The sequence below is a fragment of the Streptomyces sp. NPDC030991 genome (genome assembly GCF_055571235.1).
This window is the reverse complement of sequence record NZ_JBVIFR010000003.1, coordinates 127,360-183,349: the sequence shown is the minus strand read 5'-3', so window position 1 is coordinate 183,349 and position 55,990 is coordinate 127,360. Positions and strand designations below refer to the sequence as shown.

Below are 55,990 nucleotides of genomic sequence, written 5' to 3'. Positions count from 1 at the left end.
TGGCAGACCGGCCACAAGACGGCCGAGGAGTACGGGCGGATCGCGGCGGAGACGGCGCGCGCGATGCGCCAGATCGACAAGGACGTCGAACTGGTCGCGTGCGGCAGCTCGGGCCAGTCCATGGAGACGTTCGCGGAGTGGGAGGCGAAGGTCCTGGCCGAGACGTACGACCTGGTCGACCACATCTCGCTGCACGCCTACTACGAGGAGCACGACGGCGACCGGGACTCCTTCCTCGCGTCGGCCGTCGACATGGAGTCGTTCATCGAGAACGTCGTCGCGACCTGCGACCACGTGGGCGCCCGCCTCAAGTCGAAGAAGAAGATCAACCTCTCCTTCGACGAGTGGAACGTCTGGTACATGTCCCGCACCGACGCCGAGGTCTCGGCGCTCGACTGGCCGGAGGCCCCCCGCCTCCTGGAGGACGTCTACTCGGTCACCGACGCCGTCGTCTTCGGCTCGCTCCTCATCGCCCTGCTGCGCCACGCGGACCGCGTCACGGTCGCCTGCCTCGCCCAACTGGTCAACGTCATCGCCCCGATCATGACCGAGCCCGGTGGCCCGGCCTGGCGCCAGACGACGTTCTTCCCGTTCGCGCAGGCATCGAGGTACGGGCGTGGCGAGGTCCTGGACGTCCGCGTGTCGGGCCCGACGTACGACACGAAGCGCCACGGCACGGCGGACCTGCTGCACGCGACGGCGGTCCGCGCGGACGACGGAACGGTGACGGTGTTCGCGGTGAACCGCAGCCAGACGGAGGCGCTGCCGCTGGAAGCGGCGCTGCACGCGATGGAGCTGACGTCGGTCGCCGAACACTCGGTCCTGTCCGACGCGGACCCGGACGCCCGCAACACGCTCGACGAGCCGGAACGGGTGAAGCCGCACGCGGGCACGGGCACGACCCTCACGGACGGAACCCTGCGGGCGACCCTGGAACCGCTCTCCTGGAACGTGATCCGTCTGGCGTGACACGGCCGGGTCGGTCCAGCGAGATTCAGGTGCATTTCATATCAGTCCCATAGGGAACGTCCGCACAGTGGTCCGCATGGACTTCTCGTGGACGATCGTCGTCGCCGGGGCCCTGGTCGGGCTCGCGGTCGGGCTGACCGGGATGGGCGGCGGCGCCCTGATGACGCCGATCATGGTCATGTTCTTCGGGGTCGACCCCACCGCCGCCATCGGCAGTGACCTCGCGACCTCCTTGTTCATGAAGCCGTTCGGCGCCGCCGTGCACCAGAGGGCGGGCACGGTCCGCCGGGACATCGTCCGGTGGCTGCTGCCGACGGCCGTGCCCGCCGCGTTCGCCGGGGCCCTGCTGCTCCAGGCGTTCGGGGACGGCGAGGAGCTCCAGGCGCGGGTCACGTACGTCATCGGCGGGGCGCTGCTGCTCGCCGTGCTCGGCATGGTCGCCAGAATGTGGCTCGACCGGCGCCGCGGGCTCGTGACGGCCGCCGCCGAGGACGCGGAGGTGCGGGTCAGGCCGGTGGCCACGCTGCTGATCGGGCTGATCGGCGGGCTCGTGGTGGGGATGACCTCGGTCGGCTCCGGTTCGCTGATCATCGTGATGCTGATGCTCGCCCACCCCCGCCTCAGGGCGAACCACCTCGTCGGCACCGATCTGGCGCAGGCCGTCCCGCTGGTCGGCGCCGCCGCCCTCGGCCACTTCCTGGTCGGCGACGTCTCCCTCGGTCTCACCGGCACTCTGCTGATCGGCGCGGTCCCCGGCGTCCTGGGCGGGGCCGTGCTGTCCGCCCGCGTCGCCGGGCCCGCCCTGCGCTGGGCGCTGATCGTCCTGCTCACCGGCTCGGGCCTCGCCATGTGGGGCGTCAGCGGCATCCCGCTGGTCGTGGTCTGCCTCGTCATCGCGGCCGTGGGCGCCGCGGTCACTCTGCGCACCGGACGCTCCCGCGACGCCCCCCGCCTCGACACCGTGCCCCACGAACGGCCCCCGGCGATGACCCGGTGAGGATGTCGGCCCGGGCCGACTGCGCGGAGGGGGCCGGCCGCAGACCCGGCGCCCTGGAACAGCGGGACGACGCTTGCGCTCATCAACCGCCACCGCCCGTATCCGTATCCATGGGAACCACGGATACGGATACGGGCGGGGCAGTGTTCACCGGGTGGTGCTCAGGAGGCGCTGAAGGAGTGCACCGTCGTCGTGCGGTACGTCTCGCCGGGCCGCAGCACCGTCGAGGGGAACGCCGGCTGGTTCGGTGAGTCCGGGAAGTGCTGCGTCTCCAGGCACAGGCCGTCGCCCTGCCGGTAGGTGCGCCCGGACGGGCCGACGAGCGTGCCGTCGAGGAAGTTGCCCGAGTAGAACTGCACCCCGGGCTGGTCCGTGGCGATCTTCAGGGTGCGGCCCGAGCCCGGGTCGCGCAGTGTCGCGAAGTGCACCGGGCGGCTGGTGACGCCCTTGTCGAGCACCCAGTTGTGGTCGAAGCCCTTCGCGGTGATCAGCTGCGGGTGCCCGGCCCGGATGTCGTCGCCGATCGCCTTGCCGCGGCGGAAGTCGAACGGCGTGCCCGCGACCTTCGCCAGCTCGCCGGTCGGGATGAGACCGGTGTCGGTGGGCGTGTAGCGGGACGCGGCGAGGGTCAGCTCGTGATCGTGGATGCCGCCGCTGCCCTCGCCCGCGAGGTTGTAGTAGGTGTGGTTGGTGAGGTTGACGACGGTCGCCTTGTCCGTCGTCGCCGTGTAGTCGATGCGCCAGTCACCGCGCGCAGTGAGGGTGTACGTGACCTTCACCCGAAGCGTTCCGGGGTAGCCCATCTCGCCGTCGACGGACGTGTAGTGCAGGTGGAGGCCCACGTCGGAGCCGGAGGTGAACGGCTCCACGTCCCACACGCGCGTGTTGAAGCCCTTCGCGCCGCCGTGCAGCGAGTTGGCGCCGTCGTTGACGGAGAGCTGGTACGTCTTGCCGTCCAGGGTGAAGCGGCCGTTCGCGATGCGGTTCCCGTAGCGGCCGATGGTCGCCCCGAAGAACGTGGTGCCCGCGACGTAGTCCTCGATGTTGTCGTAGCCGAGGGAGACGTTCACGTACCGGCCGCGCCGGTCCGGGAGCTCCAGGGACTGCACGATGCCGCCGTAGGAGAGGACCTTGAGGCGAGTGCCGCCGTTGGCCAGGGACCAGCGGTGGATCTTCGTGCCGTCGGCGAGCTTGCCGAAGGGCTCCTTCACCGGCTTCCTTCCTGACGCGGCGTGGGCCGTGCCACCGACGGCGGTGGTGGCCGCCACGCCCGCGGCGGCGGCCGCCGCGAGCACCGTACGTCTGCTCGTATCCATCTGACGCTCCTAATCGGGGAGTGGTGCCTGATGACGTGCGACTTGCAGCCCTTGACGGGCCCTTGACAGGCGGGTGAGCGGTTACGCACCGACGCGGCGCTTGTTCCAGACGTCGAAGCCGACCGCGGCGAGCAGGGCCAGGCCCTTGATCACCGACTGCCAGTCGGAGCCGACGCCGAGCAGGTTCATGCCGTTGTTCAGCACACCGAGGACGAGGCCACCGATGATCGCGCCGAGGACGGTGCCGACGCCGCCGCTCATGGAGGCGCCGCCGATGAACGAGGCGGCGATGGCCTCCAGCTCGAAGTTGAGGCCGGCCTTCGGCGAGGCCGCGTTCAGCCGGGCGGCCACGACCAGACCCGCCAGGGCCGCGAGCACGCCCATGTTCAGGAAGACGTAGAAGGAGACCTTCTTGTCCTTCACGCCGGAGAGCTTCGCCGCCGGGAGGTTGCCGCCGATGGCGTAGATGTGCCGGCCGAAGATCGAGTTGCGCATCAGGTAGCCGTAGCCGACGACCAGGACACCGAGGATGAGCAGGACGACCGGGGCGCCCTTGTAGCTGGCCAGCAGCATCGTGACCACGGCGATGGCGGCGATGATCGCGACCAGCTTCAGGACGAAGAGGTTGAACGGCGGGAGCTCCAGGGCGAACTCCTGCTGGCGGCGCCGGTCACGCAGCTCCTGCACGACCACGGCCGCGGCGAGTACGACACCGAGCAGCAGGGTGAGGTTGTGGTAGTTGGTGTTCGGGCCGACCTCGGGCAGGAAGCCGTTGCCGAGCTTGCCGAGGCCCTCGGGGAACGGGCCGAGGGTCTGCCCCTTCAGCAGGATCTCGGTGAGTCCGCGCCACACCAGCATGCCCGCGAGGGTCACGATGAACGACGGTATGCCGCCGTACGCGATCAGCCAGCCCTGTATGCAGCCGGCGGCGCCGCCCATCGCGAGGCAGATGACCGCCGCGACGGGCCAGGGGATGTCGTGACTGACCATGAGGACGGCGGCCGTCGAGCCGACGAACGCGGTCAGCGACCCCACCGACAGGTCGATGTGACCGGCGATGATGACCAGCATCATGCCGATCGCGAGGATCAGGATGTAGCTGTTCTGGAGTACCAGGTTGGAGACGTTGCGCGGCAGGATCAGGTCGCCGTCCGTCCAGACGGCGAAGACGACCACGAGCAGGCCGAGCGCGAGCAGCATGCCGTACTGGCGCATGTTGCGGCGCATCCCGTCGAGCACGAGACGCAGCAGCCCGCCCTCGGCGGTGGCCCCGCCCTTGCCCGGCGGCGCGGGGGCCGGGGACTTGTCCATCACGTCCGTGCTCATCGTGTTACCTCTTCTGTCCCGTTCTTGTCCTTGGTCATCAGGCGCATCAGGGACTCCTGCGTCGCCTCCGCGCGGGTGACCTCACCGGTCAGCCGTCCCGCGCTCATCGTGTAGATGCGGTCGCACATCCCCAGCAGCTCGGGCAGCTCGGAGGAGATGAAGACCACCGCCTTGCCCTCGGCCGCCAGCTTGTCGATGACCGTGTAGATCTCGTACTTGGCACCGACGTCGATCCCGCGGGTCGGCTCGTCGAGGATGAGCACCTCGGGCCCCGCGAAGATCCACTTGCTGAGGACGACCTTCTGCTGGTTGCCGCCCGAGAGCTTGCCCGCCGGTTCGAAGACCGTCGGGGCCTTGATGTTCATCGACTTGCGGTACTCCTCGGCGACCTGCCGCTCTCCGTGCTCGTCGACCACGCCGCGCTTGGAGACCTTGTGCAGCGCCGCGAGGGAGATGTTGCGGTTGATGGTGTCGAGGAGGTTGAGGCCGTAGTGCTTGCGGTCCTCGGTCGCGTAGGCGATGCCGTGCCCGACGGCCTCCGCCACGCTCTTGGTGCGGATCTCACCGCCGTCCCGCAGGACGGTGCCGCCCGCGTACCGGCCGTAGGTCCGCCCGAAGACGCTCATCGCGAGTTCGGTGCGGCCCGCGCCCATCAGGCCCGCGATCCCGACGATCTCCCCGCGCCGTACGTGCAGGGAGACGTCGTCGACGACCTTGCGCTCCCGGTCGAGGGGGTGGTGCACGGTCCAGTTGCGGATCTCCAGGGCCGGCGCCGCCCCCTTCTCGGCCTGGTGCGGGGTGCGCTCGGGGAAGCGGTGCTCCAGGTCGCGGCCGACCATCCCGGAGATGATCCGGTCCTCGGAGGTCTCCTCGGCGTGCACGTCGAGGGTCTCGATGGTGCGGCCGTCCCGCAGGATCGTCACGGAGTCGGCGACGCGGCGGATCTCGTTCAGCTTGTGGGAAATGATGATCGAGGTGATGCCCTGTTCCTTCAACTCCAGGATCAGATCAAGAAGTTTGCCGGAATCCTCGTCGTTGAGCGACGCGGTCGGCTCGTCCAGGATCAGCAGCTTCACGTCCTTGGCGAGCGCCTTGGCGATCTCCACGAGCTGCTGCTTGCCGACGCCGATGTCGGTGATCCGGGTGTTGGGGTTCTCCACCAGGCCCACCCGGCGCAGCTGCCGGGTGGCGTGGCGCAGGGTCTCCCGCCAGTCGATCAGCCCGCGCGTGGCGTGCTCGTTGCCGAGGAACATGTTCTCGGCGATCGACAGGTAGGGGACCAGCGCCAGCTCCTGGTGGATGATGACGATGCCCCGCTTCTCGGACGCGTTGATGTCCTTGAAGTGGCAGGGCTCGCCCTCGAAGAGGATCTCACCCTCGTAACTTCCGTGCGGATGCAGACCGGAGAGCACCTTCATCAAGGTGGACTTGCCGGCGCCGTTCTCACCACAGATGGCGTGGACCTCGCCCTGACGTACTGTCAGATTGACGTCCGAGAGCGCTTTCACACCGGGAAAGGTCTTGACGATCGAGCGCATTTCCAGGACGGGTCCCGCCATGGTCGTGCCCTTCAGCTAGTGGTCGGACAGGGGTACTTACTGGCCCAGGTCGGACTTGTTGTAGTAGCCGCTGTCGACGAGTTCCTTCTCGTAGTTGTCCTTGGTGACCAGGACCGGGTTGAGCAGGTACGAGGGGACGACCTTCGCGCCGTTGTCGTAGCTCTTGACGTCGTTGACCTCGGGCTTCTTGTCGTGCAACACGTCGTCGACCATCGTCGAGGCGACCGTGGCGAGCTTGCGGAGGTCCTTGTACACCGTCGAGTACTGCTGGCCGGCGATGATCGACTTCACCGAGGCGACCTCGGCGTCCTGACCGGAGATCGGCGGCAGCGGCTTGGACTTGGAGCCGTAGCCGTCCGACTTCAGGGCGGACAGGATGCCGATCGAGATGCCGTCGTACGGGGAGAGCACCGCGTCCACGCGGGTGCTGCCCTTGTACGTCGAGGTCAGCAGGTCGTCCATGCGCTTCTGGGCGGTGGCGCCGTCCCAGCGCAACGTGGTGACCTGGTTGAGCTTGGTCTGGCCGGACTTGACGACGAGCTGCTTCTTGTCGATGTACGGCTGGAGCACCTTCATCGCGCCGCCGAAGAAGTACCGCGTGTTGTTGTCGTCGTTGGAGCCGGCGAACAGCTCGATGTTGAACGGGCCCTTCTCGCCCTTGCTCAGCCCCAGCTTGTCCACGAGGGAGGTGGCCTGGAGCCTGCCGACCTTCTCGTTGTCGAAGGTGGCGTAGTAGCTGACGTTCTTGGTGTCGAGGATGAGCCGGTCGTAGGAGATGACCGGGATGTCCGCGTCGGCGGCCTGCTGGAGCACCGAGTTGAGCGACTTGTTGTCGATCGCGGCGACGATCAGCGCGGAGACGCCCTGCGTGATCATGTTCTCGATCTGCGAGACCTGCTGGTCCGGGTCGTCCTCACCGAAGACCAGCTTGGTCTTGTACCCCTTCGCCTTCAGGGACTTGACGACGTTGTTGCCGTCGGCGATCCAGCGCTCGGAGGACTTCGTCGGCATCGCGATACCGACGGTGGAGCCCTCCGCGCTCTTCTTGCCCTCTTTCTTGCCGCCCTCGCTGTCCTGCCCGCAGGCGGTCAGGGTCAGCGCGAGGGAGGCGGTGGCGGCTATCGCTCCGAGAGCGGCTCGGCGGTTTCGCATGGTCATCATCCTTGATGTGTGGGTGCAGAGCTCGGTCGGCGGTGCGAAGTCCCTGGCGAGGAGCGGAGGTTGACCGAGTAGAGATGCGTCGGATTCTGCGCGGCCTTGTCTGAATCTGGGAAGTTGTGTTTCCGGAACGTTATTGGGCCGTGTCGAAGCGCCGGAGTTCGCCGGGCAGCCGGGAGCCGATCGGGGACATCCCGGCATCGGCCCCGTGCCGCTCCAGCAGGTCGAGCGCGAGCCGCCCCCGGCGCACCCGCTCGCGGGCCGTGTCGAGGGTGACGTCCCGCAGGTGGGCGCCGTACGGGTAGATGGCCGGCGCCTTCGCCAGCCCGAACTTGAGGTACAACGGGGCGCCCCTGCGCACCAGTTCGGCGATCTCGTACATCCGGACATATCCGCCGAGGTCGTCCGGGGCCTCGACGTACATGTCCATCGGCGCGGCCGAGACCCGCCGGATCTCGGTGAGGTGCGTGAGCGTCAGGTCGCTCGGCACGTTCAGCGAGTCGGCGCCGAGCTGCTCGTAGACGGCGTACGCGGCCGGGTTCACGGGGCCGATGAGCGCGGAGACCTTGAGCGTGGTGTCGGCGGGCAGCAGGCCCTGGGCACGCGCCCGGTGCAGCGTCCAGAGCACGCCCTCATCGGCGACGAGCAGGCACTTGACCCCCAACTCCGTGGCTCGTACGGCGTCTTCGACGCATCCGGCGACGGCGTCGTACCCGCGGGCCCGCAGTCCGGCGCCGCGCGAGTCGCTGCGCACGGAGGCACCGGTGTCCCAGGTGCCGCGCGGCCCGGTGAACAGGCACAGCTCGATGTCGCGCTCGGCGGTCGCCTCGACCATCTCGACGATCTCGGCGTCACGCAGCATCCAGACGCCGCTGCCCTGGCTGATCCGGTGGACCGGGACGTCGAGCCGGGAGGCTTCCTTGAGCACGACCCCGACGGCCTCGGGCCCTTCGACGGAGGGGATCTCGACGCGCCAGGTACCCCCGTCCGGGAACGTGTGCGGGGAGGTGTCCGCCGGGTCGGGTCCGGGGGCGCTCAGCCCGAGCGAGGAGAGGACGTGTTCGCCGGGTCGGCGGGGTGAGTCGGTCACGCTGGTCCTTTGCGTCGGTACGCCGGGGGCGTCATGTCGTTCGATATTTCGTACGGAGTTCGGTTCGGTTCCGCTTCGGTGGAGCGGGTCGGAGGGGGAGCGGGCCGGTGCCGGTGGTGGGGCGCAGGCGTGGTTGGGGCGGCGCTGCTCGTCCCCGTCCGGTCCGGCCGCCCCCTGGGTGTGCGGGGCGCCACTCCGGGCGTACGGGCCGCCCGCGGGTGGGGCGAGCCCCTGGCGCATCGGGCGGCGTACGGGCCCCTCGGGCGTGCGGGGGAGCCCGGCGCGGTCGCCCGGCCGGGCCCCGGCTAAGGCCGCAGCAGTACCTTGCCCACCTTCGGGTCCCCGGCCCCCACCAGCTCGATGGCCTCGGCGAACCGCTCCAGCGGGACCTCGTGCGTGACGAGCGGCATCGGGTCGAGCAGGCCCGCCCCGAAGACCCGCACCGCATGGGCCCACGCGTCCGGCGCGGCCCCGAACACGGTCCGCACCTCCAGCTGCCGCACCACCAGATCCGTCGGGTCGAGACCCTCGGCCCCCGCCGCCGGGATCCCGGTGAGCACGAGCCGGCCGCCCCGCCGCAGCAGCGACGCCGCGGTCCGCGCGGCCGAAGCCGACCCCGCGGTCTCGATCACCACGTCGAAGTCGTCCGGGAGCGCGGAGTCCCGCAGCCGGAAGTCCGTGGCCCCGAACTGCCGGGAGAGCGCGTCCCGTTCGTCCCGGGTCCCGACCACGAGCAGCTCCGAGGGGGAGCCCGCCGCGAGGAACTGCACGGCGAGCATCCCGAGCGTCCCGGTCCCGACCACGGCCACCCGCTGACCCGGCAGCGCTTCCGCCTTGATCGCCGCGGCGGCGACGCAGGCGGCGGGTTCGAGCAGCGCCGCGGCCGTCAGGTCGGCGTCGTCGGGCAGGACGTGCAGCAGCCGCGCCGGCAGCGTCAGCGTCGCCGCCATCGCCCCCGGCCGGGTGAAGCCGGTCTCCTCGTACCCGGCGGTGCAGAGCGTGGTCTCACCGGCGTGGCAGCGGTCGCACACCTGGCAGTTCCGGAAGCCCTCGCCGACGACCTTGCGTCCGACGAGCCCGTCCGGCACCCCGTCGCCCACGGCGTCCACGACACCGGACCACTCGTGCCCGGGGGTGAGCGGGTAACGGACGTACCCCTCGGGCCGGTTGCCCTGGTAGACCTCGCGGTCACTGCCGCAGATCCCCACGGCGTGCACCCGCACCCGCGCCTCGCCGGGCCCCGGCGCGACCGGCTCGTGCGCCACGATCCGGTGCTCGCCCGGCGCCTCGACGACTACGGCCGTGGTCACTTGGACGCCTTGGGCGCGCGCTTCTCCCAGCCCTCGGCCCACAGGTCGAACCGGGCCTGCTGCTGCGGGAACTCGGCCGCCGCGTCGACGTCCAGCTCGACCCCGAGACCCGGCTCGTGCGACAGCTCGAAGTACCCGTCCACGACCTTCGGCGCGCCCTTGACGACCTTCTTGATCTCGGCGTCGGCGAAGTCGTTGAAGTGCTCCAGGATCTTGAAGTTGGGGGAGGTGAACCCGACCTGGAGGGACGCGGCCGTCAGCACGGGACCGCCCACGTTGTGCGGGGCGACCAGCATGTAGTGGGTCTCCGCGGTGGCGGCGAGCTTGCGCGTCTCCCAGATGCCGCCGATGTGGCCGACATCGGGCTGGATGATGTCGACGGCCTGGCTCTCGAACAGCTCCCGGAACTCGATCCGGTCGTGGATCCGCTCACCGGTCGCCATCGGGATCTCCACCTTCGCGGCGACCTTCTCCAGCGCCTTGAGGTTCTCCGGCGGCACCGGCTCCTCCAGCCACGCGGGCTTGAACGGCGCCAGTTCGTTGGCGAGCCGGATCGCGGTGGCGGGGGAGAACCGGCCGTGCATCTCCAGCATCAGCTCGGCGTCCGGCCCGATCGCGTCCCGCACGGCCTCGATCAACGAGACGGCGTACAGCGACTGTTCGTGGTCCAGCTCGTAGTGCCCGGTGCCGAACGGGTCGATCTTCAGCGCCTTGTACCCGCGCTCCATCACCACCTGCGCGGCCTTGTGGTACGCCTGCGGGGTGCGCTCGGTGGTGTACCAACCGTTCGCGTACGCCTTGACCTTGTCGGTGACCTTGCCGCCGAGCAACTGCCAGACCGGAACGCCGAGCGCCTTGCCCTTGATGTCCCAGCAGGCCATCTCGATCACGGCGATACCGGACATGACGATCTCGCCGGCCCGCCCGTAGTCGCCGTACTTCATTCGCCGTACGAGGTCCTCGACGGCGAACGGGTCCGACCCCACAATGTGGTTGGCCAGCGCCTCGTTCAAGTAGCCGACGAGCGCGTCGGTGTGGCCCAGCATGCGGGTCTCGCCGACACCGGTGATCCCCTCGTCGGTGTGCACCTGGACGTAGGTCAGGTTCCGCCACGGCGTCCCGACCACATGCGTGCTGATTCCCGTGATGCGCAAGGCAGTTGCCCCCTGTGCCGTTCGATATTTCGTCACTCGTTCGAAATGCTGGCGTGACAGTAAGGACGCCCCGGCGGAGGTGTCAATGGTCTGCGCAGAGGAAGGCAGACAAATGCAGCGGAACGCGGCGGCCCAGTGACGGCGTGGAGGCGGCCACCCCGGCGGAACGCGCTGTTCCGCACAGAAGTTTCACAGCACCGGCTTTTTCCGTTACCGCCCGGGCGCCTAGCCTCCCTAGGTCATGGACTACTGCCACCCGTGCCGCCGGCACCTCAACGGGGCCCTGGCCTGCCCGGGCTGCGGCACCCCCGCCGACGCCGTGCGGGCCTACGCGGAGGCGCTCACCACGCACGAGGCGGCGGACGAGCCGGAGACCTCGCAGGACGGCGCCCCGGCCCGCCCGCGCAGCAGGCGCCGCCGGCGCAGGGTGCACCGCAGGCGCCGGGGACACATCCTCCTCGCGACGGCGGGCCTCGCCCTCGCGGCGGGCGGCCTCAGCCTCGCCGAGCTCGGCACCGAGTCCTCCAGGGGTAAGGACGCCCAGGCCGCTCCGGACACCGCCGGCGCCGTCACGGAAGCCGCGGCGCAGGCGGACGCGAACGGCACCTCCCCGGCCGTCGCGACCGCGCGCTCCGGCGCACCGGCACGGACCTCGTCCTCGCCGGGGGCGTCCGCGTCCCCCTCGGCGTCACCGAGCGCGACGCGGAGCACCGGCTCCCCGGGCTCCCCGTCACCGGACGCCGGGAGCGGAGGGACGAGCGGGGCCCCGGCCGACGCGCCCTCGTCCGGGGCCGGTTCACCCCCGGACTCGCCGTCGACGACGCACCCCACCACCGCGGCCCCGCCCCCGGCGTCGGCCTCCCCGGCCCCCGAGCCGAGCCCGACGGAGACCTGCGACCGCTTCCTGTGGTGGTGCACCTGAGGCTCCGGTAGGCCGCGCCGGGGCGGTGCCGGGCTCAGGTCGCGGTTCGGGTCACTCCGCGCCGACCATCGTCCGCAGCATGTTCCGCAGCGCGAGGCGCTCCTCCCGGTCGAGCCCGGCCAGCGGCTCGCGCGCGAAGTCGAGGGAGTCCCGCAGGCTCCGCGCCACGCGCGTGCCCTCCTCCGTGGGGGCGGCCACCTTCACGCGCCGGTCGCCGGGCGACGGGCGCCGCTCCACGAGCCCGCGCGTCTCCAGGCGGTCCACGATCCCCGTGATGTTCGACGGCTCACACTTCAGCCGCTGCGCGATCTGCCGCATCGGCAGCGGTTCGAGCGCCAGCAGGCTCAGCACCCGCGCCTGCGCCCCGGTCAGTCCGTGCCGCGCGGCCGCCTCCTCGTACTCCTGGTGGTAGCGCGCGACGACGGCGCCGATCAGCTCGACCACTTCGAGCGTGAGCGGGTCCGTTCGGCGGACGCGGGTACTGGTCATGCCGTTCAGCGTACCCAGTTACTTGACATCATGAAATATTCAGGAGCATGGTTGTTTCACGTACTGAAATACCTGCCCCCTGCGACAAGGATCCGCGCATGCCCGCCGACACCCCCCAGATCCCCGCCACCGGCCGCGAGTGGGCCCTGATCAGCCGCCCCGTCGGCTGGCCCAAGCCCGAGGACTTCGAGCTCCGTGAGGCCCCGGTGGCCGAGCCCGGTCCCGGCCAGGTCCTGGTCAAGAACCTCTACGTATCGGTCGACCCGTACATGCGCGGCCGGATGAGCGCCGCGAAGTCGTACGTGGCCCCCTACGAGCTGGGTAAGGCCATGCAGGCCGGCGCCGTCGGCGAGGTCATCGCCTCCAACGACGAGGGTGTGGCCGTCGGCGACCACGTGCTGCACTTCTTCGGCTGGCGCGAGTACGCGACGTTCGACGCGAAGCAGGCCGTGAAGGTCGACCCCGAGGCCGCGCCCCTGTCGACGTACCTCGGTGTGCTCGGCATGACGGGCCTCACCGCCTACGCGGGCCTGCTGCGCACGCTCTCCTTCAAGGAGGGCGACAGCGTCTTCGTCTCCGGTGCGGCGGGCGCGGTCGGCGGCCAGGTCGGTCAGATCGCCAAGCTCAAGGGCGCCTCGCGGGTCATCGGCTCGGCCGGCTCGGACGAGAAGGTCAAGCTGCTCCTCGACGAGTACGGCTTCGACGCGGCCTTCAACTACAAGACCGGCAGCGTCCACGAGCAGCTGAAGGAGGCGGCCCCCGACGGCATCGACACGTACTTCGACAACGTCGGCGGCGACCACCTGGAGGCCGCCGTCGCGCGGCTGAACCGCGACGGCCGCATCGCCATCTGCGGCGCGATCTCCGTCTACAACAGCACCGAGCCGGCCCCCGGCCCGCGCAACCTCTCCCGCCTCATCCAGACCCGCGGCCGCATCGAGGGCTTCCTCGTCGGCGACCACTACGACCTCCAGCCGCAGTTCGTGCAGGAGGTCGGCGCCTGGGTCCGCTCCGGCGAGCTCAAGTACCGCGAGACGGTCGTCGAGGGCATCGAGAACAACCTGGAGGCGTTCCTCGGCGTCCTGCGCGGCGACAACACCGGCAAGATGGTCGTGAAGCTCTGACCCCGGCTTCCGCCCACAGCGCTTGAGAGCGGCCCTCGTCCTTTGTGACGGGGGCCACTTTCGTTCCCTCCGGCATCCGATAGCCTCTTTCCGTCTTGCGGATTAAAAACTCCGCCTGTCGGAACGAATGAGGGAGTACGGTCCATGGCCATCACGCAGTCCGACGTCGTCTACACCGCCGTAGCCACCGCCGAGAACGGCCGCGACGGCCGCGTCGCCACCGACGACGGCAAGCTCGACGTCATCGTCAACCCGCCCAAGGAGCAGGGTGGTTCGGGCGCCGGGACCAACCCGGAACAGCTCTTCGCGGCCGGCTACAGCGCCTGCTTCCAGGGCGCGCTCGCCGTCGTCGCCCGCCAGGAGGGCATCGACATCACCGGCTCGACCGTCACCGCCAAGGTCGGCATCGGCAAGAACGACGACGGCTTCGGCCTGATCGTCGACATCTCGGCGGCCATCCCGAACGCGGACACGGCCACCGCCACGTCCCTGATCGAGAAGGCCCACCAGGTCTGCCCGTACTCCAAGGCGACCCGCGGCAACATCACGGTCACGCTCTCGGTCTGAGCGGGTTCGGCCGGCCGACGGCCCCGGCCCGTCCCGTAAGGTTTGCGCCATGCGTGATCTCGGGGCGGGCTTCGGCTATCTGATGAAGGGGCAGCGCTGGGTCGCCCGGCACGGCAAGCAGTTCGGCTGGAGCCTGCTGCCCGGCCTCATCACCCTCGTCCTGTACGCGGTCGCCCTGGTCTGCCTCGCCCTGTGGGGCGCCGACTTCGTCGGCTGGGCGACCCCGTTCGCGGACGACTGGGCGTCCCCGTGGAGCGGTCTCTTCCGCGGCCTGCTGACGGCCCTCCTCTTCGCCCTCGCCCTGCTCCTGGCGGTGCTGAGCTTCACGGCTGCCACCCTCCTGATCGGCCAGCCGTTCTACGAGTCCCTCTCCGAGCAGGTCGACATGGCCGAGGGCGGCCACGCACCCGAGTCCGGCCTCCCGCTCTGGCGCGACCTGTGGGTCTCGGCCCGCGACAGCCTGCGCATCCTGGTCCGGGCCTGCCTGTGGGGCCTGCTCCTCTTCGCGCTCGGCTTCGTCCCGTTCGTCGGCCAGTCGGTGATCCCGGTCATCGGCTTCTTCGTCACGGGCTTCTTCCTCACCGAGGAGCTGACGGCGGTGGCGTTGCAACGCCGTGGCGTCCGACTCCGTGACCGCCTGGCCCTGTTGCGGTCGCGAAAGGGCCTGGCGTGGGGCTTCGGGGCGCCCCTGGCGGTGGCGTTCCTGGTGCCGCTCGTGGCGGTGTTCCTGATGCCCGGCGCGGTGGCCGGAGCGACCTTGATGGTGCGCGACCTGGAGCGGGACACCCCGCCCCGGGCGCGGGGAGCCGCGCGAGCGGACACCGACGACATGTATCCGGCCGCGGACGGCTCCACGGCGGACGAGACTTCGCGAGGACCGGCGTCATGAGAACAGCGAACCTCGGCGTCCTCTTCGCCATCGAACTCGTCGCCCTGGGCGCGGTCGGCGCCTACGGCTTCACCCGCGACGTGGCGGCCCCCCTGGCCTGGCTCGCGGGTCTCGCGGGCCTCGCCGCGATGATCGTCACCTGGGCCCTCTTCGGCTCCCCGAAGGCCCGGTACAAGACCCGCGGAGCGGTCCGCGTCGCCTTCGAGACCGTCTGGTTCGGCGCGGGCGTCGTGGCCCTCGCCCTCTCCGGCGCATACGTCTGGGCGCTCCTCTTCGCCGTCGTCTGCGCCCTGAGCAAGGCGCTCGCGGTGAACTGGAACCAGTAGCTCAGCCCTGCGACAGGGGGCCGGGTCCGACACCGGGTTCGCCATCTGGTCCGGCATCGGGTTCGGCGCTGGGTCCGGCATAGGGTTCGGCACCGGGCTCGGCCCCGTGCCCGGCGCCGGGTTCGGCCTCGCCCAGCAGGCCCAGGAAGTCGCGGAACGCCCCCGGCATGTCCACCGACTCCGGGTCGAGCAGCCACTGGTACTGCAGTCCGTCCATCACGGCGACGAGCAGCGGCGCGGCCCGCTCCGGCGTGAGCCCGCCCGGCAGCCGCTCCCCGTACTCGGCGCGCAGCACCTCCGCCATCGACTCGCGCACACCGGCGTAGCGCCGGGTGAAGAAGTCCCGCGCCGGGTGTCCCTCGGTGACCGACTCCCCGAGCAGCGCCGAGAAGGTCTGCACGATCCCCGGCCGCATCGCGTTGTACTCGATCAGTGAGCCGAGCAGGTCGAGGCGCCACCGGGTGCTCGGCACCGCGTCCCACCGGTCCCGGTCCGCGAGGACCGCGACGAGCAGCGCCTCCTTCGTCGGGAAGTGGTGCAGCAGCCCCTGCTGGGTGAGTCCCACGCGCTCCGCGACCGCCGCGAGGCTCGCGCCCCGGTACCCGCGCTCGGCGATCACCTCGAGCGCGGCCCGCAGGATCTCGGCCCGCCGTTCCTCGCTCCGGGCGGCTCTCGTGCTGCTCATGCGGTCACCGTACGACATGGTGAGAGGGGCCCGGCGCGGCAAATATGACGACGGGATAACGAAACCTACCGCTCTACAGGTACCGGGTGCAGGATGGACGTGCTCGGAACAGTGCACGCGTGATGACCTCGACGAGGAGGGCCGGCATGGCGACCCAGACAGACGGTTTCGGCGGCGACGACGGGGCACGGGCCCGCGAGGCGGTGGTCGAGGCCGCACTCGGCAAGCTCGACCTCGACAGCAAGGCGCGGCTGCTCGCCGGCCAGGACATGTGGTCGCTGCCCGCGCTCCCCGACATCGGCCTCGCCCCGCTGGTCATGTCCGACGGCCCGATCGGCGTACGCGGCGTGCGCTGGACCGCCGACGACCCCTCGATCGCCCTGCCGTCCCCGACGGCCCTCGCCGCCACCTGGGACCCCGCGCTCGCCCGCAGGGCAGGGGCGCTGCTCGCCCAGGAGGCCCGGCGCAAGGGCGTCCACGTCCTGCTCGCCCCGACCGTGAACCTGCACCGCTCCCCGCTCGGCGGCCGCCACTTCGAGGCGTACAGCGAGGACCCCTACCTCACCGGCGCCATCGGCACCGGCTATGTCCAGGGCGTCCAGTCCGGCGGCGTCGGCACCACCGTCAAGCACTTCGTCGCCAACGACGCCGAGACCGACCGTTTCACCGTCGACAACCTCGTCCCCCCGCGCGCCCTGCGCGAGCTGTACCTGGCCCCCTTCGAGGCCATCGTCGAGAACGCCCACCCGTGGGGCATCATGACCGCCTACAACTCGGTCAACGGCACGACCATGACCGAGCACCGCTACCTCGTCCACGAGATCCTGCGCGGCGAATGGGGCTTCGACGGCTTCAACGTCTCCGACTGGATGGCCGCCCGCTCCACCACCGGCGCCCTCAAGGGCGGCCTGGACGTCGCCATGCCAGGACCGCGGACCGTGTACGGGCCCGCGCTGGCCGCCGCCGTACGGGCAGGCGAGGCCGAGGAGTCCGAGGTCGACGACGCCGTGCGCCGCGTGCTGCGGCTCGCCGCCCGCGTCGGCATCCTCGAAGGCGCCGAGCCGGCGGTGCCCCCTGCGCGGCGCCCCGCCGAGATCGACGGCGTCGCCCTGGCCCGCGAGATCGCCCGTCGCGCCTTCGTCCTCGTCCGCAACACCGGGGTGCTGCCGCTGCGGCCGGACGCCAGGATCGCCCTCATCGGCGCCGCCGCCCGCGACGCCCGGATTCTCGGCGGCGGTTCCGCCACCGTCTTCCCCGACCGCGTCGTCTCCCCGCTCGGCGGCCTCGGCGCCGCCGCGGACTCCCTCACCTACGCCGTCGGCGCCGACCCGAGCGACGAACTCGCCGCCGCCGACAAGGGGTTCGAGCTGCACGCCGTCTGCCGCGACGCCGACGGCACCGTCATCGGCGAAGGCTCACTGCCGAGCGGCCAGCTCCAGTGGATGGGCGACGACCTGCCCGCCGGCGTCACCCACGAGACGCTGCACAGCATCGAGATCAAGGGCACCTTCACCCCGCGCGTCAGCGGCGACCACGCGTTCGGCACGCGCGGCCTCGGCGCCTTCACCCTCACCGCCGACGACGCCGTCCTCTACGACGGCGTCCAGGCGATGGGCGAGGAGTCCGACCCCTTCGAAGCGTTCTTCGGCGCCCCGCTGGAACGCGGCAAGGTGATGCTCACCGAGGGCGAACCGGTGACGGTGTCGCTGCTCCACCCGCTGGACAAGTCCTTCGAGATGCCGCTGCCCGCGGTGATCTTCAGCCTCACGCACCTCGAACCGCGGCAGGACGAGGACGCCCTGATCGCCGAGGCCGTCGAGGCCGCACGGGACGCGGAGGCCGCCGTCGTCGTGGTCGCCACCACCGAACGCGTGGAGTCCGAGGGCTTCGACCGCACCGACCTGCGCCTCCCCGGCCGCCAGGACGACCTGGTGCGCGCCGTCGCCGCCGCCAACCCGAACACCGTCGTGGTCGTCAACTCCGGCTCCCCGGTGGAGCTCCCGTGGCGCGAGGAGGTCGCGGCCGTACTGCTCGGCTGGTTCCCAGGACAGGAGGGCGGCGACGCGCTCGCCGACGTGCTCCTCGGCGCCGAGGAACCGGGCGGCCGGCTCCCCACCACCTGGGGCTCCCTCGCCGACGCCCCGGTCACCGAGGTCACCCCGACCGACGGACGGCTCGCCTACAGCGAAGGCGTGTTCATCGGCTACCGCGCCTGGGACAAGGCCGGAGCCACCCCCACGTACCCGTTCGGCCACGGCCTCGGCTACACCGACTGGACGTACGAGTCGATCGACGTGACCGGCACGACCGCCACCGTCCGCGTCTGCAACACCGGCCCCCGCACCGGCCGCGAGGTCGTCCAGCTCTACCTGTCCCCGCTGTCGCCGTCGCCCTCGGACGGGCCGGACACGGCCCGCCCGGCCCGCTGGCTGGCCGGCTTCGCGAGCGTCACGGCCGCGCCCGGCGAGACCGTCGAGGCGGTCGTCGAACTCCCGCGCCGCGCCTTCGAGATCTGGGACGAGAACGCCGGTGCGTGGGCGCACCAGCCGGGCACCTACGAGCTGACCGCCGGCCGCTCGCTCACCGACGGCCGCGTCACCGAGACCCTCGTCGCCTGACGACCGGCCCCGCACGACACGGGCCGGCCCCGCACGACACGGGCCGGCCCCGCACGACGGGCCGGCCCCCCGACTCAGGGGCGGCGGCACCTGACCCCGCTGCCCCTGACCCACCCCGCCCCTGCCCCTCTCCGCCCGTCCAGCCGGAGCCCTACCGGCGCACCCCGAACCCGTACACCGTCTGCGACCGGTACACCTCGCCGGGCCGCAGCACGGTGGTCGGGAAGTCGGGCCGGTTCGGCGAATCCGGGAAGTGCTGCGTCTCCAGCGCGATCCCGTCACCCGGCGCGAACGGCAACGTCCCGTCGAACCCGTCCGCGGTGTAGAGCTGCAGCCCCGGCTCGGTCGTCGCGACGGTCAGCACCCGGCCCGACGCCGGATCGTGCAACTCGGCGACGGGCACGGCGGACGTGGTGACCCCCTTGTCGAGTACGTAGTTGTGGTCGTACCCGGCGTCGACCTTCCGGCTCTCCCGGAAGTCGAAACGGGTCCCGCCGACCTCCGCCGGCCCGCCCACCGGAATCAGCTCGTCGTCCACGGCCGTCACCCGCCCGGCGTCGATCCGCAGCTCATGGCCGCCCACCGCGTTCCCGGAACCCGCCCCGCCCAGATTCCAGTAACTGTGATTGGTGAGGTTCACGACCGTCGGGGCGTCGGTCACCGCCTCGTAGGAGAGACGCAGGACGCCGCCCTCCTCCAGCGCGTACGTCGCCGAGACCTCCAGCCGCCCGGGGAAGCCCTCCTCGCCGTGCGGGGAGACGCGGGTCAGCCGCAGCGCGTGCTCCCCGGCCTCCTCGGCGTCCCACACCCGCTTGTCGAAGCCGCGCTCCCCACCGTGCAGCGAGTTCGACCCGTTGTTCCGCGCGAGGTGGTAGGTCCGCTCGTCGAGCGGGAACCGGCCGCCCGCGATCCGGTTCGCGTACCGCCCGACCAGAGCGCCCAAGTAGGGCTCGGGGTGGGACAGGTACGCGGCCAGATCGGGGAACCCGAGCACGACGGTGTCCCTGGCCCCCTCGCGGTCGGGCACCTCGACCGCCTGCAGGATGCCCCCGTACGTCAGGACGCGTACCCGCACCCCGTCCCGTTCCAGGGTCCAGCGGTGGACGTCGGTGCCGTCGGGAAGGGCGTCGAAGAGTTCGCTGCGCATGATCGAGACCCTACGCCCGCCTCCCGGGAACTCAGCCGAGCGGTTCCTTCGCGGTCACCCCGCGGTACGCAAGCGCCGCGAGCCGCGCCTGCCCGTCCCTGCTGGGATGGAACCAGTCCCAGGGGCTCAACTGGTCCCCGTCGAACCGGTACCCGAACACCGCGCCACCGTCCGACCGGCACCAGCGGTCCTTCGCGCACACGTCCTTCAACACCTCGTTGTACGCCTCGACACGCTTCTGCACCGCGTCGCGCCGCTGCGTGGCCGCGCTGTCCATGGCATCCGGATCGGCCAGCATCGACGAGCAGATCCCCAGCTTCCACACCTGCTTGCCCAGCGGATCGGCCCGCCCCTCGGACCAGAGCCGCTTCAGGTCCGGCACGCTCATCACGTACACCTGCGTCTTGGGGGCCGCACGCCGCAACTGCCGCATCGCCTCCTCGAAATCGGCCCGGAAAGCCGCCACCGGCGTCATGGCCCCGGCCGTCGCCCGGCACGCGTCATTGGCGCCCGCCATCACCGTCACCAGATCGGGCCCGGCGGCACCCGCCCGCCGCATCTGCCCCGGCAGATCGGCCATCCGCGCCCCGGTCCTGGCGTAGTTCCAACTGTGCGTCCTGGCCCGGCTCTTGCCGAGCAACCGTACGGCCAGGCTCTTGACCCGCGGATCGGAACCCGTCGCCCACGACACCTCGGGGCAGTCGGTCAGCACGCTGCACGCGTCGAACCCCCGGGTGATCGAATCGCCCACCGCCGCGACGGAACGCGGACTCGTGTCCCACGTCGACGTGGGCGTCGGCGACGGCTTCGCGGTGGCCGTGGAACCCGCGGGGCCCGGGGAGTTGCCACCGGAGGCGTCACACGCGGTGAGAGCCGAGCCACCGAGCACGGCCACCGACACCGCGGCGACGGCGGCCCGGGAGAGGGGTGACCGGTGGTTTCGCTTCCGCATCCTGTGGTCCCCTCCGTCGCTCGCTGTCGTCCCGGCCCGGGCATCTGGAGCCGGGGTTGCGCCCCGCCGGGTGAAAGGTCGGCGTTTGTGCGCCCCGGGACCGACAGTACGTCACACTCCTTGTACCGCTGCGCGATAGCCTCGCCCCGGGGTCCCCGGTCGACCCAGTGAGACCCCGCTGTACCGGTTCCGCTAAATTACAACACGTCAGATGTGTCCCTTTTTGTCTGGACCTTTTCGATCCGGGCACAGAGGGAAGAAGGCTCGGCACGGGCGCGAGGCCGCTGGGGAAGGCGAACCTCGACCCACACTGGAGGTCCGGTGACGACACGTGGAGTTCTGTACGTGCACTCCGCGCCGCGCGCGCTGTGCCCGCACGTCGAATGGGCGGTCGCGGGCGTACTAGGCGTGCGCGTCAGCCTCGACTGGATCAGGCAGCCCGCGGCGCCTGGCACCTGGAGATCCGAGTTCTCCTGGCGGGGCGAGGCGGGCACGGCCGCCCAGCTGGCCTCCGCGCTGCGCGGCTGGCAACTGCTCCGCTTCGAGGTGACGGCCGAACCCTGCGCCAACGCCGAGGGCGAGCGCTACAGCGCCACCCCCGAGCTCGGTATCTTCCACGCCGTCACCGGCATCCACGGTGACATCCTCATCCCGGAGGACCGGCTGCGCGCCGCGCTGGCCCGCTCCACGGGCGGCGAGACCGACCTGGAGTCCGAGGTCGCCCGACTCCTCGGCAAGCCCTGGGACGACGAACTGGAGCCCTTCCGCTACGCCGGCGAGGGCGCCCCGGTCCGCTGGCTCCACCAAGTGGTGTGACCCCGCCCCACGCCGGGGACGGTGACTCCGAGAAAAGTGGGCCCGCCCGGGATCTCCCGGGCGGGCCCACTTCACGTTCGCGGGGCATCAGCCGCGTGCGGCTCAGACCGAACGGAACGCCAGCACCACGTTGTGCCCACCGAAGCCGAACGAGTCGTTCAGCGCGACGATGCGGCCCTCGACGGGCAGCTTGCGCGCCTCGCCACGGACGATGTCCGCGGACGCCTCGGCCTCGGGGTCCAGGTTCTCCACGTTGATGGTCGGCGGAGCCACCCGGTGGTACAGGGCCAGCACCGACGCCACGGTCTCGACGCCACCGGCACCGCCGAGCAGATGCCCGGTCATGGACTTCGTCGCGGAGACGGCGATGTGGTCGGTGTCGTCGCCGAACACCTTGCGCAGCGCCTTCAGCTCGGCCACGTCCCCGGCCGGCGTCGACGTCGCGTGCGCGTTCACATGCACGATCTCGGCCGGGTCCAGGTCGGTGTTGTCCAGCAGGTTCCGCAGGGCCTGCGCGATGCCGCGGCCCTCCGGCTCCGGCTGCACGATGTCGTGGCTGTCGGCGGAGATGCCCTGGCCGAGCGCCTCCGCGTAGACCCGGGCACCGCGCGTGGCGGCGTGTTCGGCCGACTCCAGGACGACGACGCCGGCGCCCTCGCCGAGGACGAAGCCGTCCCGGGCGGTGTCGTAGGGGCGCGAGGCACCCTGCGGGTCGTCATTGTTCTTGGACATCGCCATCATGTTGCCGAACGCGGCGATGGGCAGCGGGTGGATCGCCGCCTCGGTGCCACCGCAGACGACGACATCGGCGCGGCCGGTACGGATCATCTCGATGCCGTAGCCGATGGCCTCGGCGCCCGACGCACAGGCGGAGACCGGGGTGTGCACGCCCGCCCGGGCGTTCACGGCCAGACCCACGTTGGCGGACGGGCCGTTGGGCATCAGCATCGGCACGGTGTGCGGGGAGACGCGGCGGACGCCCTTCTCCTTCAGCACGTCGTACTGGTCGAGGAGCGTGGTCACGCCGCCGATACCGGACGCGATGACGGCGCCCAGCCGGTCGGGGTCGATGGACGCGTCGTCGCCGGCCTTGTCGGTGAAACCGGCGTCGGCCCAGGCTTCCTTGGCGGCGATCAGCGCGAACTGCGCCGAACGGTCCAGCTTCCGGGCCTGCGGGCGAGGGATGACCTCGCTCGGGTCCACGGCAGCCGGCGCCGCGATACGGACCGCCTGCTCGGCGGCCCACTCCTGTTCGAGGGGCTTGACACCGGAACGTCCGGCGACCAGGCCCTCCCAGGTGGTTGTCGCGTCGCCACCCAGCGGTGAGGTTGCGCCGATACCGGTGACGACCACGGTGCGATTGGTCGAGCTCACAGGAATTCTTTCTCCAACGGATGCGAGGGATTCAGCGGCGCCACCGCCGGGTGGCGGAGCGACTGACCTACGGTCTGAAGCTTGTGGCTCAGGCCTGGTGGTCGAGGATGTACTTCGTGGCGTCGCCGACGGTCTTGAGGTTCTTGACGTCGTCGTCCGGGATCTTGACGTCGAAGCGCTCTTCGGCGGCGACGACGACCTCGACCATGGACAGCGAGTCGACGTCCAGGTCGTCGGTGAAGGACTTGTCCAGCTGGACGTCCTCAACGGGGATCCCGGCGATCTCGTTCACGATCTCGGCGAGACCGGCGACGATCTCTTCCTGAGTGGCGGCCATTGTGGCGCTCCTTCGGTGTGTATCCAGAGGGTGTGGCGCCCGCCGCGGCAGCGGCAGGTGGGGACCGTACGGACCAGGTGATCCGGACGGGATGCCTAGGGGAGGGTAACGACCGTGGCGGCGTACACGAGACCCGCCCCGAAGCCGATGACGAGCGCGGTGTCGCCGCTCTTCGCCTCGCCGGTCGCCAGGAGCCGCTCCATCGCGAGCGGGATCGAGGCGGCCGAGGTGTTGCCGGTGGTGCGCACGTCGCGGGCGACCGTGACATGCTCCGGCAGTTTCAGAGTCTTCACCATCGAGTCGATGATCCGCTCGTTGGCCTGGTGGGGAATGAAGACATCCAGGTCGTCCGGGCTGATCCCGGCCGCGTCCAGCGCCTGCTGGGCGACCTTCGCCATCTCGAACACGGCCCAGCGGAACACCGCCTGGCCCTCCTGCGTGATCGCAGGGAACTTGACGTTGCCCGCGGAGTCCAGGGGCAGCTGTGTGACATCACCGACATGGAACTTGTCCCACGGCACGGTCTGCTTGATCGTCCCGGCCTTGTCACCCTCGGAACCCCACACCGTGGGGCCGATCGCGGGCTCCTGGGCCGGACCGACGACCACGGCACCGGCGCCGTCACCGAAGAGGAAGGCCGTCGCCCGGTCCTCCAGGTCGGTCAGGTCCGAGAGCCGCTCCACGCCGATGACCAGCACGTACTCCGCGCTGCCCTCGACGATCATGCCCTTGGCCAGGGTCAGCCCGTAGCCGAAACCGGCGCAGCCGGCGGAGATGTCGAACGCGGCGGCCTTCCGCGTGCCCAGCTTGTCCGCGATCTCCGTCGCGATGGCCGGCGTCTGCGCGAAGTGCGAGACGGTCGACACGACCACGGCGCCGATCTGCTCGGCCTGGATGCCCGCGTCGGCGATGGCCTTCCCCGACGCCTCGATGGACATCATCGCCACGGTCTCTTCGTCGTTCGCCCAGTGACGGGTGGAGATGCCGGAACGCGAGCGGATCCACTCGTCGGACGAGTCGATCTTCTCGAGGATCACCTCGTTCGGCACGACCCGCGTCGGCCGGTACCCGCCGACGCCGAGGATGCGCGCGTACGGGGCACCCTTGCTTGGCTTGATCTTCGACATGCTGCTCGGATCTCCTTGTCAGGCCGAAGTGGCGCCCGCCGCGTCAGCGGCGGATGCGTACGTGGCGATCAGGGCGCGGGCCGCGTCGAGGTCGTCGGGGGTCTTCAGGGCGAGTGTCGTGACACCGGGCAGAGCCCGCTTGGCGAGGCCGGTGAGGGTGCCGCCCGGGCACACCTCGATCAGCGCGCTCACGCCGAGCTCCTTGAACGTCTCCATGCACAGGTCCCACCGGACCGGGTTCGCGACCTGGCCCACCAGCCGGGAGAGCACCTCGGCTCCGCTCTCGACCGTCCTGCCGTCCTTGTTCGAGACGTACGTGATCGCGGGGTCGGCCGGGGCCAACTCCTTCGCGGCCTCCGCCAGCCTCTCCACCGCCGGAGCCATGTGCCGGGTGTGGAACGCGCCGGCCACCTTCAGCGGCACCACGCGACGCACCCCCTCAGGCTTGTCGGCCTCCAGCGCGGCCAGCTCCTCGAGCGTGCCGGCGGCCACGATCTGGCCCGCCCCGTTCACGTTCGCCGGGGTCAGGCCCAGCTTCTCCAGGTGCGCCACGGTGACCTCGGGGTCACCGCCGAGCAGCGCCGCCATGCCGGTCTGCGTGACCTGCGCGGCCTCGGCCATGGCCTGGCCGCGCCCGCGCACGAGGCGCAGGGCGGCGGTGTCGTCGAGCACCCCGGCGAACACGGCCGCGGTGATCTCGCCGACGCTGTGCCCCGCCACCGCACCCGGCGTGACGTCGCCGAGCGCGGACGCCGACAGGAGCCCGGCCGCGACAAGGAGCGGCTGGGCCACGGCCGTGTCGCGGATCTCGTCCGCGTCGGCCTGCGTGCCGTAGTGAGCAAGGTCGAGTCCGATGGCGTCGGACCACTCGGCGAGGCGGTCGGCCGCGCCGGGGAGTTCGAGCCAGGGAGTCAGGAAGCCGGGCGTCTGGGCGCCTTGGCCGGGAGCGACGAGTACGAGCACTCTCACACTCTCTCTTGTGGACGGGTCGGGCCGCCCGTGGGGACAGGGACGAAGAACCGAAGGGGGAATTGTAGACCCCCGACAAAAGCCTATGACTGGAGATCCATGTCGGCCAAGCGCCCCAGGATGAGCGCGATGCGCAGAGTGAACGCCGAGCGGACGTCCGACGGCGACCAGCCGGTGACGTCCGTCACACGTCGGAGCCGGTAGCGGACGGTGTTCGGGTGTACGAAGAGCATCCGGGCCGCGCCCTCCAAGCTGCTCGCCTGCTCCAGATAGACGCTGAGCGTCTCCAGAAGAGCCGAGCCCGCTTCCTCCAGCGGTCTGTAGATCTCCTCCACCAACTGCTCCCGTGCGGAGGGGTCTCCCGCGATGGCGCGCTCCGGAAGCAGATCGTCCGCCAGGACCGGTCGGGGGGCGTCCTGCCAGGCGCCGCACGCCTTGAGTCCGGCGGCCGCGGCCTGGGCGGACCGGGTGGCGGCCAGCAGGTCCGGCACCACGGGACCCGCGACCACGGCCCCCGCCGCGAACGGCCCGATCAGCGACTTGGCCACCGCCAGCGGATTGTCGCTGCCGCCCGCGATCACCACGAGCCGGTCCCCGAGCACCCCGGTCAGCACCTGCAGCTTGGCGTGGCGCGACGCCCGCCGGATTGCCTCCACGGTCAGCTCGCTGTCTCCGTCGGGCGCCGTCCCGAGCACCACGCACACATGCTCGGGCGAGTTCCAGCCCAGCGCCGCGGCCCGGCTGATCGCCCCCTCGTCGGCCTCCCCGGAGAGCACCGCGTTCACCACGAGGGACTCCAACCGCGCGTCCCACGCCCCCCGTGCCTCCGCGGCCTGCGCGTACACCTGGGCGGTCGCGAACGCGATCTCCCTCGCGTACACGAGGAGCGCCTCACGCAGCACGCTCTCGTCGCCGGGCGCGGCCACCTCGTCGATGGCCGACTCCATGACCTCGATCGTCGTCCGCACCATCTCCACGGTCTGGCGCAACGTGATCGCCCGGGTCAGTTCCCGTGGCGCCGTACCGAAGACATCCGTCGAGATGGCCTGCGGGGTGTCCGGATGCCGGAACCATTCGGTGAAGGCGGCGATGCCCGCCTGCGCCACGAGCCCGATCCACGACCGGTTCTCCGGTGGCATGGCCCGGTACCAGGACAGCGTCTCGTCCATGCGCGTGATCGCCTGTGCGGCGAGCGCCCCGGATGACTTCTCCAGGCGCTTCAGGGTCGCCGAGTGCGGGTGAGGATTCGCACGGGCGTCCGGGCGGCGGTCCGCTGATTCGTTCGCTGAAGGCTGCGCTGATTCCGATTGGGGCACGGGACAAGACTGCCTTACCGGGACGGCTCAGCGGAGTGGTGGGTCCGGCGCGACCGCGGCGGACGGCCGGAAACGGGGGCTACCGTGTATCGCGTGATTGATGTACGTCGCTCCGGCGACCGCTATCCCGGAGGCGAACCCGGCGCCGGGATCCAGTCCTTCCACGCCTTCTCCTTCGGCCCGCACTACGACCCGGACAATCTGCGCTTCGGTGCGATCCTCGCCTGCAACGAGGAACGTCTGGCTCCCGGCGCGGGCTTCGACGAACACCCTCACAGCCACACCGAGATCGTCACCTGGGTCGTCTCCGGCGAACTCACCCACCGCGACTCCACCGGGCACGAGTCCGTCGTGCGGTCCGGCGACGTCCAACGCCTCAGCTCCGGCGGCGGCGTCCGCCATGTGGAACGCAACGACGCCACCGAGCCCCTCACCTTCATCCAGACGTGGCTCGCCCCCCGCGACCCGGGCGGTGATCCCGCGTACGAAGTGGTGCACGGCATCGCCGACTCGACGCCCTACGACGTCCCCGCGGCGGGGGCCACGCTCCATGTGCGTCGTCTGGCCGAGGGCGAGCGCACGGAGCTGCCGACCGCCCCGCACGTCTACCTCCACGTGGTGCACGGCGAAGTGCGGCTCGATGGCGCGGAGTTGAGGCAGGGCGACGCGGCCCGGATCACCGAACCGACCGGGCCGGAGGCGCTGGCGATCACGGGCGCGCACTTGCTGATCTGGGAGATGAACGGCTGACCGAGGGGGAGTGCGTGGGAGGGAAGAGGGAGGAGAGGGGTGGAGGAGGAGAGAGGAGGGGGACGGGCGGGGCCAAGTTCTGTCGCCCTGCCCCTCTTTCGGTCCCGTCGGCTGCCCTGCCGGCTGCCCTTTTGCCTTTCCGGCCGTTCGGGCGGTCGGGCGGTCGGGCGGTCGGTGGGGCCGGTCAGAGTTCTGCGAGTACCGCGTCGGTGAACGGAGGCCACACCTCGGCCGCCCAAGGGCCGAACGCCCGATCCGTCAGGGCGACACACGCGGCCTCGGCGGCCGGGTCGATCCACAGGAACGTGCCGGACTGACCGAAGTGCCCGAACGTCCGCGGCGACGAGGAACCCCCCGTCCAGTGCGGTGACTTGTGGTCCCGGAGTTCGAACCCGAGCCCCCAGTCGTTCGGGTTCTGGTGCCCGTAACCCGGCAGCACGCCCTTCGTCCCCGGGTACTGCACTGTCATCGCCTCGGCCACGGTCCGCGGATCGAGCAGCCGCGGCGCCTGCACCTCCGCGGCGAACCGCACCAGGTCGTCCACCGTCGACACCCCATCCTTCGCGGGGGAACCGTCCAGCGTGGTCGCCGTCATCCCGAGGGGCTCCAGCACGGCCTGTCGCAGGTACTCGGCGAACGGGATGTCCGTCGCCTTCTCGATGTGGTCCCCGAGTGCCTCGAACCCCGCGTTCGAGTACAACCGTCGCGTCCCCGGCGCCGAGGTCGTCCTGTGCTCGTCGAACGCGAGCCCGCTGGTGTGCGCCAGCAGGTGTCGCACCGTCGATCCTTCCGGGCCGGCCGGCTCGTCGAGCTCGATCGCCCCTTCCTCGTACGCGACGAGTGCCGCGTAGGCCGCGAGCGGCTTGGTGACCGAGGCCAGGGGGAAACGGTGGGCCGTGGGCCCGTGCGTGCCCAGCACTGTGCCGTCCGCCCGGACGACGGCTGCGGCGGCGGTCGGGACCGGCCAGTTGTCGATCAACGCGAGGCTCTGCATGCGTACGAGCCTAAAGCGTCAGCCGCATCGCCGGTGAGGGGGTGCGAGCGAACCCCAGCGACGTGTACAGCGACTCACCCGCTGCCGTCGCGTGCAGGTCGACCCGGTGCACGTCGCGCTCCCGGTACCAGTCCAGAAGCGCCTCCACACAGGCGCGCGAGAAGCCCTTGCGCCGGTACTGCGGATCAGTGCACACGTTGAAGACGTGCCCGGAGGTCCCGTGGGGATTTCCCGGGCTGCCCAGGCCACGGTGGATCGCTCCCGTCGCGCAGGCCGCCAGACGTAGGTTCCCCGTCGGTTCGTCGATGACGAACGCGGTCAACTCGCCCTCTGGATCGGCGAGATGGGAGCGCAGAGCCGCGATCGAGGCCGGCTGCCAGCTCACATCGGTGCTGGGACTCATCGAGTCGAGCATGATCTTGCGCAGTCGGACCAGCTCTTCGGCGTCCTCGGGGACGGCACGGCGAACGAGGGACATGATCGACACCGTAGTGCGGACGCCGCGCGGCTGTCGCCGGGAATTCCCCGAGATCGCTTGCTTGGAGCGCACTCCAAGGTTCTAGCGTGGGAGACATGACGGTGATGGAGACCACGCCCGCACCCGCCCCGACCCAGGTAGAAAAAGCCGAGGCCGATCGAACCAAGGTCGACACCTGCGCCTCCGCGCCGAGCGCCCACCCGCGCCCGGACGGCCATGACCGGTACACGATCAGTGAGGTCGTCGCCTTCACCGGACTGACCGCCCACACCCTGCGCTGGTACGAGCGGATCGGGCTGATGCCTGACGTCGACCGCTCGCACACCGGTCAACGCCGCTACTCCAACCGCGACCTGGACTGGCTCGCCTTCGTGGGCAAACTGCGACTCACCGGCATGCCGGTCGCCCACATGGTCCGTTACGCCGAACTCGTCCGCCTGGGCGACCAGACCTTCGAGGAGCGCCGCGAACTCCTCGAGGCGACCCGCCGCGACGTCCTGAACCGGATGGCCGAACTGCAGGACACTTTGGCCGTGCTCGACCACAAGATCCATTTCTATGCAGGCGCCGAGTCGGCGTCGGACAGGACGTGAGCCGTATGACCGGCACGGAGCGGACGCCGCAGACGGACGAGGCGCATCTTTCCCCCGAGGGGCGCATCCCCACCGAGGGGCGCCCCCTCACGGAGGGGCGCCCCCTCACGGAGGAGCGCCCCCTCACCGAGAAGCGCATCTCCACTATTGAGTTGGTAAACAACGGGCCCGTGGTGGGCATTCAGGGCCTCGGCTGCATGGGCATGAGCTGGGCCTATGGTCCGACCGACGCCGACGAGGCAAGAGCCACCCTGGAGCGGTCCCTGGAGCTCGGCGTCACCTTGTACGACACCGCCGACGCCTACGGTGCCGGCGAGAACGAAAAGTTTCTGGCTCCCTTCCTCAAGGCGCACCGGGACGAGATCGTCCTGGCCACCAAGTTCGCCATCGGGGTGGATCCCGGCGCCCCTTACAAGCGCATCATCAGCAACGACCCCGCCTACATCAGGACCTGCATCGACTCCAGCCTCCAGCGCCTGGGCGTCGACTCGGTCGACCTGTATTACATGCACCGCCGGGACCCGAAGGTGCCCATCGAGGAGACGGTCGGTGCGATGGCCGAACTCGTCGCCGCGGGCAAGGTCAAGCACCTCGGCCTCAGCGAGGTCACCGCCGACGAACTACGGGCCGCGCACACCGTCCACCCGATCGCCGCCGTCCAGTCCGAGTGGTCGTTGTTCAGCCGGGACATCGAGCGGTCGGTGGTGCCGGCCGCCGCGGAGCTCGGTGTCGCGCTCGTCCCCTACTCGCCCCTCGGTCGCGGTTTCCTCACCGGCGCCTTCGTCAGCGCCGACAAGGAGTTGGCCGAGGACGACTTCCGCCGTCAACAGCCCCGGTTCACCGGCGACAACGCCGCCGCCAACGCGGCCCTCCTCGACCCCGTCCGCACGGTCGCCGACGCGCACAGTGCCTCTCTGGGCCAGATCGCCCTGGCCTGGGTGCAGCGACAGGCGGAGACCTTCGGACTTCCCGTCGTCCCCATTCCCGGCACCCGCAAGCGCGGCCGTGTCGAGGAGAACACCGCGGCGACCCGTATCACCCTCACCGACGAAGAGCTGGCCCTCCTTGCACCGATCGCCTCCCAGGTGTCCGGTGATCGCTACGCCGACATGACCTTCACCTCGGCGGGCCGCGAGTAGCCGCAGCGCCGGTAGCCCGTCGGCCGATCGTCGCCGGGCGCCCGGGCGGAGGGCGCGCGGGACACTGCCTGCCGGGCTCCGTCGGGCTCTGCTGCCAGGAGGGGGCGGGTATGCGGTGCCCGGGCGGGCGGTCCTCGGGTATGCGGCCCGGTCCATGGAGGCTGCTCCGGTCCGCCGTCACCGCTGGGCCGGCTTGCCCTCCGCGGTGAGGGCCGCGCGGGGGCCTCATGCCAGTCCCAGCGCGAAGACGGCGAACCCGGCGGCGAGCAGCCCGGCCAGTGCCCGGCGACCCCGGCTCACCTTCTTCCACGGCGATTCGAAGCCCCGCGCATAGCGCCCTATGAGGACGAGCAGCGCCCCGAAGAGCGGCAGCCAGGCGAGGCGGGCCGCTATCCAGGTCAGCGTGCTCGGCCCCGCGGTCAGGCCCGGTATCGACCCGGCGAAGGACGCAGGGACCGCCGCCGCGAGCATCGCCGTCTGGTGCCAGCACAGGATCGTCATTGCCGACAGGTTGATCACCACGACCGGTGCCCACAGCACAGGCCGGTGCAGCAGACGGTTGATGCGGTCCCTCAGCAGTATCGCGGCGCCGCTCTGCGCGGCCGCCAGAGCGAGGACAAGAAGCGACGGCGGATGGGAGTTCGTCCGTGCCTCGCCCGGCACCCCGACCATCGACGCCGGGTAGTGAAAGGCGAGCAGCAGCGTCGAGAACAGCGCCGCCCCGCCGACGAGCAGTACCCATGCACCGAGGCGTCCGAGCCTCTTCTCGCCCCAGCAGACGCCCAGTTGGTAGGCGAACATCCAGCCCGGCAGCAGATTCAGCAGACTGAGCCAGGACGGCATCGCCGCCGCGAAGGGCCCGTATCGAAGGAAGTCGACGGCGGCGACCGAGCCGAGGAGCGGTACCGCGGCCCAGGCGCCGAGCCGGCCGGAGGCTCGTATGCACCAGGGTGTGAGCGCGGTGATCACGGTGTAGACCCCGACGAACCAGAGCGGCTGTATCACCAGCGTGGAACCGGTCCGCAACGTCGTCACCGGCACGCCGAGGACGTACAGCACCGGGATCATCGCGGCCCAGACAGCCGTCACCCCCAGAACCGGACGGCCCAGCCGGGTCAGGCGGCCGCGCAACCAGCGGCCCGTCGGCGTACCGCGCTCCTGCGCCCGGCGGTACGAAAGGACCGACGCGTATCCGCCCACGAGGAAGAAGACACCGAGCATCTGCAACACCCAGCTCAGCGGCGCGAAGAAACCGAACGCGGACAGCGGACTCGCGTTGTGCAGGGCGCCTTGGCTGTCCAGGGAGAAGCCGCCGAGGAGCCAATGGCCGGTCGGCACGGCGAGCAGGGCCAGCGCACGCAGCCCGTCGACCGCCCGGTCGCGGTGGCTGGGAGTCTTCCTGTCGATCGTGATGACAGCCGAGGCAGCGGAAGCCCGCAAGTGGGCGAGGATCATGAGGACGCTCCGACGGCGATGTCTGTGAAGGCGCGCAATGAATCAGTTCCGGGCGCGAAATAGCCGGTGTGGCCCTGGGCACGCTCGGCGGGTACCCGTCGGGCTCCGAACGAGGGATCGGTGGGGTCGGTCCCGTGCCCCAGACCGAACAGCTCGACGTGAGGCACCTTGGAGATCCAGTCACTGTCGTCCCGCGCTACCCACACGCGGGCCCGGGTGTGCAGATCGGACACGCTGTCCGCACGCAGGCCGGGGGAGCCGAGCACCACCAGGTCCGACACCGGCAGTCGGGGCGCGGCGAGCCCGCACACAACCGACCCGTAGCTGTGGCAGAAGACGGTCGGCTCGGTGGTGCCTGCGGCGATGAGGCCCTGCACGAAGCGGACAAGGCGGGGTGCTCCCGCCTCTGCGAGCCGGCCCGTGGCGGCGTCCGGACCGAGGCCGACCGGTGTGGTGTACCCGACCCACGCCACCACGGCCGTGCGCCCGCGCGCCATCGAGTGCAGGGATTTCGCCATACCGACGGGTGTCCCGTACACGTCCGTGGCCCGGTCGAACGAACCCAGGTCGATGTCCGATCCCGGGACGACCACCGAGACATGGCGGGCAGCACGCAGATCGCCGTAGACCTCGACCACTTGACCTCTGCTACGTGGGTCGAAGGCGAGTATCCGACGGTCCGGGCCGAGCAGATCGGTGCAGCGCTCGGCCAGAGTGCGTGCCGTTGCCCGCGCCTGCGGAGTCAGCGTCGTGTCCAACGCGTCCATGCGAGCCCGAGCCCTCTCGGTACGCAACGCCAGTGCGTTGGCCTCGTAGCGCAAGGAGATTGGCGCACCGTCCAGGTTGCCGACGACCGACGGGTGGCGGACGGCCAGCTCGTGCTGCTCCGTCGCGCTCAACCCGTGGAAGAAGGCCGCCATGTGGTCGGGGCTCACTGTCGCGGGGTCGGGCAGCGGTGTCCCCAGCCTGCCGTCGGCGCGCCAGGACGCGGTGCCCGGAGGCGGCCCGGTGAGTGGACGCTGCTCATGGCCCGATGCCCAACCTGCCGTACCCGCGACGATCGTCGTCGTGAGTGCGGCCGCGACCAAGGTGCGTCGTCCGCGTCGTTTCCAAGAACCCAGGCCCATCGCCCGTCTCCCCTCCGTTGGCTTGACGAGGGGAAGGTAGAAAGACGGCTTCGGTCGACACGTCACACCGCAGTGCCAACTCGTCCTTGCTACCGGGGTATCCGTGCCTCATACCGCAGTAGGGGGTGGCCCGATCCCATGCCGCTGGTCTCGCGAAATGGGGTGCTACCGCGGGAGTTGGGTGCGGGAGGAGCTGGTTCGACGAAGGGAATGGGTGGGTTGGATCGGTACCCGGGTATCAGGTGTCACTGGTCGCCGGGCGTGACGAGCCCGGTCTCGTAGGCGAAGATCACCAGCTGTGCCCGGTCACGCAACCCCAACTTCGCCAGCACACGGCCGATATGGGTCTTCACGGTCTGTTCGGCCAGGACCAGCTTCTGCGCGATCTCCTGATTGGAGAGGCCGCGCGCGATCAGCTCCAGGACCTCGAGCTCGCGCGGCGTCAGACTCTTGAGGCGCGGGGAACGGTCCCGGCGCGTCGGCCGGGTCTTGGCGAAGTCCTCGATGAGCCGTTTGGTGACGGTCGGCGCGAGCAGTGCTTCTCCTGCCGCGACCACACGTACGGCGGCGATCAGGTCGGCGGGCGGTGCGTCCTTGAGCAGGAAGCCGGACGCCCCCGCCCGCAGCGCGGCATAGACATAGTCGTCCACGTCGAAAGTGGTGAGCATGAGCACCTTGGGACGGTGCACCACGCCCGGCGGTGGCTCCAACAGCTCGCGCGTCGCCGCCAGTCCGTCCATCTCGGGCATGCGCACGTCCATGAGGACGACATCGGGATGAGTGGACCGACTGACCTCGACGCCCTGTCTGCCGTCCGGGGCGTCACCCACGACGTCGATGTCGCTCTGCGCGGAGAGCAGCGCGGCGAAGCCCGCCCGCACCATGCTCTGGTCGTCGACGATGATCACGCGGATGGTCATGCGTGCGGAATTCCTTTACGCCGAAGGGGAGTCGGACACGGTGAGCGGAAGCCGGGCAGCGACACGGAAACCTCCGGCGGGCAGTGGCCCCACGTCCAGCGTGCCGCCGACCAACCGTACGCGCTCGCGCATCCCTATCAGTCCGTGTCCCGTGCCGGTGGACTCGATCGGGGAGACAGGCTCCCGGGCCGGTCCGTTGACCACGATCACCAGCAGGGCGTCCGCGTCCAGGCCGACCGAGATCTGGGTGCGCGCACCGGGGGCGTGCCGCACCACGTTCGACAGCGCCTCCTGCACGATGCGATACGCCGATAGGTCCACCGCGGGCGGCACATCGGCCAGTTGACCGACGAGAAGCAGCTCCGGGTACGACAGCTCGGCCGGCACCCCGCCTCGTATCGTCGCCTCCACCAGCTGTTCCAGGTGGGCGAGGCCGGGCTGTGGCGCCAGATCGCCCTGCGTGCCCTCGCTGCGCAGGACGGCCAGGAGGCGTCGCATCTCTGTGAGCGATTCGCGCGCGCCCGAGGCGATGGACTCGAACTCCGCTCGGGTCTCCTCGGTCAGGCCCTGGAGCCGGTAGGGCGCGGAGTCGGCCTGCACGGTGATCACCGACATGTGATGCGCCACGACGTCATGCAACTCGCGGGCGATTCTGGTCCGTTCCTCGAGCAACGTGCGGCGGGTCCGCTCGGCCTCGCTGATCGTCTCCTGTTCCACGAGCTTGCGCTGAGCCTCGCCCCGCTCGCGCAGAAGGGCGCCCAGCAGCAGTACCCCACCGCTCAGGACGATGAGCAGGACGCCCGAGTCCTGACTGGTCCCGTCACGGAAGATCCCGAGGATGATGGTGACCACGACGGTGACCAGCCAGATGCGGACCAGCGTGCGTCGGCTCTCCCGCAGCGCGAGGACTATGCACAGGACCACGTAGCCGACGACGACCATGGGTGTCCACGGTGACGGGTTATGTGCGTCACCCTGGAACAGCGGGATCGTGCCCAGTACGACGGCGACGATCGTGATGTACCAGGCGGCCAGCGGACGGCTGACCGCGAGAAGCAGGGGAGCGGACTGTGCGACTCCGATGGCGCCGGCCAAACCGCCGTTGACGCCGTAGTCGTGCGACAACACCTGCGTGGTGACCGGCATGAGCACCGCGACGAGACCCAGGGCGACCAGGTAGGGCAGCAGCCGCATCCAGCGCTTGGGTGCCTGGGCCAGCAGTGGCTCGGAGCGATCCCCGCCCACAGCGGTCGTGAGCGCCGATGCGGCCGCGGTCAGTCTCTCGCCGGTGCTGCGGAGATCTCGGCCCAGCACACGGGGCATGCGTCGCCGCCCTCCTCGCCCGGAGTCTTCGTCCGGCGGGCGGGGGGCATGGTCGGGTGGAGGGGGTGCAGTGCTCATCGCCGGATCAGCGTAGGCAATGAGCACGGGTCATGCCGTCATACCGGAGTGCTCAACCGCACTTCATACCCAGGTATCAACAGCGCAGGACCGGCCGGTTGTTCACAGCTCGGCGAGCAGTTCGGTCTTCTTCGTCGTGAACTCGGCGTCCGTGACCAGGCCCGCTTGGTGCAGTTCACCGAGGTGACGGATGCGGTCGGCGATGTCCGCCGGGTCGCGGCGCCCGACCGCGGTGGACCCGGTGCGCAATTGTCCGGGGGACGGCTGCGCGGGGCTCGTGGACCGTACGGCGGCCAGTACCGAGGCCGCGAAAGGAAGTGACTCGTGCAACGGACCGTAGCCGAGGCCGAAGACCACGGCGGCCGGGTCTTGGTCCGCCTGGCCCGGCTGTTCGTCGGCCGTCTCCCGGTGCAGAAGGCGCAAGTGCCCCTCGAACAGCTCCGGGGAGCGCCATTCGACCCCGCTCAGGTCAGCGACCGGGAACGTCTTGTCCCCGGCCTTCCACTTCGCGGACGAGGCACCCGTCCAGAACCAGCGGAAGGACACCGATGCACCATCGAACGAGGCCTTGCCGTCGTACGCCTTGAACTGGAGTGGAGGCTCGGGCGGAGCCACCAGGTACCCGTCCGGCCAGGCGTCTTCCTCGGCGACCAGTCGGCCGCGCAATTCGTCCGCGTAGTACTCGGCGAGGGTCTCCCGCTCGGCCGGCAGCACCAGGCGGTAAGGGTCGCTGCCCTCCTTGAGCTGGCCCGCCGCGGCGTCCATCAGCGGATCGGCCCCGGGTCTGGGCACGGCCTGCAGCACCACAGTCCCGCGCTTGCCGGGAGTCAGAGTCACCGCCGCGATCGCTTCCAGAGGGATACGGCGCTCGCCGAGCGCCTGAAGCAGCTTCGGCGTGCGGATCCCCCGTTCGAAGCGGATGAGCACGGAGTCGGACTCGAACTCCCAGGCGGCATGAAATCCGGCCAGTACGTCACCCATGCGGCTCATCGTATGCGGCACGCGCGCCCCCGTCGCCTGTTGCGTCGGACCACTGTTTCACCGATTTCTACGCGCGTCAGGTGGAGGCGCTCCCGGAAAAACCCTCCCGACAGTGCTGATCCGCGTCCGCACATCGCACCGACGGGTACGAGCCAGTCCCGATCTCGGCGAAGTTGCTGAGGCTCTCGGTGCCCGGGGCGAAGTAACCGGTGTGGCCCCTGGCATCCGCCGAGGAGATGACCCGGGCCCCGAAGCTCGGTGAGACGGGGTCGGCGCCGTGCCCGAGACCGCCCACCTCCATGTACGGCACGTCCTGGATCCAGTCGTCCTTGTCGCGGGCGGCCCACACGCGCGCGTGGGTGCCGAGGTCCGAAGCGCTCTCGGCACGCATGCCCGGACTACCGGCCACGGCGATGTCACTGACCCGCGAGGGCAGGCCACGCGCCGCCACACCGCACACCACGGAGCCGTAGCTGTGGCAGTACAGGGCGACGGGGGAACGACCGGGCAGAGCGCCCAGCATCGCGTTGAGCCGTACTGCGCCGTCATCGGCACGCATGGACGTGGCGGCGTCCACGCCCAGGCCGACGGGGGCCGTGTAGTCGGCCCACGCGATGACCGCGGTACGGGTGTGCGGGCTTGCCGTGCGCTCGGCGGCGTACAACGAGCGGGCCATGCCCACGGGAGCCGAATACTTGCGGAAGGTGCGCTGGAAGGTCAGCACGTTCGTGTCGACGCCCGGCACCACCACGGAGACGCGCTGCGCTGCGTCGAGGTCGCCGAAGACCTCGGCGACCCGGCCGTTGCCCAGGGGGTCGAAGGCGAGGATCTTGCGGTCGGCACGGGTCAGCAGTGCGAAGCGCTTCATGCGCTGCTCGGCGTCGGCCTGGCCGACGGAGGACAGCCGGACGTCGTGCACGCGTTCGGCCTCGATCTTGCGGGCCTGATCGAGGGCGATCCGGTTCGCGCGGTAGCGCAGCTCGACGGGTGCGCCGTTCATGTTGCCGACCGCGAGGGGGTAGCGGGCGGCAAGGCGGCTGCGCTGGTGCGGGTGGAGCGAGGCGAAGAAGTGCGCGAGGCGGGTGGGGGAGCCGTCGGGCGCGGGCAGGGCGTGTCCGTTCAGGCTGCCGTGCTCCCAGGCGGTGAGCGCGGTCCGGAGCGGTGATGCCGAGCCCTGGTGCTGACGCACCGCGGTCCAACCGGTGGTCGCCAGCATGACGAACACGACGGACAGCGCAAGCAGCGCGCGCCAGACATTGAGCTGGGGGGGAGAGTCGAAGGAAGTCACTGCGAGACACCCTAGGAGAAGCACGCGGGGCTCCGTGCAATGGGTGAGGCAGATCACGTTTTCCGCAGGCTAATAGGGTTATCGCGGGCGCGACTGCCACCAGGTATTCACGCTGCGCAAGGAGGATGAGCCGCTTCACGCGCGCGGCAGTGCGGACGGCGTCACGTGCGGCCGTCGAGATCGGTCACGCTTAGTTGTGGGTCCATCGCTCGCCCAAGGACGGCTTCAGATGGTCGAGATAGGACTCGGTGAGTCTGCGGATGGCGTCGACGCTCGCATCCTCGCCGGCGCCCCAGAGGCGCCCTGTCATCCGCATCACGCCACTGAACGCGGCCACCGCCACGCGCGGCCGGGGGTCGGTGTCCACGTCGAGCCCTTCCCGTTCGGCGATCACGCGCGCGATCTCCTCCTCGAGCTCCGTGGAGCGGCGCAGGTGTGCGGCGAGCAGAACAGGTGTCGACTCGATCATCTGGTAGGTACGCATGTGGAGTTCGACCGGGATGACTTCCTCGACGGAGCGGCTCAGTGCTTCCCACGTGCCGAGGACGGTGTGACGCATCGCCTCGAACGGGCTTTCCCCGGCGGGGCGTTCTCGCAGTGCGGCGACGAATCGGGACTCCACCATCTCCTGTACGGCGAAAGCGGCTTCTTCTTTGTTCGCGAAGTAGCGGAAGAAGGTGCGCTGGGAGACCTCGCAGGCCTCGGCGATCTCATCGACCGTCGTGCGGTCGAACCCCTGGGACGTGAAGAGCTCAAGTGCGGAGCGCAGCAGCGCGTTCCGGGTGCGCTGCTTCTTGAGTTCACGCAGGTTCAGTCGAGTCGCCATGGTCCTCTTTCTGGCTGTTTGCGCAGCCCATCGTAGTGTGAGCGACGTGACAGTTACCGACTAGTGAAATGCTTTGTCAACTGTCAGGGACTGTCACTAGCCTCGAAGGTATGACTAGTCAGACCACTGTCGACAAGACGGACCGGGTTCCGGAGCCCGATCCCGTCCCGACACCAGCCGAGGGGCTGCGCGGCCACCCCTGGCTGACTCTCTTCTCCGTCGCGATCGGCGTGATGATGGTCGCCCTCGACGGGACCATCGTCGCCATCGCCAACCCGGCCATTCAGAAGGACCTCGGCGCGAGCTTCGCCGACGTCCAGTGGATCACCAACGGCTACTTCCTCGCCCTCGCGGTCACCCTCATCACCGCGGGCAAGCTCGGCGACCGGTTCGGACACCGACAGACCTTCCTCATCGGCGTGGTCGGTTTCGCGGCCGCCTCGGGGGCCATCGGCCTGTCCGACAGCATCGCGTTCGTCGTCACGTTCCGCGTGTTCCAGGGCCTGTTCGGCGCGCTGCTCATGCCCGCCGCGCTCGGCCTGCTGCGCGCCACCTTCCCTGCCGAGAAGCTGAACATGGCGATCGGCATCTGGGGCATGGTGATCGGCGCGTCGACGGCGGGCGGACCCATCCTCGGCGGTGTGCTCGTGGAGCACGTCAGCTGGCAGTCCGTCTTCTTCATCAACGTGCCGGTGGGCGTCCTCGCGCTCGTCCTCGGACTCGTCATCCTCCTCGACCACCGCGCCAAGAACGCCCCACGGTCCTTCGACATCCCCGGCATCGTGCTGCTGTCCGGCGCGATGTTCTGTTTGGTCTGGGCCCTCATCAAGGCGCCGTCGTGGGGCTGGGGCGACGTTTTGACGTGGTCGTTCCTCGCCGCGGCGGTGCTCTGTTTCGTGCTGTTCGCGGTCTGGGAGACCCGGGTCGCCGAACCGCTCATCCCGCTGGGCCTGTTCCGCTCCGTGCCGCTGTCGGCCGGTGTGGTGCTGATGGTGCTCATGGCCATCGCGTTCATGGGCGGCCTGTTCTTCGTCACCTTCTACCTGCAGAACGTGCACGGCATGAGTCCGATCGACAGCGGCCTGCACCTGCTGCCGCTGACCGGCATGATGATCGTCGCCTCGCCGCTGGCCGGCGCGATGATCACGAAGGTCGGACCGCGTATCCCGCTCGCGGGCGGTATGGCGTGCACGGCCATCGCCATGTACGGCATGTCCACGCTGGAGGCGGGCACCGGCAGCGGCATCATGTCCGTCTGGTTCGGACTGCTCGGCCTCGGCCTCGCGCCCGTCATGGTGGGCGCCACCGAGGTCATCGTGGGCAACGCGCCGATGGAGCTGTCCGGCGTCGCCGGTGGCCTCCAGCAGGCGGCCATGCAGATCGGTGGCAGCCTCGGCACCGCCGTCCTCGGCGCCGTCATGGCCTCGAAGGTCGACAGCGACCTCGCCGGAAACTGGGCGGACGCCAAGCTGCCGCCGCTCTCCGGCACCCAGTTGGACCAGGCGTCCGAGGCCGTCCAGGTCGGCGCCGCCCCGGTGCCGCCCGGTACGCCGGCCGCACTCACCGAGAAGATCACGAGCGTCGCGCACGACACCTTCATCTCCGGCATGAGCCTGGCCTGCCTGGTGGCCTCGGGGGTCGCGGTCGTCGCGGTTCTCGTCGCGATGCTGACCAAGCGCGGTGCCAACGCGGACGCGGCGGGAGCGGGCGCCGCGCACATCTGACACGGGACGGGTCGCGCTGCCGAAGCCCAGCTCAAGGGCTTCGGCAGGCACCCCCCTCAGCCGCGCGCAAGGCGCTCAAACCGCTCTTGTGAGGGAAGCCCCCGGGGAACTATCCGGGGGCTTTCGCTTATCCGGGTGACGTCGATCGGAAGCCCTTCCCGGAATCAGATCCTCCGGGCCAGAGTGTGTGACAAGCGATCAGTCGCGAACGGAACTGGTCGATCTGACACGGGGGTTAACACACATGCGTACGACCATGCCTATGCGCGTTCCTATGAGCATCGCCGTCGCGGCGATCACACTCGCCGCGGTGGCTCTCACGCCCGGCCTCGCCACAGCGGCGGCGCCACCGACGCTCGGCGCCTGCGGGGCGGGGGAGCTGTGCCTGTGGGGCAAGGCCGGGTTCAAGGGGCACCGGCACACCTATGAACTGGCCGGGATCGACATCGAGAGCTGCGTCGCGCTGCCGGAGGGGAGCAGCGTGGCGTCCGTCGCGAACCGTACCGGCCGTCCCGTGACCACGTACCAGTCCGCGGTCTGCGGGGAGACGGGGGAGTTCCAGACGTACCCGGGCAGTGGTACGTGGGAGCCTGAATCGCCTTACCGGGCACGGGCGTTCAAGGTGTGGGAGAGATGACCGGTCGGGGGCGCCGGTGGTAGACCGCGGTAGATGGGGTACCCGATTCATTGCCCGAGTCCGGACGAACTCGAGGAGTGATGATGGCGGGCTTCGGTCACACCACGCGCAAGCACCCTCGCTCACGCGGCCGCGCAGGATCGCGGAGCGGGCCGGACCGCGCGACGCTCGGAATCATCGGACTCATCAGCGCGATCGCGGGCTTCTTCGTCCTGCAGATCGTGCTGGGACCGGTCGCCGTCGTGTGCGGCTGGCTGGCCATGGGCCGACGCTGGACCGGTACGCGGTCGGTGCCGGCGCTGGTAGCAGTCGTCCTCGGCGCGATCGACACCCTGCTCGCGATCATCTGGCTGGCTTCGATGCCCGGCTCGGCCGCGGGCGGACTGTTCTGAGTCCGAGCAGGAGAGAGCCTGACCAGGAGCGACTGACCGCTCCGCGCGGTCAACTCGACGCGGCCCCGGGGTAACACCCGGGGCCGTCTCCGAAGGCCCCGGCGTCAAAGACGGGTACAGAAAGGGCGGGTACGGAAAGACGCGTACCGGAGGCCCGTCCTCGGCCCCGACGTACCGCCTCGACGCCCAGCCCCAAGCCCCGGCCCCCGACCCTTGGCCTCCTGGCACCTGGTCCTCAACACCCGAGCGTCGGCTACCGTCCTCCCAGCCGGCAACCGAAGAGCGGCGGGACTCAAGCCCCGCCGCTCCCCAAAGCGGGCCGCTCCTCGAGGCGGACCACCCCTAGAAGCGACGCCCCAAGGCGAACCGCCTCAAAGCTGCCCACCCCTAGAAGCATCCCGCCCCTAAAGCACCCCACCCCAAGAAGCACCCCACCCCTAGAAGCGACTCGCTCCCCGAAGCGAACCGCTACGCGTCGCCCCCGGCCGCGCCCGGATCGGCGGCGGTGACGTCCAGCAACTGGTAGCGATCGATGGCCTGCTTGAGGACCGAGCGGTCGACCTTCCCCTCACGCGCCAGCTCCGTGAGGACCGCGACCACGATCGACTGCGCGTCGATGTGGAAGAAGCGGCGCGCGGCACCCCGGGTGTCAGCGAAGCCGAACCCGTCGGCGCCGAGCGACTGGTAGGTGCCGGGGACCCAGCGGGAGATCTGGTCGGGCACGGACCGCATCCAGTCGGAGACGGCGATGAACGGGCCCTGCGCGCCGGACAGCTTCCGCGTGACGTACGGCGTGCGCTGCTCCTCCTCGGGGTGGAGGAGATTGTGGCGCTCCACGTCCACCGCCTCGCGGCGCAGTTCGTTCCAGGAGGTGGCGGACCAGACGTCGGCCCGTACGTTCCACTCCTGGGCGAGGATCTGCTGGGCCTCCAGCGCCCAGGGGACACCGACACCCGAGGCCATGATCTGGGCGGGGATGGCGCCCGACGTGCCGGTGCTGATGCGATGGATGCCCTTGAGGATGCCGTCGACGTCGACGTCGGCCGGCTCTGCGGGGTGCTGGATCGGCTCGTTGTACACGGTGAGGTAGTAGAAGACGTTCTCGCCGGGCTTGCCGTCGGCCGTGGGGCCGTACATCCGGCGCAGGCCGTCCTTGACGATGTGCGCGATCTCGTAGGCGTACGCCGGGTCGTAGGCGACGCAGCCGGGGTTGGTCGAGGCCAGCAGCTGCGAGTGGCCGTCGGCGTGCTGGAGGCCCTCGCCGGTCAGTGTCGTGCGGCCCGCGGTGGCGCCGAGGACGAAACCGCGGGCCAGTTGGTCGGCCATCTGCCAGAACTGGTCGCCGGTGCGCTGGAAACCGAACATCGAGTAGAAGACGTAGACCGGAATGAGAGGTTCGCCGTGTGTCGCGTAAGCAGAGCCGGCGGCGATCAGGGACGCCGTGCAGCCGGCCTCCGAGATGCCGTCGTGGAGCATCTGGCCGGTCGGCGACTCCTTGTACGCGAGCAGGAGTTCGCGGTCCACGGACTCGTACTGCTGGCCGAGCGGGTTATAGATCTTCGCACTCGGGAAGAAGGAGTCCATGCCGAAGGTGCGGTACTCGTCGGGTGCGATCAGTACGAAGCGCTTGCCGATCTCCTTGTCCCGCATGAGGTCCTTCAGGAGGCGGACGAACGCCATGGTGGTGGCGATCGACTGCTGGCCGGACCCCTTCTTCACGGTCGCGTACGCCTTGTCGTCCGGGAGTTGGAGCGGCTTCGCGCGGACGACACGGGTCGGGACGTAACCGCCGAGCGACTGGCGGCGGTCGTGCATGTACTGGATCTCTTCGGAGTCGCGGCCCGGGTGGTAGTACGGCGGGGCGCCGCCTTCGAGCTGGGCGTCGGAGATCGGGATGTGCAGTCGGTCGCGGAATCCCTTCAGGTCGTCGACCGTCAGCTTCTTCATCTGGTGAGTGGCGTTGCGGCCCTCGAAGTTCGGGCCGAGGGTCCAGCCCTTGACCGTCTGCGCGAGGATGACCGTCGGCTGGCCCTTGTGCTCCTTGGCCGCCGTGAACGCGGCGAAGATCTTCTTGTGGTCGTGACCGCCGCGGCCCAGGTGGAGGATCTGGTCGTCGGTCATGTTCTCGACCATGGCGCGCAGCCGGTGGTCGTCGCCGAAGAAGTGTTTGCGGATGTAGGAGCCGGGCTCGGTGGCGTAGGTCTGGAACTGGCCGTCGGGGGTGGTGTTCAACTTGTTGACCAGGACGCCGTCGCGGTCCTGCGCGAGCAGCGGGTCCCAGCTGCGGTCCCAGACCAGCTTGATGACGTTCCAGCCGGCGCCACGGAACTGGGACTCCAGCTCCTGGATGATCTTGCCGTTGCCGCGGACCGGGCCGTCGAGACGCTGCAGGTTGCAGTTGACGACGAAGGTGAGGTTGTCGAGGCCCTCGCGCGCGGCGATGGAGAGCTGGCCGAGAGACTCCGGCTCGTCCATCTCGCCGTCGCCGAGGAAGGCCCACACCTGCGACTTGGAGGTGTCCGCGACGCCCCGGGCCTCCATGTACCGGTTCATCCGGGCCTGGAAGATCGCGCCGAGCGGGCCGAGCCCCATGGAGACGGTCGGGAACTCCCAGAAGTCCGGCATGAGGCGCGGGTGCGGGTACGAGGAGAGGCCGTGCGGCGCCTTCGACTTCTCCTGGCGGAAGGCGTCGAGCTGGTCCTCGGTGAGGCGGTCCAGGAGATACGCGCGGGCGTAGATGCCGGGCGAGGCGTGGCCCTGGAAGAAGATCTGGTCGCCGCCGTCGCCCTCGTCCTTGCCGCGGAAGAAGTGGTTGAAGCCCACGTCGTAGAGCGAGGCGGAGGAGGCGAACGTGGCGATGTGACCGCCGACGCCGATGCCGGGGCGCTGGGCGCGGGAGACCATCACCGCCGCGTTCCATCGCGTGGCGTTGAGGACCTTGCGCTCGATCTCCTCGTTGCCGGGGAAGAAGGGCTCGTCCTTGGTGGCGATCGTGTTGATGTAGTCCGTGCTGCGCATCTCGGGCACGGCCACGCGCTTCTCGCGGGCCCGCTCGATCAGGCGGAGCATCAGATAGCGGGCGCGCTCGCGACCGCGTTCGTCGACTGCCGCGTCAAGGGAGTCGAGCCACTCCTGGGTCTCTTCTGGATCGAAGTCCGGGACCTGACTGGGAAGACCGCCAATGATGATCGGGTTGCGATCGGATCCGGAAGCCACGCTGTTCCTTCACTGTCGGTGATGCCACTGTTCCCCTGGCGGGTGCGCCGCCGGGTACGCCGTTGTCCATCGTGTACCTCGGAATCGGAATCGTCATCTCTACCGAGAGGTAAATCGAGGGGGCCGAGAGCGGCTCTGGGGCACCTGTGAACAATTCGCGTCCTTGTGCCCATTACGATCAGGTGTCCCATGGGGCTGTTCGGCCCTGGCCGCACTCGATGTGGGGGCAGGGCGGGCAAACCCGGCAGAATGCTGTGGCGTACATCACCGGCCTGCGGGAATCCTTGACAGGAGTTGTGGTGGCACGGCCTGGAACGTCACCGTTTCGGCGGTCTCGACGGCCGGGTACTTGCGCGATCCGTCGCGCACGTGTGGACTACGGCCAACGCTTCGCGCGTGCGCGATGCTGCAGACAACTTCGTAAACATGATCAGGAGGCAATCCGTGAGCGCGACCGCGGACCACGCGGAGACGAACCTTGCCGTGAGGCTGGGTTTCCAGACCGACATGGTGGTCCAGGAGATCGGCTACGACGAGGACGTCGATCAGGAGCTCCGTGAGGCCATCGAGGCCACAACCACCACAGAGCTCGTCGACGAGGACTATGACGACGTGGCTGATGCCGTGGTGCTCTGGTTCCGTGAGGACGACGGGGACCTTACTGATGCGCTGGTGGACACCACCACGTACATCGAAGACGGCGGTTACATCCTGCTTCTGACGCCGAAGACCGGGCGGGACGGGTACGTCGAGCCGAGTGAGATCGGTGAGGCCGCCACCACCGCCGGGCTCTCGCAGACCAAGGGTGTCAGCGTGGGCAAGGACTGGACCGGGAGCAGGCTGGTGACGCCCAAGACGGCCGCCAAGAAGCGGTAAGCCGCGGCCCGGCGGACGGGATACCCCAGGTGAGGCCCTGCGGGCGTGTTGAGCACGCCCGCAGGGCCTCACGCATGCGTGAGGCCCTGCGGAGGCGGACCGCCGGCTGTGGCGGCCGGTGAACGCTTATTTCCCGTCGCCAACTAGGGTGAACCACCCGAACAGCCCCATCGAAGGGAAGCTTCACCATGGCGATCGAGGCCGGCACCAAGGCTCCGGAGTTCGAGCTCAGGAATCAGCACGGGGAGACCGTGAAGCTCTCGGACTTCCGCGGTGAGAAGAACGTGGTGCTGCTCTTCTACCCGTTCGCTTTCACCGGGGTCTGCACGGGCGAGCTGTGCGCGCTCCGTGACGAGCTGCCGAAGTTCGTCAACGACGACGTGCAGCTGCTCGCCGTCTCCAACGATTCCCCGTTCACGCTGCGGGTATTCGCCGAGCAGGAGGGTCTTGAGTACCCGCTGCTGAGCGACTTCTGGCCGCACGGCGAGGCCTCGCGCGCGTACGGCGTCTTCGACGAGGAGAAGGGGTGCGCGGTGCGCGGCACCTTCATCATCGACAAGGAGGGCGTGGTCCGCTGGACCGTCGTCAACGGCCTGCCGGACGCCCGGGACCTGAACGAGTACGCCAAGGCGCTCGAGACTCTTTGAGCGTTCCGCTGGATTCCCGGGGGACGACACCCGGTAGGAAGCCTCGCCGGGGGCGGGAACCCCTCACTAGGATCCAGACGTTGATCCGATACCAGACGCACTACGGGGCTCCCCGCCCCTACAGACCATAGGGAGGACTCGTGGGAGTCAGCCTCAGCAAGGGCGGCAACGTATCGCTGAGCAAGGAGGCCCCTGGCCTCACGGCGGTCGTCGTAGGCCTCGGTTGGGATGTCCGTACCACCACCGGTACGGACTTCGACCTCGACGCCAGCGCCATTCTGACCAACGCGGAGGGCAAGGTCCGCAACGACCAGGACTTCGTGTTCTTCAACAACCTGAAGAGCGCGGACGGCTCGGTCGAGCACACCGGGGACAACACCACCGGTGAGGGCGAGGGCGACGACGAGCAGGTCAAGGTCGACCTCGCGGCGGTCCCGGCGGACGTCGACAAGATCGTTTTCCCGGTCTCGATCTACGACGCCGAGAACCGCCAGCAGTCCTTCGGCCAGGTGCGCAACGCGTTCATTCGCGTGGTGAACCAGACCGGTGGCGCCGAGATCGCCCGCTACGACCTCTCCGAGGACGCCTCCACGGAGACCGCCATGGTCTTCGGCGAGCTGTACCGCAACGGGGCGGAGTGGAAGTTCCGCGCCGTCGGTCAGGGCTACGCCTCGGGCCTGCGCGGCATCGCGCAGGACTTCGGCGTCAACGTCTGAGCCGAGACACCGCACCACGCACACCCGTCCGGCGCCGCACTCCTGCAGTGCGGCGCCGGACGCGCTCGACAAAGCAACGCCTCAACGCGCGGGGAGGACCACCATCATGGGCGTCACGCTCGCCAAGGGAGGCAATGTCTCCCTCTCCAAAGCCGCACCGAACCTCACACAGATCCTCGTCGGACTCGGCTGGGACGCACGCTCCACCACCGGCGCCGACTTCGACCTGGACGCCAGCGCGCTGCTGTGCAGCGACGGCCGGGTCATGGGCGACGAGTGGTTCATCTTCTACAACCAGCTCAAGAGCCCCGACGGTTCGGTCGAGCACACCGGGGACAACCTCACGGGTGAGGGCGAGGGTGACGACGAGTCGGTCCTCGTCGACCTCTCCAAGGTGCCGGCCGCCTGCGACAAGATCATCTTCCCCGTCTCGATCCATGACGCGGACAACCGGGGACAGACCTTCGGTCAGGTCAGCAACGCCTTCATCCGTGTGGTGAACCAGGCGGACGGCCAGGAGCTCGCCCGCTACGACCTGTCCGAGGACGCCTCCACCGAGACCGCGATGATCTTCGGAGAGGTGTACCGCTACGGCGCAGAGTGGAAGTTCCGTGCCGTGGGGCAGGGGTACGCGTCCGGACTCCGGGGCATCGCTCTAGACTTCGGAGTCAACGTTTCCTAAAGCGTTGCTAAAGCCGTGCACGGAGCGGGGGAGCCCCGTACAACCAGCACGGGGAAACCCGTACACACAATGGGGTAGCCAGTGGTTCTGAAAACCTTCGGCTGGTCGTTCGCGATCACCGTGCTCGGTTTGATCGCAGCGGTGTTCTACGACGGATGGACCGCGCTCGGGCTGGTCGCGATCCTGGCCATCATGGAGATTTCGCTCTCCTTCGACAACGCGGTGGTCAACGCCGGAATCCTGAAGAAGATGAACGCCTTCTGGCAGAAGATCTTCCTCACGGTCGGCGTGCTGATCGCCGTGTTCGGCATGCGCCTGGTCTTCCCCGTCGTGATCGTCGCGATCAGCGCCAAGATGGGGCCGGTCGAGGCGGTCGACCTCGCGTTCAACCAGCCAAACCGCTATGAGCAACTGGTCACGGACGCGCACCCGTCCATCGCGGCGTTCGGCGGCATGTTCCTGTTGATGATCTTCCTCGACTTCATTTTCGAGGACCGTGACATCAAGTGGCTCGGCTGGCTGGAGCGCCCGCTCGCCAAGCTCGGCAAGGTCGACATGCTGTCGGTCTGCATCGCGCTGATCGTGCTCCTGGTCGTCTCCATGACGTTCGCCGTCCACGCGCACCAGCACGGTGGCGTGCACGTGGACAAGCAGTCGACCGTGCTCATCTCCGGGGTCGCCGGCCTGATCACGTACCTCGTCGTCGGCGGTCTCTCCAGCTTCTTCGAGAACCGTCTCGAGGAAGAGGAGGAGCGAGAACACGAGGCGGAGGAGAAGGCCGCCCGCGAGGGCAAGCCGAAGTCCGCCGTGGTGCTGGGCGGCCAGGCCGCGTTCTTCATGTTCCTGTACCTCGAGGTCCTGGACGCGTCGTTCTCCTTCGACGGGGTGATCGGCGCCTTCGCCATCACCAACGACATCGTCCTGATGGCGCTCGGCCTCGGCATCGGCGCCATGTACGTCCGGTCGCTCACGGTCTACCTGGTCCGCCAGGGCACCCTCGACGACTACGTGTACCTGGAGCACGGCGCGCACTACGCGATCGGCGCGCTCGCCGTGATCCTGCTGGTCACCATTCAGCACCAGATCAACGAGATCGTCACGGGCCTCATCGGTGTCGTCCTGATCGCCTGGTCCTTCTGGTCGTCGGTGCGCCGCAACAAGCGGATCGCGGCCGAGGAGGGAAACGCGGGGAACCCGGACAAGAGTGAGGTTTCGTCCGGAGTCTGACCCGGAGCCCGGTGTTTGACCCGGGGCGCATTCCTGGAACCCTCTGAACGGGGCGGTCGTACGAGGCAGAGTCCTCCCGCGGCCGCCCCGTTCGGCGGATACGGGCACATATGGGCGGGAACGGGCAGTACCGGAACAGTATTTGGGGGCGGCATGTCCTTCTGGGACACACTCTGGCGCGGGCGGTCCGCGCAGTTCGAGTTCGATTCCGGCAGCGCGGCGACCAACGCCATCGAACTCACCAAGCGACATCCGGTCGTCTCGCTCTCCAAGCAGGGCGCGGCCACCGGCAACCTGCGGGTCAATCTCTCCTGGCGGATGCGGACCTCGGACCTCGGCGGGTTCGAGAAGAGCAGCCTGTTTCGGCATCCGTTCAGCATGTTCAAACCGGAGGTCGTGCAGGCGCACACCCAGTCCATGGTCAACGTCGACCTGGACCTCGGCTGCCTGTACGAGCTGACGGACGGCGAGAGGGGCGTCGTACAGCCGCTCGGCAGCTTCTTCGGCGCGCTCAACGAGCCGCCGTACGTGAAGCTCAGCGGGGACGACCGGTTCGGTTCGGCGTCCGGGGAGACCATCTACGTCAATCTCGACCACCGCGACAACATCAAGCGGCTGCTGGTGTTCGTCTACATCTACGACCAGACGCCGGCGTTCGACCGCACGCACGCGATCGTGACGCTGTACCCGAACAACGGCCCACGCATCGAGATCAGCCTGGACGAGCGCGCACCCCAGGCCCGCTCCTGCGCCGTCGTCTCCCTGGAGAACGTCAAGGGAGATCTGGTGGTGCGGCGCGAGGTGAAGTTCGTGTACGGGTTCCAGGCCGAGCTGGACCGTCTGTACGGCTGGGGCCTGCAGTGGGGCCGGGGCTACAAGTCCAACGCCGGCGGCCGGTAGCCGCTGCCCCGGCAGGGGTCAGCGGCCGATGAACTGCGGCCCCTGCGGCGGCAGGCGGAACGCCGGGTCCGGGTAGGCCGTCGCCGCCACCGGCTGCGGATAGCCGTACGCGGGCTGGGACGGCGGGGCCGGCTGCGTCGCGGGCTGCGAGGGGTAGCCGTAGGAGGGCGGCTGCTGGGGCGGCAGCGGGAACGAGGGGGCAGGGGCCGGCGCGGGAGCGGTCGGCGCCGGGGCGGGCTCCGTGGAGGCCGATTCGTCGACCGAGATGCCGAAGTCCGTCGCGAGGCCGATCAGGCCGTTCGAGTAGCCCTCGCCGACCGCGCGCAGCCGCCAGCCGTCGCCGCGCCGGTACACCTCGCCGCAGATCAGCGCGGTCTCGGCGCCGGTCTCCGGCCTGATGTCGAAGTGCGCGAGCGGTTCGGCGCCGTCGGACGAGGCGTCGTAGACGAACATGCGCAGCCCCTGCACGTGCTCGAACGCGACCTCGTCGGCGGAGGCCGTGAAGAGGATCCGGGAGATCTCCGGCGGGACGCCTCCCAGGTCGGCCTGGAGGGTGTCCGTCATGCCGTCGGCCACGCGCTTCTGGCCGAGCCGCCAGACCTTCCCCGAGGGGTGCCGGGGCTGGTTGTAGAAGACGAAGTCCTCGTCGGAGCGGACCTTGCCGTCGGCTCCCAGCAGCAGCGCGGAGGCGTCCACCGCCGGTACGCCCTGCCCCGGGGTCCAGCGGAGCACGGCGCGCACCGCCGTGGCGTCGAGCGGGACGTTCGCCCCCTTGAGCATCGCGTGCGTCATGCGGTCATCCTGCCTTCCCGCGGTGGGCCGGGACAACGCGGGGTACGGGGATCCGCGGGGATCGCGGGCCGGACAGGAGGGACGGAACGCACCTCCCGACATCCACGGGTTACCAGAATTTCATTGCCGCCGGGAACTCTTGACACAGGTTTGTACGTACTATTACCGGCCACATCAAGCCGGGCGGCCAGGCAGTACGGGGAGACTTATGCGTCATTTCGGGCACATCGCCCCTGAGGTGCGGAAGCGCCTTTTCCATCAGGAGCCACAGCCGTTCGATGCGGACTCCGCGCCCCGGATGCTCGCCGCGGCGCTGGGGGCGACTCTTTACAGCCCCGCCACCCGGCCGCATCTCGCGGACGACGTGCTCAAGCAGGCCGGCCGCGGCGTGGTCTCCATGGTGCTGTGCCTGGAGGACTCGATCGACGACTCCGAGGTGAGCGACGCCGAGGAGAACCTCGTGCGCCAGTTCGCCGACCTGGCCGCCCGCGGGGTCGAGGTGCCGCTGCTCTTCGTCCGCGTACGCGCCGCGGAGCAGATCACCGATCTCGTACACCGCCTCGGGCCGGCCGCGGAGCTGTTGGCCGGATTCGTACTGCCGAAGTTCACGGAGGAGCGGGGCGTTCCGTTCCTGGAAGCGGTCACCGCCGCCGAGGCCGCCACCGGGCGACGGCTTTTCGCCATGCCCGTCCTGGAGTCGCCCGAACTGCTCCACCTGGAGACGCGTACCGAGACCCTCACCGGGATAGCCCGCACCGTCGACAAGTACCGCGACCGGGTCCTCGCGCTGCGGCTCGGCGTCACCGACTTCTGCTCGGCGTACGGGCTGCGCCGGCCGCCGGACATGACCGCGTACGACGTGCAGATCGTCGCTTCCGTCATCGGTGATGTGGTCAATCTGCTGGGCCGGGCCGACGGCACCGGCTTCACGGTGACCGGACCCGTCTGGGAGTACTTCCGCCACCAGGAGCGGATGTTCAAGCCGCAGCTGCGGAGCAGCCCCTTCCTGGAGGAGGGCGCCGAGCCGCTGCGCGAGGCGCTCATCCAGCACGACATGGACGGTCTGCTGCGCGAGATCGAGCTGGACCGGGCCAACGGTCTGCTCGGCAAGACCTGCATCCACCCCTCGCACGTACTGCCCGTGCACGCGTTGTCCGTCGTGAGCCACGAGGAGTACAGCGACGCCCGGGACATCCTGCGGCCCGAGCGGGGCGGCGGCGGAGTCCTCCGGTCCGCGTACACGAACAAGATGAACGAGGTGAAGCCGCACCGCGCCTGGGCCGAGCGGACCCTGCGGCGGGCGGAGGCGTTCGGGGTGGCGCACGAGGACGTCGGCTTCGTGGAACTGCTGGCCGCCGGGCTGCCCGCGTGACGGGCCGGGGGACGGCCGACGCCGGTGAGACCGGAACCCCTGGACCCGGGACCCCTGAACCTGGGACCGCTGAACCTGGGACCGCTGAACCCGGGGCCCCTGAACCCGGGGCCCCTGAACCCGGGGCCCCTGAACCCGGGACCCCCGGACCCGGATCCCTTGGGCCCGGAACTTCTGAGAACAAAGCGACGAGAGATGAGAACAGCGACGTGGTGTGGTCGGGTACATGGGTGGCCGAACGGCTCGGGGTCGAGCTGGCCGGTGACCGGGAGCTGACCGGGCTCCTCGGGCTCGCCCTGCGGCGCAACCCCAAGCGCGCGCATCTGCTCGTCTCGAACGTGCTGGGCAAACACGTGCCGCAGCGCCCGTCGGTCATCTGGCACGCGGGCCGCGAACTGGGCATACGTGTGCGGGAGTTGCTCGGCGACGAAGCGGCGGCGCGAGCCGTCGTCCTGGGGTACGCCGAGACGGCGACCGGCCTCGGCCACTCGGTCGCCGACGGCCTCGCGCTCGCGCCCTACCTGCACTCCACGCGCCGCCCGGTCGAGGGTGTGGCCAGCGCGGGCGGCTTCGAGGAGTCCCATTCGCACGCCACCTCCCACCTGCTGTTGCCCGTGGACCCCGAACTGCTCGCGGGGGGCGGTCCGTTGGTCCTGGTCGACGACGAGTTCTCCACGGGCAACACGGTCCTGAACACCATCCGCGCGCTGCATGAGCTGTACGCCCGCGACCACTACGTCATCGTCGCGCTCGTCGACATGCGCTCACCCGGCGACCAGGGCCGCCTCGACGCCTTCGCCCAGGAGATGGGCGCCCGGGTCGACCTCGTGGTCAGGGCGCGCGGCTCGGTGCGGCTGCCGGACGGGGTCCTGGAGAAGGGGCAGGCGCTCGTCGCCGCGCACGAGGCGGCCGCCGTGCCCGCGGCCCGGCGCGAGCGCGGTGAGATCGTCCGGGCCGGTGACCTCGGCTGGCCGGCCGAGGTGCCGGACGGCGGACGGCACGGCTTCACCCCGGCCCACCGCACGCGGCTCGAAGCGGCGCTGCCCGGTCTGGCCGAACGGCTCGCGCCGTACGTCCACGGCCGCGTACTCGTCCTGGGCAACGAGGAGTTGATGTACGCGCCGCTGCGCCTCGCCACCGCACTGGAGGCGACCGGCGCCGACGTCGCGTACTCCACCACGACCCGCTCACCCGTCCTCGCCGTCGACGACCCGGGGTACGCGATCCGCACCCGCCTCGTCTTCCCCGCGCACGACGCACCGGCCGACGGGCCCGGCGAGCGCTACGCGTACAACGTGGCGGGCGGCGGCTTCGACACCGTCGTCGTCGTCCTCGACTCCGTCGGCGACAGCGCCGAACTCACCGCACCGGGCGGCCTGTTGGAGCGGGTCGCCGAGCATGCGGCGCGCGTGGTCGTGGTCGTGGTCCCCTCGTACGTCCCGCAGCGGACCCGCGTCCCGCAGGAGCCGTACGTTCCTCAGGAAAGGCTTTCCATGTCGTTGCCCGAGCCGCTGCGCGGCCCCGCCTTCTCCTCGTACGCGCCCGACGAGGTCGGCTGGCTGTTGCAGGACCTCTCGGACGTGACGCTGGAGGCGCCGACCGAGGAGCGCGAGGAGGCCATCCAGAGCGGTGGCGCGCACTACGCCGAATCACTGCCGGTCGAGTACCAACCGAGCGCGCAGTACCAGGAGTTGTTCCACGCGGCGCTCGCCACCTCGGCCGACCGGATCGCGCGGGCCGTCGGCGTGGTGACGGAGACGGTGCTGGCGGAGCGCTCGCCGCGGCCGGTCCTGGTCTCCCTCGCGCGCGCCGGGACACCGGTCGGTGTGCTGATGCGGCGGTGGGCCCGGTGGCGGCACGGCCTGGAGCTGCCGCACTACGCGGTCTCCATCGTGCGCGGCCGGGGCATCGACGCGAACGCGCTGCGGTGGCTCGCCGCGCACCACGACCCGGCGGACGTCGTCTTCGTCGACGGATGGACCGGCAAGGGCGCCATCACGCGCGAACTGGCCGCGGCCGTCGCCGGGTTCGAGGGGTTCGACCCGGAGATCGCGGTGCTCGCCGACCCCGGGTCGTGCGTGCGGACGTACGGGACGCGCGAGGACTTCCTCATCCCCTCGGCCTGCCTCAACTCCACGGTGTCCGGGCTCATATCGCGCACCGTCCTGCGTTCCGACCTGGTCGGCCCCGACGATTTCCACGGAGCGAAGTTCTACGCAGAGCTGGCCGGTTCGGATGTGTCGCGACACTTCCTCGATGTGGTGGAGGGGCGTTTCGAGGCGGCCGGGGACGCGGTCGACGCGGACGTCAAGGAGCTGCTCGGAGCCGACCGGGCGCCGACTTGGGAGGGCTGGGCCGCCGTCGAGCGGATCAGCGAGGAGTACGGCATCCATGATGTGAACCTGGTCAAGCCGGGTGTCGGCGAGACGACGCGGGTGCTGCTGCGCCGCGTTCCGTGGAAGATCCTGGCGCGGGCCGGCGCCGGGGCCGACCTGGACCATGTGCGCCTGCTCGCCGAGCAGCGCGGTGTGCCGGTCGAAGAGGTGGCCGAACTCCCGTACATCTGCGTCGGGTTGATCCACCCGCGGTTCACCCGCGGGGCGACCGGCGCGGACGGCACGGCGGTGGCGGCGAAGTGAGCTCAGCTACCGGGCCGACCGTGGTCGCGAGCGACCTCGACCGTACGCTCATCTACTCGGCCGGGGCGCTCGGGCTCACCATGCCCGACGCGCGGGCGCCGCGGCTTCTCTGCGTCGAGGTGTACCAGGGCAGACCCCTGTCGTACGTCACCGAGGACGCGGCCGCGCTGCTGACGGAGCTGGCGAGGCGCGCGGTGTTCGTACCGACGACGACACGGACGCGGGAGCAGTACGGCCGGGTGCGGCTGCCCGGTCCCGTACCGCGGTACGCGATCTGCGCCAACGGAGGGCATCTGCTGGTCGACGGGGTGTCGGACCCGCAGTGGAGCACCGCGGTGGCGGCGCGCCTCCAGGCGCAGTGCGCGCCGCTCGGGGAGGTGCGGGAGCGGATGGTCGCGGCCGCGGATCCGGCGTGGCTGCTGAAGGAGCGGGTCGCCGAGGACCTCTTCGCGTACCTCGTCGTGGACCGCGCGCTGCTGCCGCCGGGGTGGGTCAAGGAGCTCGGGGAGTGGGCCAACGGGGTCGGCTGGAGCGTGTCGCTGCAGGGCCGGAAGGTGTACGCCGTGCCGAAGCCGCTGACCAAGGGGGCGGCGGTCGAGGAGGTGGCCCGGCGGACCGGGGCCGTGCGGACCCTGGGTGCCGGGGACTCCCTGCTCGACGCGGACCTGCTGCACGTCGTGGACCGCGGCTGGCGCCCCGGCCACGGCGAACTGGCGGACGCGGGCTGGACCGCGCCCGGGGTGACGGTGCTCGCGGAGCGCGGGGTCGCGGCGGGGGAGGCCGTACTGCGGGGGTTCCTCGGCGCACTGTGACCCCGCCCCGCCCCGCCCGGCGGCGGCGTTCTAGCCGCAGCAGCCGCCCCCGCAGCAGCCGCCACCGCCGCCCGCTGACGGCGCGGGGGACGCGGCGCCTGTCGCGGCGCCCGTCACCGCCACCGTCGACAGGAGTTTCACCGTGTCCGGGTGGCCCGTGGGGCAGGTCGCGGGGGAGGCGGACTCGGACATGGGGCGGCTCAGTTCGAACGTGTCGCCGCAGGTGCGGCAGCGGTACTCGTAGCGAGGCATGGGTCAAGGTTACGGGTCGTCGCGCCGCGGCACGTCCGGGAGTTCCAGCATCGCCGCGTACGCCCCGCCGACGTCCATCTCGCGTACCCGCGCGGCGACTTCGGCGTGGGAGGGGGCGGGTGAGGGTGCGGGCCCGCGTGCACCCACTCGTCCCACTCGTCCCGCTCGTCCCGCGCGGCGAGCACCCGCGCCGCCTCGCCGAGCACCCCCTCCGTCAGGCCCGTCCCGGTTGCCAGGGGCGGCCGGGACGCCACCGCGGGGCCGGGCGGTCAGACGCCGCCGCGTTCCTCGCGGATCTGGGTCACGACCCGGCCCACCGTCTGCCGCACGGCCTCCGTCTCGGTGAGGAAGTGCCAGTAGTCCGGGTGGCGGCCCTCCAGGCCGGCGACGGCGCGGTCGAGGCGCGCCACCGAGTCGTCGAGGGGCCGGGCGTGGCGCGGGTCGGGCGTGCTGCGGCCCGCCATCGCCAGCCGCTGGGCGTCCCGGATCGCGAACCGGGTGCGGTCGATCTCCTGCTGCGGGTCCTTGGCCACCGCGTTCAGCCGTTGCAGCCGGTCGGCGGCGGCGGAGATCGACTCGTCCGTCGTGTTCAGCAGGGCGCGGACCGTGGACAGGAG

At 70.1% G+C, this 55,990-nt stretch carries 54 protein-coding genes (2 of these 54 running past the window's edge); 24 read left to right on the top strand and 30 right to left on the bottom strand.

The genetic code is table 11. The annotated features are described in order from the left end of the window. Together arfA and ACZ45E_RS07025 are read left to right on the top strand one after the other, a co-directional pair. Positions 1-969: the 3' portion of an arabinosylfuranosidase ArfA gene (arfA, locus tag ACZ45E_RS07030; protein ID WP_468217515.1), read on the top strand. 537 nt of this gene lie to the left of the window's left edge; only the last 969 of its 1,506 coding nucleotides appear in the window; its start codon lies off the left edge, out of view; it ends in the stop codon at positions 967-969. 76 nt (positions 970-1,045) lie between these two features. Further along, complete coding sequence (locus tag ACZ45E_RS07025; protein WP_468217513.1) at positions 1,046-1,966, top strand: sulfite exporter TauE/SafE family protein; 921 nt, start codon at positions 1,046-1,048, stop codon at positions 1,964-1,966. Between the two features lie 161 nt (positions 1,967-2,127). On the opposite strand, the gene ACZ45E_RS07020 is transcribed toward ACZ45E_RS07025, so the two are convergent. The 7 genes from ACZ45E_RS07020 to ACZ45E_RS06990 all read right to left on the bottom strand — a co-directional run bounded on the left by ACZ45E_RS07020 (position 2,128) and on the right by ACZ45E_RS06990 (position 10,879). Beyond that, entirely contained in the window at positions 2,128-3,282 is a 1,155-nt protein-coding gene (locus ACZ45E_RS07020) for an aldose epimerase family protein (RefSeq protein ID WP_468217511.1), read from the bottom strand. An 81-nt stretch (positions 3,283-3,363) separates the two neighbouring features. Further along, positions 3,364-4,608 carry a multiple monosaccharide ABC transporter permease gene (mmsB, locus tag ACZ45E_RS07015; protein ID WP_468217509.1) on the bottom strand — a complete coding sequence of 415 codons (1,245 nt, stop codon included), beginning with the start codon at positions 4,606-4,608 and terminating at the stop codon, positions 3,364-3,366. Then, complete coding sequence (gene mmsA / locus ACZ45E_RS07010; protein WP_468217506.1) at positions 4,605-6,167, bottom strand: multiple monosaccharide ABC transporter ATP-binding protein; 1,563 nt, start codon at positions 6,165-6,167, stop codon at positions 4,605-4,607. Before mmsA ends, mmsB begins: the two co-directional genes overlap by 4 nt. A 36-nt stretch (positions 6,168-6,203) precedes the next feature. Further along, positions 6,204-7,319: a multiple monosaccharide ABC transporter substrate-binding protein gene (gene chvE, locus ACZ45E_RS07005; protein ID WP_468217504.1), complete on the bottom strand. Its 1,116-nt coding sequence runs from the start codon at positions 7,317-7,319 to the stop codon at positions 6,204-6,206. A 139-nt stretch (positions 7,320-7,458) separates the two neighbouring features. Further along, positions 7,459-8,415 carry a hypothetical protein gene (locus tag ACZ45E_RS07000; protein WP_468217501.1) on the bottom strand — a complete coding sequence of 319 codons (957 nt, stop codon included), beginning with the start codon at positions 8,413-8,415 and terminating at the stop codon, positions 7,459-7,461. A gap of 305 nt (positions 8,416-8,720) precedes the next feature. Next, the gene (locus tag ACZ45E_RS06995; RefSeq protein ID WP_468217500.1) at positions 8,721-9,725 is read right to left on the bottom strand and encodes a zinc-dependent alcohol dehydrogenase; all 1,005 of its coding nucleotides are present in this window, start codon (positions 9,723-9,725) and stop codon (positions 8,721-8,723) included. Next, a complete protein-coding gene (locus ACZ45E_RS06990; RefSeq protein ID WP_468217497.1) occupies positions 9,722-10,879 on the bottom strand; it encodes a mandelate racemase/muconate lactonizing enzyme family protein in 1,158 nt (385 codons plus the stop codon). Before ACZ45E_RS06990 ends, ACZ45E_RS06995 begins: the two co-directional genes overlap by 4 nt. Before the next feature lie 241 nt (positions 10,880-11,120). On the opposite strand from ACZ45E_RS06990, the gene ACZ45E_RS06985 reads away from it, so the two are divergent. Further along, positions 11,121-11,801, top strand: a complete 681-nt coding sequence (locus ACZ45E_RS06985) for an SCO2400 family protein (RefSeq protein WP_468217495.1) — start codon at positions 11,121-11,123, stop codon at positions 11,799-11,801. A gap of 51 nt (positions 11,802-11,852) precedes the next feature. Here the strand turns inward: ACZ45E_RS06985 and ACZ45E_RS06980 are convergent, their stop codons facing one another. Further along, the gene (locus ACZ45E_RS06980; protein WP_468217493.1) at positions 11,853-12,290 is read right to left on the bottom strand and encodes a MarR family winged helix-turn-helix transcriptional regulator; all 438 of its coding nucleotides are present in this window, start codon (positions 12,288-12,290) and stop codon (positions 11,853-11,855) included. 98 nt (positions 12,291-12,388) lie between these two features. On the opposite strand from ACZ45E_RS06980, the gene ACZ45E_RS06975 reads away from it, so the two are divergent. The 4 genes from ACZ45E_RS06975 to ACZ45E_RS06960 all read left to right on the top strand — a co-directional run bounded on the left by ACZ45E_RS06975 (position 12,389) and on the right by ACZ45E_RS06960 (position 15,196). Continuing rightward, positions 12,389-13,414 (top strand): NADP-dependent oxidoreductase, encoded by a 1,026-nt coding sequence (locus ACZ45E_RS06975; protein WP_468217490.1) that lies wholly within the window; start codon positions 12,389-12,391, stop codon positions 13,412-13,414. Between the two features lie 144 nt (positions 13,415-13,558). Further along, complete coding sequence (locus ACZ45E_RS06970; RefSeq protein WP_468217487.1) at positions 13,559-13,981, top strand: organic hydroperoxide resistance protein; 423 nt, start codon at positions 13,559-13,561, stop codon at positions 13,979-13,981. 49 nt (positions 13,982-14,030) lie between these two features. After that, entirely contained in the window at positions 14,031-14,870 is an 840-nt protein-coding gene (locus ACZ45E_RS06965; protein WP_468217484.1) for an EI24 domain-containing protein, read from the top strand. Continuing rightward, positions 14,867-15,196 (top strand): YrdB family protein, encoded by a 330-nt coding sequence (locus tag ACZ45E_RS06960; RefSeq protein ID WP_468217482.1) that lies wholly within the window; start codon positions 14,867-14,869, stop codon positions 15,194-15,196. The genes ACZ45E_RS06965 and ACZ45E_RS06960 overlap by 4 nt, the downstream gene beginning before the upstream one ends. 1 nt (position 15,197) lies before the next feature. Here the strand turns inward: ACZ45E_RS06960 and ACZ45E_RS06955 are convergent, their stop codons facing one another. Further along, positions 15,198-15,899 carry a TetR/AcrR family transcriptional regulator gene (locus ACZ45E_RS06955; RefSeq protein WP_468217480.1) on the bottom strand — a complete coding sequence of 234 codons (702 nt, stop codon included), beginning with the start codon at positions 15,897-15,899 and terminating at the stop codon, positions 15,198-15,200. A gap of 128 nt (positions 15,900-16,027) precedes the next feature. On the opposite strand from ACZ45E_RS06955, the gene ACZ45E_RS06950 reads away from it, so the two are divergent. Next, a complete protein-coding gene (locus ACZ45E_RS06950) occupies positions 16,028-18,499 on the top strand; it encodes a beta-glucosidase (RefSeq protein ID WP_468217477.1) in 2,472 nt (823 codons plus the stop codon). Positions 18,500-18,650: 151 nt separating this feature from the next. Here ACZ45E_RS06950 and ACZ45E_RS06945 read toward each other — a convergent pair whose 3' ends face one another. Further along, positions 18,651-19,646, bottom strand: coding sequence for an aldose epimerase family protein (locus ACZ45E_RS06945; protein WP_468217475.1), 996 nt, complete (start codon positions 19,644-19,646; stop codon positions 18,651-18,653). A 31-nt stretch (positions 19,647-19,677) separates the two neighbouring features. Next, complete coding sequence (locus ACZ45E_RS06940) at positions 19,678-20,598, bottom strand: SGNH/GDSL hydrolase family protein (RefSeq protein ID WP_468217473.1); 921 nt, start codon at positions 20,596-20,598, stop codon at positions 19,678-19,680. Positions 20,599-20,919: 321 nt separating this feature from the next. On the opposite strand from ACZ45E_RS06940, the gene ACZ45E_RS06935 reads away from it, so the two are divergent. Then, positions 20,920-21,414 (top strand): DUF3145 domain-containing protein, encoded by a 495-nt coding sequence (locus tag ACZ45E_RS06935; RefSeq protein WP_468217470.1) that lies wholly within the window; start codon positions 20,920-20,922, stop codon positions 21,412-21,414. 102 nt (positions 21,415-21,516) lie between these two features. Here ACZ45E_RS06935 and ACZ45E_RS06930 read toward each other — a convergent pair whose 3' ends face one another. The 5 genes from ACZ45E_RS06930 to fasR form a co-directional block, all read right to left on the bottom strand. After that, positions 21,517-22,788: a beta-ketoacyl-[acyl-carrier-protein] synthase family protein gene (locus ACZ45E_RS06930; RefSeq protein ID WP_468217468.1), complete on the bottom strand. Its 1,272-nt coding sequence runs from the start codon at positions 22,786-22,788 to the stop codon at positions 21,517-21,519. Positions 22,789-22,876: 88 nt separating this feature from the next. Beyond that, positions 22,877-23,125 (bottom strand): acyl carrier protein, encoded by a 249-nt coding sequence (locus tag ACZ45E_RS06925; RefSeq protein WP_103834200.1) that lies wholly within the window; start codon positions 23,123-23,125, stop codon positions 22,877-22,879. A 95-nt stretch (positions 23,126-23,220) separates the two neighbouring features. Next, entirely contained in the window at positions 23,221-24,252 is a 1,032-nt protein-coding gene (locus ACZ45E_RS06920) for a beta-ketoacyl-ACP synthase 3 (protein WP_468217465.1), read from the bottom strand. Positions 24,253-24,270: 18 nt separating this feature from the next. After that, a complete protein-coding gene (locus ACZ45E_RS06915; RefSeq protein WP_468217463.1) occupies positions 24,271-25,215 on the bottom strand; it encodes an ACP S-malonyltransferase in 945 nt (314 codons plus the stop codon). An 89-nt stretch (positions 25,216-25,304) separates the two neighbouring features. Further along, positions 25,305-26,537 (bottom strand): fatty acid biosynthesis transcriptional regulator FasR, encoded by a 1,233-nt coding sequence (fasR, locus tag ACZ45E_RS06910; protein WP_468217461.1) that lies wholly within the window; start codon positions 26,535-26,537, stop codon positions 25,305-25,307. A 93-nt stretch (positions 26,538-26,630) separates the two neighbouring features. On the opposite strand from fasR, the gene ACZ45E_RS06905 reads away from it, so the two are divergent. Beyond that, complete coding sequence (locus tag ACZ45E_RS06905) at positions 26,631-27,287, top strand: pirin family protein (RefSeq protein ID WP_468217459.1); 657 nt, start codon at positions 26,631-26,633, stop codon at positions 27,285-27,287. Between the two features lie 184 nt (positions 27,288-27,471). On the opposite strand, the gene ACZ45E_RS06900 is transcribed toward ACZ45E_RS06905, so the two are convergent. Together ACZ45E_RS06900 and ACZ45E_RS06895 are read right to left on the bottom strand one after the other, a co-directional pair. Continuing rightward, entirely contained in the window at positions 27,472-28,281 is an 810-nt protein-coding gene (locus tag ACZ45E_RS06900; RefSeq protein WP_468217458.1) for a serine hydrolase domain-containing protein, read from the bottom strand. A 10-nt stretch (positions 28,282-28,291) separates the two neighbouring features. Next, on the bottom strand, positions 28,292-28,759 hold the full coding sequence (locus tag ACZ45E_RS06895) for a GNAT family N-acetyltransferase (RefSeq protein WP_468217456.1): 468 nt from the start codon (positions 28,757-28,759) through the stop codon (positions 28,292-28,294). Positions 28,760-28,854: 95 nt separating this feature from the next. On the opposite strand from ACZ45E_RS06895, the gene ACZ45E_RS06890 reads away from it, so the two are divergent. Continuing rightward, positions 28,855-29,352 carry a MerR family transcriptional regulator gene (locus tag ACZ45E_RS06890; protein WP_468217454.1) on the top strand — a complete coding sequence of 166 codons (498 nt, stop codon included), beginning with the start codon at positions 28,855-28,857 and terminating at the stop codon, positions 29,350-29,352. A gap of 197 nt (positions 29,353-29,549) precedes the next feature. Further along, positions 29,550-30,491 carry an aldo/keto reductase gene (locus tag ACZ45E_RS06885; protein WP_468218252.1) on the top strand — a complete coding sequence of 314 codons (942 nt, stop codon included), beginning with the start codon at positions 29,550-29,552 and terminating at the stop codon, positions 30,489-30,491. A gap of 225 nt (positions 30,492-30,716) precedes the next feature. On the opposite strand, the gene ACZ45E_RS06880 is transcribed toward ACZ45E_RS06885, so the two are convergent. The 7 genes from ACZ45E_RS06880 to ACZ45E_RS06850 all read right to left on the bottom strand — a co-directional run bounded on the left by ACZ45E_RS06880 (position 30,717) and on the right by ACZ45E_RS06850 (position 38,489). Next, positions 30,717-31,946 (bottom strand): acyltransferase family protein, encoded by a 1,230-nt coding sequence (locus ACZ45E_RS06880; protein ID WP_468217452.1) that lies wholly within the window; start codon positions 31,944-31,946, stop codon positions 30,717-30,719. Further along, positions 31,943-33,073 carry an alpha/beta hydrolase gene (locus ACZ45E_RS06875; protein ID WP_468217450.1) on the bottom strand — a complete coding sequence of 377 codons (1,131 nt, stop codon included), beginning with the start codon at positions 33,071-33,073 and terminating at the stop codon, positions 31,943-31,945. Before ACZ45E_RS06875 ends, ACZ45E_RS06880 begins: the two co-directional genes overlap by 4 nt. 245 nt (positions 33,074-33,318) lie before the next feature. Continuing rightward, the gene (locus ACZ45E_RS06870; protein ID WP_468217449.1) at positions 33,319-33,993 is read right to left on the bottom strand and encodes a response regulator; all 675 of its coding nucleotides are present in this window, start codon (positions 33,991-33,993) and stop codon (positions 33,319-33,321) included. A 15-nt stretch (positions 33,994-34,008) separates the two neighbouring features. Then, on the bottom strand, positions 34,009-35,394 hold the full coding sequence (locus tag ACZ45E_RS06865) for a sensor histidine kinase (protein WP_468217447.1): 1,386 nt from the start codon (positions 35,392-35,394) through the stop codon (positions 34,009-34,011). A gap of 102 nt (positions 35,395-35,496) precedes the next feature. Beyond that, the gene (locus ACZ45E_RS06860; protein WP_468217444.1) at positions 35,497-36,375 is read right to left on the bottom strand and encodes a DUF4429 domain-containing protein; all 879 of its coding nucleotides are present in this window, start codon (positions 36,373-36,375) and stop codon (positions 35,497-35,499) included. 76 nt (positions 36,376-36,451) lie between these two features. Beyond that, positions 36,452-37,663 carry an alpha/beta hydrolase gene (locus tag ACZ45E_RS06855; RefSeq protein WP_468217441.1) on the bottom strand — a complete coding sequence of 404 codons (1,212 nt, stop codon included), beginning with the start codon at positions 37,661-37,663 and terminating at the stop codon, positions 36,452-36,454. 190 nt (positions 37,664-37,853) lie between these two features. Continuing rightward, positions 37,854-38,489, bottom strand: a complete 636-nt coding sequence (locus ACZ45E_RS06850; protein WP_468217439.1) for a TetR/AcrR family transcriptional regulator — start codon at positions 38,487-38,489, stop codon at positions 37,854-37,856. 110 nt (positions 38,490-38,599) lie between these two features. Here ACZ45E_RS06850 and ACZ45E_RS06845 point away from each other — a divergent pair, with 110 nt between their 5' ends. The 3 genes from ACZ45E_RS06845 (at position 38,600) to ACZ45E_RS06835 (ending at position 41,242) form a co-directional block, all read left to right on the top strand. After that, on the top strand, positions 38,600-40,213 hold the full coding sequence (locus tag ACZ45E_RS06845) for an MFS transporter (RefSeq protein WP_468217436.1): 1,614 nt from the start codon (positions 38,600-38,602) through the stop codon (positions 40,211-40,213). Positions 40,214-40,487: 274 nt separating this feature from the next. After that, positions 40,488-40,850 carry a peptidase inhibitor family I36 protein gene (locus ACZ45E_RS06840; RefSeq protein WP_468217435.1) on the top strand — a complete coding sequence of 121 codons (363 nt, stop codon included), beginning with the start codon at positions 40,488-40,490 and terminating at the stop codon, positions 40,848-40,850. A gap of 83 nt (positions 40,851-40,933) precedes the next feature. Next, positions 40,934-41,242 (top strand): small hydrophobic protein, encoded by a 309-nt coding sequence (locus ACZ45E_RS06835; protein ID WP_468217433.1) that lies wholly within the window; start codon positions 40,934-40,936, stop codon positions 41,240-41,242. A gap of 468 nt (positions 41,243-41,710) precedes the next feature. Here ACZ45E_RS06835 and aceE read toward each other — a convergent pair whose 3' ends face one another. Next, complete coding sequence (gene aceE / locus ACZ45E_RS06830; protein WP_468217431.1) at positions 41,711-44,458, bottom strand: pyruvate dehydrogenase (acetyl-transferring), homodimeric type; 2,748 nt, start codon at positions 44,456-44,458, stop codon at positions 41,711-41,713. A 444-nt stretch (positions 44,459-44,902) separates the two neighbouring features. On the opposite strand from aceE, the gene ACZ45E_RS06825 reads away from it, so the two are divergent. The 6 genes from ACZ45E_RS06825 to ACZ45E_RS06800 all read left to right on the top strand — a co-directional run bounded on the left by ACZ45E_RS06825 (position 44,903) and on the right by ACZ45E_RS06800 (position 49,506). Then, on the top strand, positions 44,903-45,334 hold the full coding sequence (locus ACZ45E_RS06825; RefSeq protein WP_324776036.1) for a DUF3052 domain-containing protein: 432 nt from the start codon (positions 44,903-44,905) through the stop codon (positions 45,332-45,334). A gap of 188 nt (positions 45,335-45,522) precedes the next feature. Next, a complete protein-coding gene (locus ACZ45E_RS06820; RefSeq protein ID WP_468217428.1) occupies positions 45,523-45,981 on the top strand; it encodes a peroxiredoxin in 459 nt (152 codons plus the stop codon). 140 nt (positions 45,982-46,121) lie between these two features. After that, complete coding sequence (locus tag ACZ45E_RS06815) at positions 46,122-46,697, top strand: TerD family protein (protein WP_399059611.1); 576 nt, start codon at positions 46,122-46,124, stop codon at positions 46,695-46,697. A gap of 106 nt (positions 46,698-46,803) precedes the next feature. Further along, on the top strand, positions 46,804-47,379 hold the full coding sequence (locus ACZ45E_RS06810) for a TerD family protein (RefSeq protein ID WP_468217426.1): 576 nt from the start codon (positions 46,804-46,806) through the stop codon (positions 47,377-47,379). 81 nt (positions 47,380-47,460) lie between these two features. Next, a complete protein-coding gene (locus tag ACZ45E_RS06805; RefSeq protein ID WP_468217425.1) occupies positions 47,461-48,606 on the top strand; it encodes a DUF475 domain-containing protein in 1,146 nt (381 codons plus the stop codon). Between the two features lie 153 nt (positions 48,607-48,759). After that, the gene (locus ACZ45E_RS06800; protein WP_468217422.1) at positions 48,760-49,506 is read left to right on the top strand and encodes a TerD family protein; all 747 of its coding nucleotides are present in this window, start codon (positions 48,760-48,762) and stop codon (positions 49,504-49,506) included. Positions 49,507-49,524: 18 nt separating this feature from the next. Here the strand turns inward: ACZ45E_RS06800 and ACZ45E_RS06795 are convergent, their stop codons facing one another. Next, positions 49,525-50,298 carry a TerD family protein gene (locus ACZ45E_RS06795; RefSeq protein WP_468217419.1) on the bottom strand — a complete coding sequence of 258 codons (774 nt, stop codon included), beginning with the start codon at positions 50,296-50,298 and terminating at the stop codon, positions 49,525-49,527. 208 nt (positions 50,299-50,506) lie between these two features. On the opposite strand from ACZ45E_RS06795, the gene ACZ45E_RS06790 reads away from it, so the two are divergent. From ACZ45E_RS06790 to ACZ45E_RS06780, 3 genes are all read left to right on the top strand, one after another. After that, positions 50,507-51,670: an HpcH/HpaI aldolase/citrate lyase family protein gene (locus tag ACZ45E_RS06790; protein WP_468217416.1), complete on the top strand. Its 1,164-nt coding sequence runs from the start codon at positions 50,507-50,509 to the stop codon at positions 51,668-51,670. A 209-nt stretch (positions 51,671-51,879) separates the two neighbouring features. Next, entirely contained in the window at positions 51,880-54,309 is a 2,430-nt protein-coding gene (locus ACZ45E_RS06785) for a phosphoribosyltransferase (protein WP_468217415.1), read from the top strand. Further along, positions 54,306-55,121, top strand: a complete 816-nt coding sequence (locus ACZ45E_RS06780) for an HAD family hydrolase (RefSeq protein WP_468217413.1) — start codon at positions 54,306-54,308, stop codon at positions 55,119-55,121. The genes ACZ45E_RS06785 and ACZ45E_RS06780 overlap by 4 nt, the downstream gene beginning before the upstream one ends. A gap of 30 nt (positions 55,122-55,151) precedes the next feature. On the opposite strand, the gene ACZ45E_RS06775 is transcribed toward ACZ45E_RS06780, so the two are convergent. The 3 genes from ACZ45E_RS06775 to ACZ45E_RS06765 form a co-directional block, all read right to left on the bottom strand. Next, positions 55,152-55,373, bottom strand: coding sequence for an FmdB family zinc ribbon protein (locus ACZ45E_RS06775; protein WP_468217412.1), 222 nt, complete (start codon positions 55,371-55,373; stop codon positions 55,152-55,154). A 9-nt stretch (positions 55,374-55,382) separates the two neighbouring features. Continuing rightward, positions 55,383-55,520 carry a hypothetical protein gene (locus ACZ45E_RS06770; protein ID WP_468217409.1) on the bottom strand — a complete coding sequence of 46 codons (138 nt, stop codon included), beginning with the start codon at positions 55,518-55,520 and terminating at the stop codon, positions 55,383-55,385. A 122-nt stretch (positions 55,521-55,642) separates the two neighbouring features. Beyond that, on the bottom strand, positions 55,643-55,990 hold the final stretch of the coding sequence (locus tag ACZ45E_RS06765; RefSeq protein WP_468217407.1) for a hypothetical protein. The gene runs 1,095 nt beyond the window's last position; only the last 348 of its 1,443 coding nucleotides appear in the window; its start codon lies off the right edge, out of view — the gene reads right to left on this strand; its stop codon occupies positions 55,643-55,645.

Excerpts from the sequence above, each read along its gene's own strand:
- ACZ45E_RS07025 (WP_468217513.1), top strand. The coding sequence starts at position 1,046 with ATGGACTTCTCGTGGACGATCGTCGTCGCCGGGGCCCTGGTCGGGCTC.
- ACZ45E_RS07020 (WP_468217511.1), bottom strand. The coding sequence starts at position 3,282 with ATGGATACGAGCAGACGTACGGTGCTCGCGGCGGCCGCCGCCGCGGGC.
- mmsB (WP_468217509.1), bottom strand. The coding sequence starts at position 4,608 with ATGAGCACGGACGTGATGGACAAGTCCCCGGCCCCCGCGCCGCCGGGC.
- mmsA (WP_468217506.1), bottom strand. The coding sequence starts at position 6,167 with ATGGCGGGACCCGTCCTGGAAATGCGCTCGATCGTCAAGACCTTTCCC.
- chvE (WP_468217504.1), bottom strand. The coding sequence starts at position 7,319 with ATGCGAAACCGCCGAGCCGCTCTCGGAGCGATAGCCGCCACCGCCTCC.
- ACZ45E_RS06985 (WP_468217495.1), top strand. The coding sequence starts at position 11,121 with ATGGACTACTGCCACCCGTGCCGCCGGCACCTCAACGGGGCCCTGGCC.
- ACZ45E_RS06980 (WP_468217493.1), bottom strand. The coding sequence starts at position 12,290 with ATGACCAGTACCCGCGTCCGCCGAACGGACCCGCTCACGCTCGAAGTG.
- ACZ45E_RS06975 (WP_468217490.1), top strand. The coding sequence starts at position 12,389 with ATGCCCGCCGACACCCCCCAGATCCCCGCCACCGGCCGCGAGTGGGCC.
- ACZ45E_RS06970 (WP_468217487.1), top strand. The coding sequence starts at position 13,559 with ATGGCCATCACGCAGTCCGACGTCGTCTACACCGCCGTAGCCACCGCC.
- ACZ45E_RS06965 (WP_468217484.1), top strand. The coding sequence starts at position 14,031 with ATGCGTGATCTCGGGGCGGGCTTCGGCTATCTGATGAAGGGGCAGCGC.
- ACZ45E_RS06960 (WP_468217482.1), top strand. The coding sequence starts at position 14,867 with ATGAGAACAGCGAACCTCGGCGTCCTCTTCGCCATCGAACTCGTCGCC.
- ACZ45E_RS06955 (WP_468217480.1), bottom strand. The coding sequence starts at position 15,899 with ATGTCGTACGGTGACCGCATGAGCAGCACGAGAGCCGCCCGGAGCGAG.
- ACZ45E_RS06950 (WP_468217477.1), top strand. The coding sequence starts at position 16,028 with ATGGCGACCCAGACAGACGGTTTCGGCGGCGACGACGGGGCACGGGCC.
- ACZ45E_RS06945 (WP_468217475.1), bottom strand. The coding sequence starts at position 19,646 with ATGCGCAGCGAACTCTTCGACGCCCTTCCCGACGGCACCGACGTCCAC.
- ACZ45E_RS06940 (WP_468217473.1), bottom strand. The coding sequence starts at position 20,598 with ATGCGGAAGCGAAACCACCGGTCACCCCTCTCCCGGGCCGCCGTCGCC.
- ACZ45E_RS06925 (WP_103834200.1), bottom strand. The coding sequence starts at position 23,125 with ATGGCCGCCACTCAGGAAGAGATCGTCGCCGGTCTCGCCGAGATCGTG.
- ACZ45E_RS06920 (WP_468217465.1), bottom strand. The coding sequence starts at position 24,252 with ATGTCGAAGATCAAGCCAAGCAAGGGTGCCCCGTACGCGCGCATCCTC.
- ACZ45E_RS06900 (WP_468217458.1), bottom strand. The coding sequence starts at position 28,281 with ATGCAGAGCCTCGCGTTGATCGACAACTGGCCGGTCCCGACCGCCGCC.
- ACZ45E_RS06895 (WP_468217456.1), bottom strand. The coding sequence starts at position 28,759 with ATGTCCCTCGTTCGCCGTGCCGTCCCCGAGGACGCCGAAGAGCTGGTC.
- ACZ45E_RS06890 (WP_468217454.1), top strand. The coding sequence starts at position 28,855 with ATGACGGTGATGGAGACCACGCCCGCACCCGCCCCGACCCAGGTAGAA.
- ACZ45E_RS06885 (WP_468218252.1), top strand. The coding sequence starts at position 29,550 with ATGGGCATGAGCTGGGCCTATGGTCCGACCGACGCCGACGAGGCAAGA.
- ACZ45E_RS06880 (WP_468217452.1), bottom strand. The coding sequence starts at position 31,946 with ATGATCCTCGCCCACTTGCGGGCTTCCGCTGCCTCGGCTGTCATCACG.
- ACZ45E_RS06875 (WP_468217450.1), bottom strand. The coding sequence starts at position 33,073 with ATGGGCCTGGGTTCTTGGAAACGACGCGGACGACGCACCTTGGTCGCG.
- ACZ45E_RS06870 (WP_468217449.1), bottom strand. The coding sequence starts at position 33,993 with ATGACCATCCGCGTGATCATCGTCGACGACCAGAGCATGGTGCGGGCG.
- ACZ45E_RS06865 (WP_468217447.1), bottom strand. The coding sequence starts at position 35,394 with ATGAGCACTGCACCCCCTCCACCCGACCATGCCCCCCGCCCGCCGGAC.
- ACZ45E_RS06860 (WP_468217444.1), bottom strand. The coding sequence starts at position 36,375 with ATGGGTGACGTACTGGCCGGATTTCATGCCGCCTGGGAGTTCGAGTCC.
- ACZ45E_RS06850 (WP_468217439.1), bottom strand. The coding sequence starts at position 38,489 with ATGGCGACTCGACTGAACCTGCGTGAACTCAAGAAGCAGCGCACCCGG.
- ACZ45E_RS06845 (WP_468217436.1), top strand. The coding sequence starts at position 38,600 with ATGACTAGTCAGACCACTGTCGACAAGACGGACCGGGTTCCGGAGCCC.
- ACZ45E_RS06840 (WP_468217435.1), top strand. The coding sequence starts at position 40,488 with ATGAGCATCGCCGTCGCGGCGATCACACTCGCCGCGGTGGCTCTCACG.
- ACZ45E_RS06835 (WP_468217433.1), top strand. The coding sequence starts at position 40,934 with ATGGCGGGCTTCGGTCACACCACGCGCAAGCACCCTCGCTCACGCGGC.
- ACZ45E_RS06820 (WP_468217428.1), top strand. The coding sequence starts at position 45,523 with ATGGCGATCGAGGCCGGCACCAAGGCTCCGGAGTTCGAGCTCAGGAAT.
- ACZ45E_RS06810 (WP_468217426.1), top strand. The coding sequence starts at position 46,804 with ATGGGCGTCACGCTCGCCAAGGGAGGCAATGTCTCCCTCTCCAAAGCC.
- ACZ45E_RS06800 (WP_468217422.1), top strand. The coding sequence starts at position 48,760 with ATGTCCTTCTGGGACACACTCTGGCGCGGGCGGTCCGCGCAGTTCGAG.
- ACZ45E_RS06795 (WP_468217419.1), bottom strand. The coding sequence starts at position 50,298 with ATGACGCACGCGATGCTCAAGGGGGCGAACGTCCCGCTCGACGCCACG.
- ACZ45E_RS06790 (WP_468217416.1), top strand. The coding sequence starts at position 50,507 with ATGCGTCATTTCGGGCACATCGCCCCTGAGGTGCGGAAGCGCCTTTTC.
- ACZ45E_RS06775 (WP_468217412.1), bottom strand. The coding sequence starts at position 55,373 with ATGCCTCGCTACGAGTACCGCTGCCGCACCTGCGGCGACACGTTCGAA.